This window comes from uncultured Hymenobacter sp. (assembly GCF_964242765.1).
Classification (GTDB): Bacteria; Bacteroidota; Bacteroidia; order Cytophagales; family Hymenobacteraceae; genus Hymenobacter.
The window spans coordinates 134201-191871 of record NZ_CAXTBM010000002.1; the positions used below are offsets into that span (position 1 = coordinate 134201).

Annotated in this window: 48 protein-coding genes and 1 pseudogene (1 of these 49 cut by a window edge); 18 read left to right on the plus strand and 31 right to left on the minus strand. The window is 54.7% G+C overall.

Annotated elements, in window-relative coordinates; genetic code table 11:
* Window positions 1-283: 283 nt before the first annotated feature.
* The 3 genes from ACFE7X_RS01460 to ACFE7X_RS01470 form a co-directional block, all read right to left on the minus strand.
* Window positions 284-1291, minus strand: a complete 1008-nt coding sequence (locus ACFE7X_RS01460; RefSeq protein WP_375433875.1) for an NYN domain-containing protein — start codon at window positions 1289-1291, stop codon at window positions 284-286.
* Window positions 1292-2001: 710 nt separating this feature from the next.
* Window positions 2002-2742 carry a metal-dependent hydrolase gene (locus ACFE7X_RS01465; RefSeq protein WP_375433876.1) on the minus strand — a complete coding sequence of 247 codons (741 nt, stop codon included), beginning with the start codon at window positions 2740-2742 and terminating at the stop codon, window positions 2002-2004.
* Between the two features lie 344 nt (window positions 2743-3086).
* Window positions 3087-3302, minus strand: a complete 216-nt coding sequence (locus ACFE7X_RS01470; RefSeq protein WP_375433877.1) for a hypothetical protein — start codon at window positions 3300-3302, stop codon at window positions 3087-3089.
* A 198-nt stretch (window positions 3303-3500) separates the two neighbouring features.
* Here ACFE7X_RS01470 and mfd point away from each other — a divergent pair, with 198 nt between their 5' ends.
* On the plus strand, window positions 3501-7049 hold the full coding sequence (gene mfd, locus ACFE7X_RS01475) for a transcription-repair coupling factor (protein ID WP_375433878.1): 3549 nt from the start codon (window positions 3501-3503) through the stop codon (window positions 7047-7049).
* 105 nt (window positions 7050-7154) lie between these two features.
* Window positions 7155-7562, plus strand: a complete 408-nt coding sequence (locus ACFE7X_RS01480; RefSeq protein ID WP_375433879.1) for an alanine-zipper protein — start codon at window positions 7155-7157, stop codon at window positions 7560-7562.
* A 99-nt stretch (window positions 7563-7661) separates the two neighbouring features.
* On the opposite strand, the gene ACFE7X_RS01485 is transcribed toward ACFE7X_RS01480, so the two are convergent.
* Both ACFE7X_RS01485 and ACFE7X_RS01490 read right to left on the minus strand, forming a co-directional pair.
* Entirely contained in the window at window positions 7662-8264 is a 603-nt protein-coding gene (locus ACFE7X_RS01485; protein ID WP_375433880.1) for a DUF4276 family protein, read from the minus strand.
* A 1-nt stretch (window position 8265) separates the two neighbouring features.
* The gene (locus ACFE7X_RS01490) at window positions 8266-9522 is read right to left on the minus strand and encodes an AAA family ATPase (RefSeq protein WP_375433881.1); all 1257 of its coding nucleotides are present in this window, start codon (window positions 9520-9522) and stop codon (window positions 8266-8268) included.
* Between the two features lie 282 nt (window positions 9523-9804).
* Between ACFE7X_RS01490 and ACFE7X_RS01495 the strand changes: the two genes are divergently transcribed.
* Together ACFE7X_RS01495 and ACFE7X_RS01500 are read left to right on the plus strand one after the other, a co-directional pair.
* A complete protein-coding gene (locus tag ACFE7X_RS01495; protein WP_375433882.1) occupies window positions 9805-9954 on the plus strand; it encodes a hypothetical protein in 150 nt (49 codons plus the stop codon).
* Between the two features lie 204 nt (window positions 9955-10158).
* Window positions 10159-10890: pseudogene (locus ACFE7X_RS01500) on the plus strand (IS5 family transposase); the annotation flags it as partial.
* Here the strand turns inward: ACFE7X_RS01500 and ACFE7X_RS01505 are convergent.
* Window positions 10887-11171 carry a DUF433 domain-containing protein gene (locus ACFE7X_RS01505; protein ID WP_375433883.1) on the minus strand — a complete coding sequence of 95 codons (285 nt, stop codon included), beginning with the start codon at window positions 11169-11171 and terminating at the stop codon, window positions 10887-10889. The pseudogene ACFE7X_RS01500 and the gene ACFE7X_RS01505 sit on opposite strands and share 4 nt — an antisense overlap.
* Before the next feature lie 111 nt (window positions 11172-11282).
* Window positions 11283-12914: an amidohydrolase gene (locus ACFE7X_RS01510; RefSeq protein ID WP_375433884.1), complete on the minus strand. Its 1632-nt coding sequence runs from the start codon at window positions 12912-12914 to the stop codon at window positions 11283-11285.
* A 241-nt stretch (window positions 12915-13155) separates the two neighbouring features.
* On the opposite strand from ACFE7X_RS01510, the gene ACFE7X_RS01515 reads away from it, so the two are divergent.
* Together ACFE7X_RS01515 and ACFE7X_RS01520 are read left to right on the plus strand one after the other, a co-directional pair.
* Window positions 13156-13455 carry a hypothetical protein gene (locus ACFE7X_RS01515; RefSeq protein ID WP_375433885.1) on the plus strand — a complete coding sequence of 100 codons (300 nt, stop codon included), beginning with the start codon at window positions 13156-13158 and terminating at the stop codon, window positions 13453-13455.
* A gap of 137 nt (window positions 13456-13592) precedes the next feature.
* Window positions 13593-14141 carry a GNAT family N-acetyltransferase gene (locus tag ACFE7X_RS01520; RefSeq protein WP_375433886.1) on the plus strand — a complete coding sequence of 183 codons (549 nt, stop codon included), beginning with the start codon at window positions 13593-13595 and terminating at the stop codon, window positions 14139-14141.
* A gap of 29 nt (window positions 14142-14170) precedes the next feature.
* On the opposite strand, the gene ACFE7X_RS01525 is transcribed toward ACFE7X_RS01520, so the two are convergent.
* Complete coding sequence (locus tag ACFE7X_RS01525; protein ID WP_375433887.1) at window positions 14171-15151, minus strand: GlxA family transcriptional regulator; 981 nt, start codon at window positions 15149-15151, stop codon at window positions 14171-14173.
* 196 nt (window positions 15152-15347) lie between these two features.
* On the opposite strand from ACFE7X_RS01525, the gene ACFE7X_RS01530 reads away from it, so the two are divergent.
* The 3 genes from ACFE7X_RS01530 to ACFE7X_RS01540 all read left to right on the plus strand — a co-directional run bounded on the left by ACFE7X_RS01530 (window position 15348) and on the right by ACFE7X_RS01540 (window position 16957).
* Entirely contained in the window at window positions 15348-15806 is a 459-nt protein-coding gene (locus ACFE7X_RS01530; RefSeq protein ID WP_375433888.1) for a DoxX family protein, read from the plus strand.
* A gap of 102 nt (window positions 15807-15908) precedes the next feature.
* Window positions 15909-16331 (plus strand): VOC family protein, encoded by a 423-nt coding sequence (locus tag ACFE7X_RS01535; RefSeq protein WP_375433889.1) that lies wholly within the window; start codon window positions 15909-15911, stop codon window positions 16329-16331.
* Between the two features lie 56 nt (window positions 16332-16387).
* A complete protein-coding gene (locus ACFE7X_RS01540) occupies window positions 16388-16957 on the plus strand; it encodes a dihydrofolate reductase family protein (RefSeq protein ID WP_375433890.1) in 570 nt (189 codons plus the stop codon).
* 185 nt (window positions 16958-17142) lie between these two features.
* Here ACFE7X_RS01540 and ACFE7X_RS01545 read toward each other — a convergent pair whose 3' ends face one another.
* The 3 genes from ACFE7X_RS01545 to ACFE7X_RS01555 form a co-directional block, all read right to left on the minus strand.
* Entirely contained in the window at window positions 17143-17697 is a 555-nt protein-coding gene (locus ACFE7X_RS01545; RefSeq protein ID WP_375433891.1) for a fasciclin domain-containing protein, read from the minus strand.
* 241 nt (window positions 17698-17938) lie between these two features.
* A complete protein-coding gene (locus ACFE7X_RS01550; RefSeq protein WP_375433892.1) occupies window positions 17939-18925 on the minus strand; it encodes an ABC transporter ATP-binding protein in 987 nt (328 codons plus the stop codon).
* 248 nt (window positions 18926-19173) lie between these two features.
* Window positions 19174-19779: a DUF4136 domain-containing protein gene (locus ACFE7X_RS01555; RefSeq protein ID WP_375433893.1), complete on the minus strand. Its 606-nt coding sequence runs from the start codon at window positions 19777-19779 to the stop codon at window positions 19174-19176.
* Between the two features lie 340 nt (window positions 19780-20119).
* Here ACFE7X_RS01555 and ACFE7X_RS01560 point away from each other — a divergent pair, with 340 nt between their 5' ends.
* Together ACFE7X_RS01560 and ACFE7X_RS01565 are read left to right on the plus strand one after the other, a co-directional pair.
* Window positions 20120-20335 (plus strand): hypothetical protein, encoded by a 216-nt coding sequence (locus ACFE7X_RS01560; protein WP_375433894.1) that lies wholly within the window; start codon window positions 20120-20122, stop codon window positions 20333-20335.
* 685 nt (window positions 20336-21020) lie between these two features.
* The gene (locus ACFE7X_RS01565) at window positions 21021-21644 is read left to right on the plus strand and encodes an HAD family hydrolase (RefSeq protein ID WP_375433895.1); all 624 of its coding nucleotides are present in this window, start codon (window positions 21021-21023) and stop codon (window positions 21642-21644) included.
* A 136-nt stretch (window positions 21645-21780) separates the two neighbouring features.
* Here the strand turns inward: ACFE7X_RS01565 and ACFE7X_RS01570 are convergent, their stop codons facing one another.
* The gene (locus ACFE7X_RS01570) at window positions 21781-24234 is read right to left on the minus strand and encodes a TonB-dependent receptor plug domain-containing protein (protein WP_375433896.1); all 2454 of its coding nucleotides are present in this window, start codon (window positions 24232-24234) and stop codon (window positions 21781-21783) included.
* A gap of 334 nt (window positions 24235-24568) precedes the next feature.
* Between ACFE7X_RS01570 and ACFE7X_RS01575 the strand changes: the two genes are divergently transcribed.
* Complete coding sequence (locus ACFE7X_RS01575) at window positions 24569-25573, plus strand: aldo/keto reductase (protein ID WP_375433897.1); 1005 nt, start codon at window positions 24569-24571, stop codon at window positions 25571-25573.
* 380 nt (window positions 25574-25953) lie between these two features.
* Here the strand turns inward: ACFE7X_RS01575 and ACFE7X_RS01580 are convergent, their stop codons facing one another.
* On the minus strand, window positions 25954-26451 hold the full coding sequence (locus tag ACFE7X_RS01580; protein WP_375433898.1) for a ferritin-like domain-containing protein: 498 nt from the start codon (window positions 26449-26451) through the stop codon (window positions 25954-25956).
* A gap of 312 nt (window positions 26452-26763) precedes the next feature.
* Here ACFE7X_RS01580 and ACFE7X_RS01585 point away from each other — a divergent pair, with 312 nt between their 5' ends.
* Window positions 26764-27117 carry an META domain-containing protein gene (locus ACFE7X_RS01585; RefSeq protein ID WP_375433899.1) on the plus strand — a complete coding sequence of 118 codons (354 nt, stop codon included), beginning with the start codon at window positions 26764-26766 and terminating at the stop codon, window positions 27115-27117.
* A 74-nt stretch (window positions 27118-27191) separates the two neighbouring features.
* Here the strand turns inward: ACFE7X_RS01585 and ACFE7X_RS01590 are convergent, their stop codons facing one another.
* From ACFE7X_RS01590 to ACFE7X_RS01615, 6 genes are all read right to left on the minus strand, one after another.
* The gene (locus ACFE7X_RS01590; protein ID WP_375433900.1) at window positions 27192-27899 is read right to left on the minus strand and encodes a DsbA family oxidoreductase; all 708 of its coding nucleotides are present in this window, start codon (window positions 27897-27899) and stop codon (window positions 27192-27194) included.
* A 164-nt stretch (window positions 27900-28063) separates the two neighbouring features.
* Complete coding sequence (locus ACFE7X_RS01595) at window positions 28064-29077, minus strand: fatty acid desaturase (RefSeq protein ID WP_375433901.1); 1014 nt, start codon at window positions 29075-29077, stop codon at window positions 28064-28066.
* Between the two features lie 261 nt (window positions 29078-29338).
* Window positions 29339-31396 (minus strand): LysM peptidoglycan-binding domain-containing protein, encoded by a 2058-nt coding sequence (locus ACFE7X_RS01600; RefSeq protein WP_375433902.1) that lies wholly within the window; start codon window positions 31394-31396, stop codon window positions 29339-29341.
* A gap of 14 nt (window positions 31397-31410) precedes the next feature.
* A complete protein-coding gene (gene gatA / locus ACFE7X_RS01605) occupies window positions 31411-32853 on the minus strand; it encodes an Asp-tRNA(Asn)/Glu-tRNA(Gln) amidotransferase subunit GatA (RefSeq protein ID WP_375433903.1) in 1443 nt (480 codons plus the stop codon).
* 14 nt (window positions 32854-32867) lie between these two features.
* Window positions 32868-33284 carry a twin-arginine translocase TatA/TatE family subunit gene (gene tatA, locus ACFE7X_RS01610; protein ID WP_375433904.1) on the minus strand — a complete coding sequence of 139 codons (417 nt, stop codon included), beginning with the start codon at window positions 33282-33284 and terminating at the stop codon, window positions 32868-32870.
* A gap of 13 nt (window positions 33285-33297) precedes the next feature.
* The gene (locus tag ACFE7X_RS01615) at window positions 33298-33525 is read right to left on the minus strand and encodes a twin-arginine translocase TatA/TatE family subunit (protein WP_375433905.1); all 228 of its coding nucleotides are present in this window, start codon (window positions 33523-33525) and stop codon (window positions 33298-33300) included.
* A 334-nt stretch (window positions 33526-33859) separates the two neighbouring features.
* Here ACFE7X_RS01615 and ACFE7X_RS01620 point away from each other — a divergent pair, with 334 nt between their 5' ends.
* The gene (locus ACFE7X_RS01620; protein WP_375433906.1) at window positions 33860-34822 is read left to right on the plus strand and encodes a GAF domain-containing DNA-binding protein; all 963 of its coding nucleotides are present in this window, start codon (window positions 33860-33862) and stop codon (window positions 34820-34822) included.
* A 390-nt stretch (window positions 34823-35212) separates the two neighbouring features.
* Here the strand turns inward: ACFE7X_RS01620 and ACFE7X_RS01625 are convergent, their stop codons facing one another.
* The 7 genes from ACFE7X_RS01625 to ACFE7X_RS01655 form a co-directional block, all read right to left on the minus strand.
* Window positions 35213-36607, minus strand: coding sequence for a murein hydrolase activator EnvC family protein (locus ACFE7X_RS01625; RefSeq protein WP_375433907.1), 1395 nt, complete (start codon window positions 36605-36607; stop codon window positions 35213-35215).
* The gene (locus tag ACFE7X_RS01630; protein WP_375433908.1) at window positions 36591-37355 is read right to left on the minus strand and encodes a DUF4292 domain-containing protein; all 765 of its coding nucleotides are present in this window, start codon (window positions 37353-37355) and stop codon (window positions 36591-36593) included. Before ACFE7X_RS01630 ends, ACFE7X_RS01625 begins: the two co-directional genes overlap by 17 nt.
* A complete protein-coding gene (locus ACFE7X_RS01635) occupies window positions 37348-39177 on the minus strand; it encodes a tetratricopeptide repeat protein (RefSeq protein WP_375433909.1) in 1830 nt (609 codons plus the stop codon). Before ACFE7X_RS01635 ends, ACFE7X_RS01630 begins: the two co-directional genes overlap by 8 nt.
* 114 nt (window positions 39178-39291) lie before the next feature.
* Window positions 39292-40302 carry a sugar phosphate nucleotidyltransferase gene (locus ACFE7X_RS01640; protein ID WP_375433910.1) on the minus strand — a complete coding sequence of 337 codons (1011 nt, stop codon included), beginning with the start codon at window positions 40300-40302 and terminating at the stop codon, window positions 39292-39294.
* A gap of 99 nt (window positions 40303-40401) precedes the next feature.
* Window positions 40402-40836, minus strand: a complete 435-nt coding sequence (gene dut, locus ACFE7X_RS01645) for a dUTP diphosphatase (protein ID WP_375433911.1) — start codon at window positions 40834-40836, stop codon at window positions 40402-40404.
* Between the two features lie 84 nt (window positions 40837-40920).
* Window positions 40921-42426, minus strand: coding sequence for a polysaccharide biosynthesis C-terminal domain-containing protein (locus tag ACFE7X_RS01650; protein WP_375433912.1), 1506 nt, complete (start codon window positions 42424-42426; stop codon window positions 40921-40923).
* Window positions 42427-42538: 112 nt separating this feature from the next.
* On the minus strand, window positions 42539-43327 hold the full coding sequence (locus ACFE7X_RS01655) for an enoyl-CoA hydratase/isomerase family protein (protein ID WP_375433913.1): 789 nt from the start codon (window positions 43325-43327) through the stop codon (window positions 42539-42541).
* A 239-nt stretch (window positions 43328-43566) separates the two neighbouring features.
* Here ACFE7X_RS01655 and mscL point away from each other — a divergent pair, with 239 nt between their 5' ends.
* From mscL to ACFE7X_RS01670, 3 genes are all read left to right on the plus strand, one after another.
* Complete coding sequence (mscL, locus tag ACFE7X_RS01660) at window positions 43567-43989, plus strand: large conductance mechanosensitive channel protein MscL (protein WP_375433914.1); 423 nt, start codon at window positions 43567-43569, stop codon at window positions 43987-43989.
* A gap of 116 nt (window positions 43990-44105) precedes the next feature.
* Window positions 44106-45116: a DUF3078 domain-containing protein gene (locus ACFE7X_RS01665; RefSeq protein ID WP_375433915.1), complete on the plus strand. Its 1011-nt coding sequence runs from the start codon at window positions 44106-44108 to the stop codon at window positions 45114-45116.
* Between the two features lie 95 nt (window positions 45117-45211).
* On the plus strand, window positions 45212-45658 hold the full coding sequence (locus ACFE7X_RS01670; RefSeq protein ID WP_375433916.1) for a hypothetical protein: 447 nt from the start codon (window positions 45212-45214) through the stop codon (window positions 45656-45658).
* A 551-nt stretch (window positions 45659-46209) separates the two neighbouring features.
* Here ACFE7X_RS01670 and ACFE7X_RS01675 read toward each other — a convergent pair.
* The 5 genes from ACFE7X_RS01675 to ACFE7X_RS01695 form a co-directional block, all read right to left on the minus strand.
* Window positions 46210-46998, minus strand: a complete 789-nt coding sequence (locus ACFE7X_RS01675; RefSeq protein WP_375433917.1) for a hypothetical protein — start codon at window positions 46996-46998, stop codon at window positions 46210-46212.
* A 287-nt stretch (window positions 46999-47285) separates the two neighbouring features.
* Complete coding sequence (gene infB, locus ACFE7X_RS01680; protein ID WP_375433918.1) at window positions 47286-50495, minus strand: translation initiation factor IF-2; 3210 nt, start codon at window positions 50493-50495, stop codon at window positions 47286-47288.
* Window positions 50496-50617: 122 nt separating this feature from the next.
* Complete coding sequence (nusA, locus tag ACFE7X_RS01685) at window positions 50618-51913, minus strand: transcription termination factor NusA (RefSeq protein ID WP_375433919.1); 1296 nt, start codon at window positions 51911-51913, stop codon at window positions 50618-50620.
* A gap of 95 nt (window positions 51914-52008) precedes the next feature.
* Window positions 52009-52479, minus strand: a complete 471-nt coding sequence (gene rimP / locus ACFE7X_RS01690) for a ribosome maturation factor RimP (protein WP_375433920.1) — start codon at window positions 52477-52479, stop codon at window positions 52009-52011.
* Between the two features lie 397 nt (window positions 52480-52876).
* A complete protein-coding gene (locus ACFE7X_RS01695) occupies window positions 52877-56407 on the minus strand; it encodes a gliding motility-associated C-terminal domain-containing protein (RefSeq protein WP_375433921.1) in 3531 nt (1176 codons plus the stop codon).
* A 239-nt stretch (window positions 56408-56646) separates the two neighbouring features.
* Between ACFE7X_RS01695 and ACFE7X_RS01700 the strand changes: the two genes are divergently transcribed.
* A protein-coding gene (locus tag ACFE7X_RS01700) for an endonuclease/exonuclease/phosphatase family protein (RefSeq protein WP_375433922.1) crosses the window boundary here: on the plus strand, window positions 56647-57671 show its 5' portion. The gene runs 91 nt beyond the window's last position; 1025 of the gene's 1116 nt are visible here — the first part of the coding sequence; its start codon is at window positions 56647-56649; its stop codon lies off the right edge, out of view.

Consider the following 57671-nt stretch of genomic DNA (forward strand, 5'->3'; position numbering starts at 1 on the left):
GCCCGCGGCATGGGGACTTTCAACCGTTACCCCGCCGACAAACGTGACTTTCACCGGCTTCTTTTTCCAGAGGCAGACGAATAGGAGACTCATATAAAGCGTCCTGCTTGCTCTGGTCTAGTTTTTACCTATCGAAACATCTTGCTACTCTGATGCTGGAGTAGCGGGCGATTTGGCTGCGCTCAGCACAACTTCTATAGACTGCTTTGCCAGCTAAGCGCCACGCAAAAAGCCGCCGGGACAACCGGCGGCTTTTCATAAGCAACTTAATTAGAGGCAAATACTAGAGACGCTCGGAAGAGTCGGCGGACTCGGTTTGGCGGTGTTCCTCATCGTACTCGTCGCCTTCTTCCATGTGCGGCGGATCCACTTTGCGCACGTTACGGGCGCAGTCTTCGTCGCGGTGGTTGCGGCCTACAGTGAATTCAACCCAGTCCCCTTCACGCAGCTCGTTGAAGTCACCTTCCGACATATCGGCGTAGCTGAAGAACAGGTTGTTTGGGGGCATTACCACGAAACCGAAGCCATTTTTCAGGTTTTTGATGGTGCTAATGCCTACGGTGCCAACTGGGCCAGCGGCTGTGGGGCCCGTAGGACGAACGGGCTTAGCCGGAGCTGGGAAAGCAACAGGCTCCGGCGTGTTCACAAACATGGTCTCGATCAACTCGTCGCTATCAGCGAGACCCTGATCGATGATTTCGTGCATTTGCACGGGGTACGTGGCTTGCTCTAGTAGATGCTGCGAGGCGCGGGTTACGCGGGCTTCGCCTTTAAAGTCAACATATTTGAAGTCCCAATTCAGCAGCATCACACGGGTGCCGATGGTGTTGAGTTTTTTGATGAGGGGGGCATAATCGGAGTCGCCAGCGATAAGCACTACTACGTCGTAGCTTTTGTGCAGCGTCAGCTCCAAGGCCTCCAAGGACAGCCACACGTCGATACCTTTTTCCTGCAAGCGGCCGTCGCGCGTTTTGAGGGGCATGTAGTGGGTGGCGATGCCCATGTTCATGAGGATATCGTCGAGTAATCGGTCGTGGAACAACCGGTCTTTATCGCGAGCTTCCGTAGCCGAAAGGCGGCCGCGGAAGAAATGAGCATCTATAACCCGGCTTAAGCGAAGATCTACGTCTTCTTCTTCTGCTACTTGATGGCGAATAAACTCATGTAGTCCTTCCAAGCTAATACGAGCCTTGCGGTCATGCTGGAAGTAGTAGTAATCACTGATTTTTAGGAAATAATTGCCGTCATAGAAGACGCCGATCCTAATCAGGGGGCTATTTATCTGGTTCATACTGTGAAAAAGGGTTGAGGGTAAGCAAGAGGTGTGGAGATATAAGAGCGGGTAATCTGTTGCAATAAGATTCGGAATTTCTACAAAACCAGGCCAAAGGTACGAAGCTTAGTAACTCGGTTTGTAGCCGGTGGGGTTATATGCAGTGAGTCCCACTTCTTTACAAAGCAGGGAGCTGAAAATCCTGCGCGAAGGGAGTAATTAAAGAATAAAATGTGCTTTTACTGCAATGAAAGAATATGAACTGTAGAACCAGACCGCATACAGAAGTTAATTCCAACAAACGGTTGGCCATAAAGATCCGGATAGTCTTGTCATAACACGAGGTAAGTGTAATATTATAAAAAATATATTCTACATAGTATAGATGAAGACGGTAAATTTATAGACAAGCAGCAAAAAATATTCTTTAAAAAATCTAAGCGTGCAGTTGTGCTACGCCGCGAATTTATTGGAGTAATATGGTTACTGCAAATAATGCCCAAATATTGAATATCAAGCCGATGGTGCTACTAAGTGAGTGGACCACACCAGCAACACCACCAGAACCAATTGCTATTGGCTAGCATCACCATTGTGTTGCCACAAAGCAAAACGTACTGACAAAGGACGAAAGCGGTAGCTACATAGTTGCAACAGTACACTTTATAATTGTCAGTTACAGAACACTTTCCTTTAATGGCTAGGTTCAGAGAAGAATATTTTTAAGATTAAAAGCTCATTTTGCCTAGTACAAGTCCTAAAACCAACAAGCCATAGCCGGTGCAGATACCAACTTCCAGTAAGTTGCCACTAGCGGAGCCTGTTCGGATGAGCGGAATCTTCAGGCAAGTATCGGTAAGAGGCATAAACCATTTCACGCCGGCCTTGGTAAGCGTATCGGCAAGTAGGTGCGAAGCGTAGCCGCCGCCCGCAAACAGTGCCACGCCGTGCCAGCCGAGGCTCTGGTTGGCTAGGTGGCCGATGTAGGTCCAGAGGCCGGCGGCCCAAATGGTGTGAGTCCAGGAGCGATGAGAGGTGAAGGGAGCCACTGCTACAAACAAGCCCACCATGCTCAGCCAAACATAGCCCGTGTAAAGGCCTGCCATAACGGTGCATAACCCTGTGAACAGCAACGCTAGTTTGCGCGCTGAGCCGCCTTGCATAGCAGCACCAAGGAGCCCAAAGGCTAAGGCCGCCGTAAAGCCCATGCGCCGGTCAGGGCCAGGCGGCTCCAGGAAATGCGTATATAGCCCCAAAGCAGCGGCTACTAAAACAAAGGCCCAGCGCACATAATTTTGGGCGAAACCAAGCCGCTTACTAAGACGGGACTCGGGATGGTCGAGGTCGGGAGCGAGGGCGGAAAAGCCGGCCAGAGCAATACCGGCGGGTGAAAATTTAACGCCGGTAACGAGGCCGCCAATAGCGACGCCGGTAATCAGGCCAATGGCCAAGTGAGAAGATCCGCGCAAAAGAGAGCTATAATAAATAGTAAAGTATACCGATAAATAGTAACGTCGCGGCTAGCGAGAATACAATAATAGCGTACTGTAGTGCTAGATAGACAACAATTTTCGTTATACGGGTTACTATATTCTATGAAGTGGTTTTTTAGCTGGTTAAGCTGAACAGTAGTAATACGTCAGGGCCGGAATCAAGTGTTGAAATTCCTGTTATCGTCCTGTGCTTGCGAAGAAGCATAGGGCCTGCTCGCCGAATAAGCTACCGTTTTATGACCATTGTTCTTGGGTGATAAAACTTGGCGCAAGCATGCAGCGGATCAGGCCTTGTTCTTGTCTAGCATCGAAGTACGCCCCTACCACCCCCCAGAACTGCCTTTCAAGCCGCTGCTGCGGATGTCATCAACTTGAGTGGCAAGGATAGCTAGCCCTTGTTTAAAGGCGTTGGTGGCTTCTTCCTGCTTTTCAGGGTCGAGGGGGCCGTGTTCCTTCACTTGCTGACGGACTTGGCGCAGTTGGTCCAGGAGTTGGTCCCAATCTTGACCGGCGGGCTCTTGAGTGGAATCTGTCATGGCGAGGCCAGGAGGCCCGGTTAGCGCGTGAAGTAGGAAGGTACAACGAGTAGAGAGAAAATGTTGCGGAAACTTTCGGAGGCAGGCTGTGGTATTGGATAGCGTGCGCCTAAGCGCACCGTCTTTTTGCCTCGCCCGACCGGAATAGCCTCCGGCCGGGCTTCTACCTTTGCCAGCTCCTCTAGACTATCTTCCGTTTTGAAGGTTTCCGATTTTCTCCAGCTATACTCTCTCGACCCTACCGTAATGACCGTGGGGGCCCGCCTGAACCCGGCGACGCGCAACTCGCTCCGCGGGGCAGCGCCAGTTGAGGACGCACCGCACCCGCGTCTGCACTTGCGCGGCCTCGTCGGGAGCCAGGACGCTGTGCTGGCCGCGGCTATGCACACGGTATTTCCTGATCAGCACTATCTGTTTATCCTGCACGACCGGGAGGAAGCTGCGTATTTCCTGGCCGATTTGCAACACTTATTGCCCGAAGAAGAGCCGTTGCTGTTTCCGAGTTCCTACAAGCGGCCGTATGCTTTCGACGAGACGGAAAACGCCAATGTGCTGATGCGGGCCGAGGTGCTGAACAAGCTGAACTCGCACCGCGGACCCAAAACGGCCGCTGAGCAAGCCACCGAAGACGCGGAAGATGCTGCCGATAGTGCCGCTGCGGAAACCGATGCCAAGACCAAAGGCCGGAAGGCCAAGGTGAGCGTGAAGGACACGGCCGGCGCCATTATCATTACGTATCCGGAGGCGCTGTTCGAGAAGGTTATCAACAAGAAGAGCTTGGTGGCCAACACGTTCATTGTGAAGAACGGCGACAAGCTGGACGTGAACTTCATCAGCGAGATGCTGGCCGAGTACGACTTCGAGCGGACCGACTTTGTGTATGAGGCGGGGCAGTTTGCGGTGCGCGGCGGCATCGTGGACATCTTCTCCTACGCCAACGAGCTGCCATACCGGATAGAGCTGTTTGGCGACGAGGTGGAAACCATCCGGACGTTCGACCCGGAAAGCCAGCTGTCGGTGGAGAAGCGGGAGCAGGTGAGCATCATCCCGAACGTGCAAACCAAGCTACTGCAAGAAACGCGGGAGGCTTTTCTGGACTTCATTCCGAAGAATACCACGGTGTGGGCCAAGGACATGCGCCAGACCCTGGACGTGGTAGAAGAATCGTTCGATAAGGCCGAGGCGGGTTTCCAGGAGCTGCTGCTGACGGCGGGCGGCACCCAAATCGTGAGCAAGCCCGAGGACTTGTTTGAAACCGGGAAGTCGTTTAAGAAGCTGCTGGAAGGCTTTGCGGTGGTGGAGTTCGGCAAACGGTTCCACTACAAGGCAGGAGCCGAGGAGTTTCAGTTTACGGCCAAGCCGCAGCCGAGCTTCAACAAGGACTTCAACCGGCTGGTGAAGAACTTGCACGAAAACCAGGAGAAAGGCTACGTCAATATTATTGCGGCGGAATCGGTGCGGCAGGCGGACCGGCTGCGCACCATCTTCGATGAGCTAGACAACAACGTGCAGTTTCAGCACTTGCTGCTGGGGCTGCGCGAGGGCTATGTAGACGAGACGCTGAAACTGGTGGTGTACACCGACCACCAGCTGTTCGAGCGGTTCTATCGGGCGCAGGAAGGGCGCAAGTTCTCGAAGAAGAAAGCCCTGACCCTAAAGGAGCTGCGCACCCTGAGCCCCGGCGACTACGTGGTGCACCAGGACTACGGCATTGCGCGGTTCGCGGGCCTCACGCAGGTGGAAATCAACGACCGGGTGCAGGAGGCCATCCGGCTGGTGTACCGCGACGACGACGTGCTGACGGTGAGCATCCACGCCCTGCACAAGATTGCCAAGTACACGGGCGCCGAGGGCACGCCGCCTACCATGAGCAAGCTGGGCTCGCCGGAGTGGGAAAACAAGAAGAAGTCGGTGAAGAAGAAGGTGAAGGACATTGCGGCCGAGCTGATCCGGCTGTACGCCAAGCGCAAAACCGCGCCCGGACACGCCTTCGCGCCCGACTCCTTTATGCAGGCCGAGCTGGAATCGAGCTTCATCTACGAAGACACCCCCGACCAGGCCAAAGCCACCGAAGACGTGAAGCGCGACATGGAGGTGCCCCACCCCATGGACCGGCTGGTCTGCGGCGACGTGGGTTTCGGCAAGACGGAAGTGGCTATTCGAGCGGCGTTTAAGTCGGTGGCCGATGGCAAGCAAGTGGCCGTGCTGGTGCCCACCACCATTCTGGCCATGCAGCACTACAAAACGTTTCGGGAGCGGCTGGCGGCCCTGCCCGTGACGGTAGAGTACGTGAACCGCTTCAAGAGCACCAAGCAGATCAAGGAAACGCTGGGCCGGGTGGCCGAGGGCAAAACCGACATCCTGATTGGCACGCACCGCCTCACCAACAAAGACATCAAGTTCAAGGACCTGGGCTTGCTTGTCATCGACGAAGAGCAGAAGTTCGGGGTGAAAACCAAGGACAAGCTCAAGGAGCTGAAAGTGAACGTGGACACGCTCACGCTCTCGGCGACGCCGATACCGCGCACGCTGCACTTCTCGCTGATGGGCGCCCGCGACCTGAGCGTAATTGCCACGCCGCCGCCCAACCGCCAGCCGGTGCAAACCGAGCTGCACGTATTCGATGAGCTGCTGATCAGGGATGCCGTGGCGCGCGAAATCAAGCGCGGCGGGCAGGTGTTTTTCGTGCACAACCGCGTGAAAGACATCGAGGAACTAGCCAACTTGGTACTGCGCCTGGTGCCCGATGCCCGCGTGACCTACATCCACGGGCAAATGGAAGGCGACCTGCTGGAAAAGCGCATGATGAAGTTCGTGGACGGCGACTATGACGTGTTGGTGAGCACCAACCTGATTGAGTCGGGCCTGGATATTCCGAACGCCAACACCATCATCATCAACCGCGCCCACTTGTTTGGGTTGAGCGACTTGCACCAGATGCGCGGGCGCGTGGGCCGTTCCAACAAGAAGGCTTACTGCTACCTGCTCACGCCGCCGGTAGCGGGTTTGCCTGCCGATGCCCGCAAGCGCCTAAGCACGCTCGAAGAGTTTTCCGACCTCGGCGACGGGTTCAAGGTGGCCATGCGCGACCTGGATATCCGGGGGGCCGGCAACCTGCTGGGCGGTGAGCAGTCGGGCTTTATCAATGACCTGGGCTTCGAAACCTACCACCAGATTCTGGACGAGGCGGTGACGGAGCTCAAGGAAACCGAGTTTCGCGACCTGTTCCTTGGCGACCCTACTGAGCGCCTGCAAGCCGCCATCAAGGACAGCGGCCCCAAGGAATGCAATATCGAGACGGACCTGCAAATCCTGATTCCCGACTCCTACGTGAGTAGCGTGTCGGAGCGCTTGCAGCTGTATAGCAAGCTGGATCGGGTGAAAGGTCCTGAGGAGCTGCGCAAGCTGGTGGCCGGCATCGTGGACCGGTTTGGGCCGCTGCCGTCGGAAGTGGAGCAACTAGCCGACATCGTGCTCCTGCGCTGGCAGGCCTGCCAGGTAGGCTTGGAGAAGCTGACGTTGAAGAAGAACCTGCTCAAAGGCTACATCTCGGCCACCAACAACGAGCCCTACTTCCAGAGCGACACCTTCGGCAACATCCTCAGCTACGTGCAAACCCATACCCGCACGGCCAGCATGAAGGAACGCAAAGAGCAGCTCATCATCAGCATCGAGGAGGTGAAGAACGTGCAAACCGCCAAGCGCATCCTCAGCGAATTAGGCAGTGAGGAGAAGGTAGGGGTATAGGAAGGTAGTTTCAAGTAGAACATCATTCTGAGCTTACCGAGGAATCTCTACTGCGCCTCTCGAAAACGCTTATCTTCGCCTACCCACTACAACACATTGCCTCCAATGGACCACAACGAACGATTCGACCAGTTGGAAAACCTCATGACCGACATGCATCGCCGCGTGGATCGACTAGAAGCGAGCCAGGAACGCACCAATACCATCTTGGATAGTGTGGTTGACGTACTCAAAATTGTTGACCAACGCTTCCAGCGTGTGGAAGACGTGTTGATCAAAGCTGATGAGCGTCAACAACGCTTTGAAGAAGCGTTACTCAAAGCCGATGAGCGTCAACAACGTGTTGAAGAAGCATTACTTAAAGCCGATGAGCGTCAGCAACGTGTTGAGGATACGCAGAGCTCCACGCTACGCCTGCTCATGCAGCAATCGGAGAATCTGACGGCTGCCTTCCGCACCCTGGAAACCCACGACGGCCGCATCCAGAAGCTGGAAGGCAACCAAGCCGCCTAATCCCCTGAAACGGCCGCGCCCGCAGTAGCTTGACGCTGTTGTGAATAAGCCAGCCTGTAGAAAAGCCGCGCTTCCTGATCAGAAGCGTGGCTTTTATCTTTATAGAAGTGCCAGACCTTGACAGAAATATTGAAAGCTAACCGACCTATTTTGTTTCGGGTCTAGGTGCGGCGCAATGGTTTCGGCCCACTCGACTTTGGCTTTGCCAGCTTTATAGTAGCCACCTTCCTGCAACACGCGCCACAGCGTTCCCCAGGTATCGGCAATGGTATCGGGGTCGTGCGGCAAGCCGCTGAAGTGTTGCGGGCGTACTCGTGGGTAAGCTGTCTGAATAGCTGTTCGGTCGCCGAGAAACCACGCTTCCAACTCTTGAATAGCCAACCGGGTGATGATACGAAACGGCTGGCCGGGGAGGGCTGTAGTTTTGGTTGGCAGGCCTGCATCGGCTACCACCTTTTCTAGTTCCACCTTCCGCTGCCGACAGTCCGTATCGGCGTCCATCAGAATAACTACCCGTAACTCCGGCTGGTGCGGAAATTGATGGGTGTAGGTTTTCAGGCGACCGGGTAAACGCTGAAGCAAGTCGGTTTTGCCACGGTGCGGGTAGCAGTTCCAGGTAGCATCAGGTGGCAATAGCTTGGGCAACAGAATATTTAGGGCTGCCTCCGCCGAGGGTTCTTCCAGAAGAAACTCGATGTGCATGCTACTGCGCGGCTGGAGTGCGTGGCGCCAATGGATCACCGAGTCGGAAGAAGTTGCTGGTCCATAAGTAGCCCAGCGGCGAGCCATCTTCTACCAGCTCTTTCACCTGCGGAATATCAGCCGTGCGAGTGGCTTGCGTGTAGCCATCTTCGCCTCGGTGCAGAATCCAGACTTGCTCCGGCTCCAGCGCATCCAGCAGAAACGGCGAGTGAGTAGCTACCAACAGTTGCCGGGTTTCGGTCGCCTTAATGAGTTCTTCGGCCAAGCGCGGCAACAGGCGCGGGTGCAATTCATTCTCCGGCTCTTCCATGCCCAGCAGGCCGGTGGCGTTGGGTTCATAGAGCAGCGTGAGCAGCGCCGCCAGCCGCATCGTACCATCCGACATATACTGCGCTGGTAGCGGCTTCTCGAACGGGGCATCCTTGAAACGTAGCAGCAGCCGCTCATCAGAAGTTATTTCCGTCACGATATCCGTCAGCCCCGGCACCCAGCGCCGCAGCTGCGCCGTAATGCGGGCCAGCGCCTCCGGGTGCTTGGTGTGCAGAAAGTACAGCACATTGGGCAGGTTGTCCCCGTTGGCCGACAGCTTCTCCCGTGGCCCAGCATCGGAGTAGCCTTTCAGGTGGTCGTCGGTAAGGTGGACGTAGCGGTAGGCTTTGAGAGCGTTGACAACAGGCGTTGTCTGCCGACTGATACTCTTACTGTATGCAAATGCAAACCCCAACATCAGACTTGGTTTACCATCTAGCAAAACCCTTCCGTTTTTATACGGGCCATCCTCTTCTTCGATGGGGTGAGTGGCATGTTCTGTCTCTGAAGTTAGCTCAAAACGTACTGAACTATCCAAACTACGGGCTTTGAGTATCTTTTTAGCATCTTCTGGTAGGCCTGATTTTATCCACTCATCAATTAATATTAGCTGACCATCTTGTTCATCAATTTCAACATGATACACTAACGTATTTCCTATTTGTACCTCACTGATGCCCACCTCGAACTCGATCGGCCCGTCACTGCCCCGCGTCCTCATTCCTGCAAACCGATTTCGCTTTTCCCAGGCCTGTTGCAGGTTGCCGCTCACCGCTTCGGCCAGAAACGCCAGCGCATCCAGCACTGTGGATTTACCGCTGCCATTGGGGCCGATGAACACCGTGAGCGGCGTTAGGTCGCGCAGTTCCACGTCGCGCAAGGCACGGTAGTTTTTGATACGTAGGTAAGTGAGGCGAGGGAAACCGAGAGCCGCGGTGGTGTTAGGCATGAAGCAAATAGGTAGTTGTTACAAAGTACGTGCGTTTGCAAGAATGTGTGTAATTCACCCCGTCGGCTTGTGCTTTGTGATATCATAGCGGACCCCATTGCACCGAAAAGCCCCCGACCACACGGCTAGGAGCATTGTGTTTAGCTACTGCAAGAAGCGGCGGCTACTCGGCGGCTTGGTGGGCGGGCGCGCTGGTGGCCAAGGCGGATTCCTAGTCGGTCAGTAGCCGTTGTCACGCTGCTAAAACCTCTGTATCTTCGCTAGCCTCAGCTCTTATCCCGTATGACCAATAACGAGCGGATCAGCCAACGGAAAGAAATGATGTCCAAAGCCCTTAAACGAATCGATAACACGGTGGAGAAACTGCGGCAATCCGGCCAGCAGCAGCAGATGCTACAAGAGATGCGGCATCCGATGAGCGGCAGCAGGTGATGCTACGGGCGCTGATGCAGCAAAGTGAAACTAATACGGCCATGCTCCGCAAGCTGGTTGAGCACGATACCCGCCTCGGCAACCTCGAAAATCCCGGCCCCAAGAACGCCGCATAGCGTTTTGCCTGTTGTGTGATAGCAAAACAAAGCCACCTAGGCTGTGTGGACAGCAAGGATAGTAGTTTTACGCCATGCGCCGTCATGCATTAACCGAACGCGAATGGAAGATAGTCGAACCGCACGCCCTCGGTCGGCTGGGCACCGGGCGCGACAACCGCTTGTTTGTCAACGCCGTGCTGTACCGGGTGCGTACGGGCGTGGCCTGGCGCGACTTGCCCGAGCGGTTCGGCCCTTGGAACACGGTGGCGCGGCGCTTTCGTCGTTGGGCGCAGGCGGGCATATGGGAAGCGTTGTTCCACGCGGTGCAAGAGCCAGACTATGCCTGGGTACTGGTTGACTCAACCACGGCCAAAGCACACAAAGCGGCGGCCGGGCAAAAAAAAGCACACCCGCAGCCGAAGCATTAGGCCGCTCTCGTGGCGGCTTCTGCACCAAAGTGCACGCGGTAGTGGACGCGCTCGGCAACTGCCTGCTACTGGCCCTCACGCCAGGCGAAGCGGCGGACAGCCCGCAACGACCCGTCTTGCGGGCGGCCTTACCCGAGCAACCCGGCGCGGTGGTCGCCGACAAAGCCTACGATACGGATCAAGTGCTCGGCGTTATTGCCCTGTGCGAGGCAGAAGCCTTCATCCCACCCAAAGTGAACCGGCTCGAGCAGCGTTGCTATGACGAAAATCTGTATGCCGACCGCAATAAGGTCGAACGCTTTTTCGGCCGGCTCAAAGAAGCGCGGGGCTTTGCCACCCGATACGAAAAAACCGCCATTTCTTTTCTGGCCGTGGCTCACTTACTAGCCGCATTAGATTGGCTGCGCTAGATGTCCACATAGCCTAGTATGGGTGGCTTTGTTGCTTTAAGGCTTTGTCGAAGAGCAGCTTCATCCGGCAATCGTAGGTGCCGCTCCCGGTCAGCGGCGTAGAACAGACAGGCCTGAATCTGTTGCTGCGTCAGTTCCGGGAAATCCTCTAGAATCTCGGCTATCGTCTGGCTATTGCCAAGCCAGCCCAACACATCGGCCACACTGATGCGGGTGCCGGTGATGCAGGGGCGCCCGAAGCGTACTTCCGGATTAATGGAGATATAGGAATTGTAGACCATGATCGAGCATCGTTTCCCAAAGTTTGAGAAAAATCCGTGCATATCTGCAATAGGTTATGGCGAACTAGCCACCCTTTCCTAAGGCCAAGGTGTCTTGTTGTTTTGGCGCGGCTATTTCAGCACCTTGGCATCGTACACCACTTGGCCACTTATTAGGGTCAAGATGCTACTGGTTTTGGGGAGTTCTGGCGGTGGCACCCTGAAAATATCCTGCGAGAGCACCACCACATCGGCCAGCTGGCCTACGGCAATTTGGCCTTTGTTCTTTTCCTCGAATTCGGCGAAGGCCGAGCCGTAGGTGTACGCCTGAACCGCCTGCTCGCGGGTGAGGGCTTCCTGCGGATGGGAAGGTGTGATACCGGCCAGCATGATGTTCAGGAACGGATTCAAAGGCCCATCGGAACCCAGCGCCACCGGTATGCCAGCCGCCACCAACGAGCCGAGCGGCTGCATGGCCGTACCCCAGCGCTGGTGAAACAACTGCGGCTCAGTGAAATGACTAGGGTTCTGCACCACCACCACGCCCAGCGTGCGGGCCCGCGGCACCAAGTCGGCTACCAGACCGTCGCCGTGCTCGATACGCACGCGCCGGGCGGGCCAGTTGCTGGCCATGCCGTTGCTTTCCAGGGCCTTTAGCACCACTTCGGCGCTTCGGTCGCCGGCGCAATGCAGCAGGAGCTGCTGCTTTAAGTCAACGGCCTCCTGCACCATGCGTGCCACTTCGGCTTCACTGAAATTCAGCTTGCCCGTCCAGCCGGGGCGGTCTTGGTAGGGCTGGCGCAGGGCCGCGCCCCGCTCGTAGGGCGTGCCATCGAGCACCCACTTGATGCCGCTGGCTTTCACTTTATTGGGTAGCTGGCGCTGGAGGGTTGCAAGTTGGCGTACTTCGCTCAGGTCGCGCTGCTCGGCCGTGGTAGTCGAAAAGGGAATGGCGCGCACCCGCACCGGCAGCTTGGCCTGTACCAGCAAGCGCGTAAACCGCTCGAAGGGCATAAAAGAAAACAGCTGCAACGACGTGATACCCACCCGCAGGGCCTCATCGGAGAGGCTGCGTAGCTGCGCCAACACCATCGAATCAGAAGCCAGCCCCGACAACGTCCGCTGGGGCTGCCACTGGGCATATTCCCATAAACGCCCATTCAGCGAACCGGCGCTGCCGTGCTCGAAGTAGCCGCCGAGCGGGTCCGGCGCTTGATCCTGGATGCCAAGCCGCTTCAGTGCCAGCGAGTTGAGAATGTAGCCGTGCCCGTAGTGGGCCGTCAGCAGCACTGGGTGGCGCGGCGCAATCCGGTCGAGGGCCGCGCGGTCCACCTGCTCGTTGAGTACCACCGTGGCCCCTACTGAGCCCATAACCCAGGTGCCAGCCGGCGCTTTCTCAACGGCCGTGGCTATGGCCCGCGCCGTTTCTTCCCACCCAGGCTCCAGGCTCTTGAACGACAACACAACCCCGGGCGGATTGGGGGTGAAGTGGTTGTGCGCATCGTTGAAGCCGGGCGTCACGGTGTGGCCTTGCAAGTCGATGCGGCGCGTCTTGGGTCCGGTCAGCTTGTTTATTTCCGCCGTGGTACCCACCGCTACAATCCGCTCGCCCCGGATAGCAAGAGCTTCCGCCATAGGCCGGGTGGCATCGGAGGTGAAAACGCGGCCGTTCAGTAACAGTAAATCAGCGGATTTCTGCTGACCTAGTATTCCCGAAGTGCCAATCAGCCACCAACCCAACGTGCCTATCACCAGCTTTTTCATACGTTCCTGCGCTTGCGTTTCCTTTCTCTAAAGTATGCGGTTTTATGAATATAATAGGAACGCATTGAAAGCGCATTTCGCGGCAACCAGTGTGGAGCTACGCAAAGATTAGGGGCTGCGCAGCCCCATGCTAGTGCACCTTCTAGGGTTGGGCAGGCACGGAACACATTCCACGAAAGTTCGTATGCTGCCTTGGGCGTCAACTGATGGCGCTTGTGTTGTTTTTGCTAATCAACCTGCTATGAAAATCGTATTTGCTTTTGCCACTGCTTTGCTGCTGAGCGCCACGGCCGCTTCTGCTCAAGTAACCACGCCCGGCAGCACGCCTACCGTCAATGGTAGCACTAGCCCGCAGTCGTCACCGCCCGCGCAACCGCCCGGCTCAACGGGTACATTGCCCGCTAGCAACACCCAACCCGCCAGCGACAAGGAAGCCTCGACCACCAGCGGCTCGACCTCGACGGAAACTAAAGCTGCCAAAAAAGCCCGCGTCAAGAAATCGAAGACGAAATCGGCTACTTCTACCAGCGGCTCGATATAAATTCCTGCTGCTGTTTAAATTCGATAAAAGGCTGCCTCTTTCCGGGGTAGCCTTTTTATTTTTACGGTGGCCGCCCTGCCGCGGCCACGGCAGCAGACGAGACTTACCCTTGGAAACCCGACTTAGGTGGTTAAGCTATGTTTAAAGCGCTACAAGCTGATTCTATCACGCTTTATCTCATCAACGACGACAATTTGGCGGAGGTGTATGCGCTGTTTCAGGGGCACCCGGATTCCAGGTCGATGGTGGAAGAACTGCTCCGGAACTACCTGCCTGCTTACGACAAAGGGCAGCGCACCAACTACGGTTTCTATTCCATGCTCGGCACCGAATTGGCAGGTATGGCCTTGCTCACCGTCGATAGTTGGGAGGAGCGCACCGGCTCGACGGGCGCCGATATTTTCGAGCACATGCGCGGCCGGGGCATCACGCCGCGCAGCAAGCCGCACCTGTTTTACCTGGCCTTCGAGTTGCTCGGCCTGAACCGGGTAGCTACCGGCTGCCGGGTATCCAACCTCTCCTCGAAACGGTCCATCGAAAAAACGGTCGGGTTTCAGTTTGAAGGCCTTATGCGTGAGTCCGGAGTCAACGACCAGGGCGAGTTCGAGGACGAGTACCTGTACGCCATTCTGCGCCGGGACTGGCTGACGCTCTACGATAAGTCGCAGGTGCGGGTGCTCACCTAATCAGGCGCTGCCAACGGGCTGTGGTTGCCCTAGGCCTCCACTTTCTCGCGGTTGTACTTGCTGCGGTATTGCATGGGCGAGAGGCCCGTAATGCGCTTGAACGTCACGCGGAAGGCCTTGGGGTCGGTGTAGCCCACGTTGTACATCACCTCGTTCACGTTCTCGCGCGACGATTCCAGGCTGTTTTTAGCGGCCTCCACCTTCACCCGCTGAATGTATTCAACCACGGAGTTGGCGGTGGCTTTCTTGAAGCGGCGTTCCAAGTTGCGCCGCCCAAGAGCCAGCATGTCGGCTAGCTGGTCGATGGTTATTTTCTCCTGGTAATTGTCTTCGATGTAGGTCTGCGCCTTTTTTACTAGCTCGTCGCCGTGTTCTTTCTGGCCTTGGAAGATGATGAACGCCGACTGGCTAACCCGCTCAATGTCGATCTGGAAAACCTTGGCGCACAGCACGGCCATTTCGCGGCCCGCGTACTTCTCAACCAGATACAGCACCAGATTGAGGTAGGAGAAGGCCCCGCCGCTAGAGTAAATACCGTGCTCATCGGTGATGAGCTTGTCTTCCACTAGCTCCACATCCGGAAACATGCGCCGAAAATCCGCCACGGCGGCCCAATGGGTGGTGCATTGCCGGCCGTTGATGAGGCCGGTAGCCGCCAGCAGAAACGCGCCCAAACACAAACTGGCTACTTCGGCGCCCTGCTTGTACTGGCTGATAATCCAGGGTATAAACTCCCGGTTCACTTCCAGAGCCTGTCCCAAGTCGCCATCAAGGGCCGGAATAATAACCAGGTCGGTTGTGGTAATATCGGCGGTCAGGGTGGTCGTGCTGATGGTGTACATGCCGCCGCACACGGGCGTTTCGGCGGCCAGCCCGACTAACTGAACTTCAAACAGGGGCCGCTTACCCATGCGCTTGAGCAGGGCATTTACTTCCGTGAACACTAGGCGTGGGCCTTCGATGCTGCCTAATACAGCTCCCTTGGGAACCAGGATGGATATGCGCTTCATGATAGGCTAAAGCTAGGGGAATGCAATGTCGTAATCAACCCGCAGATAGTCGCATTTACACCCGTCGGGTAGGGGTAGGATTTGCTAATTTTGTTGGAGTCGGGGCTGGGGAAGCAGCTAGTCAAGCTAAGAAAATTAGTTGAGATTCCGACCTCCTGAAGCAGTCAATTATTTCTCACTTCACTAAACCAAAATCATGAAAACGAAAACCTGGAACATCCTCTATTGGGCTATGGCTGTTTTTTTCTGCGGCTCTATGCTAATGGCTGGCATCATGGAGGCCATTCAAACCGAAGAAGGCAAGGAAATCATGCGCCACTTGGGCTATCCTAATCATGTGCTACTGGTCAATGGCATTGCTAAAATATTGGGCTCGCTGGCGCTGCTCCAAACCAGGTTCCGCACCCTCCGCGAATGGGCCTACGCGGGCTTCACCATCAACATGATTGGCGCCTTTGCTGCCAGAGCTTCCGCCGGCGACAGTGCGGGGCTGATTGCGTCGCCGCTAATTGCGTTGGGGCTGGTATTTGTGTTCTACTTCCTGTGGAAGAAAAAGGAGCAGGTCGATAGTCGCCGCTCCACTTCGCCGGGCTATATGCCGGGCCACTCAGTTAGCGCAACGGTTGCCACGGCCAATAGCCCAGCCCTTGCCTAACGCACGGGACGAGTAACTAACGCTCAGAGTTGCTGCAAAATCAAGTTGCGCTTAGCTACTTACGGCTTCTGTTTTGTGAATTAAATCAACTTATAAGTCCCCATGAAAACGCCCCAACTAAACCCCTACCTCGCCTTTAAAGGCAACTGCCGCGAAGCCATGCAATTCTATCAGCAATGCCTGGGTGGCCAACTAGACATCCAGCCGTTTGCCGGCACCCCGGCCGCCGAACACGTGCCCGCCGATGCGCAAGACGAGATATTGCACGCTCAACTGCTAAACGAAAATATTGTCTTGTTCGCCTCTGATGCCGGTTCTCAACCAATCACCGAAGGCAACAATGTGGCCCTGTCACTCAATTGCGGCAGCGACGAGGAAATAGAAAGCTACTACGCCAAGCTAACCGAAGGCGGCACCGTGACGATGCCGCTAGCCGACACGTTCTGGAGCGCCAAGTTCGCCATGTTCACCGACCGGTTCGGAATAAACTGGATGCTCAATTACGCCAAAGAGGTTGCGCAATAAGCGCCTCGTGTTGCCGCCACCACTTACCTACCACAAGTAGTTATACGGATCAACCCATGAGAAAAGTAATTGCAGCCCTATACCTGTCAGTGGACGGTGTGATGGAGAACCCCGCCTGGACGATGCCCTACTGGGACGAAGATCTAGCCAAGCTCCAACACGACCTGAACTTTGCGAGCGACGCGCTGCTACTGGGCCGCGTAACCTACGAGGGCTTTGCCGCGGCCTGGCCCGGTATGAAAGACGAAGATGGCTTTGCCGACCGCATGAACAGCCTACCCAAGTTCGTGGCTTCCCGGACCTTGGAAACAGCGGAGTGGAACGCCAGCGTCCTGCAAGGTGAGGTGGCACAAGCTGTAGCACAGCTAAAGCAACTACCCGGCGAAAATATTTTGATCTACGGCAGTGCCGAACTGGTGCGCTACCTTCTCCAACATAACCTCATCGATGAGTATCGGCTCATGGTGCACCCGGTGGTAGTGGGTGGCGGCAAGCGCCTCTTTGATGATGCCAGTCAAGCCAACCTGCAACTGACAGACACCCAAATCACCAGCACTGGGGTTGTAGTACTCACGTATCGGCCCGCCCCCAAATCGGCGGATAGCGAAGGTGAGGAGTTGGCTTAACCTAGAGCAGACAGGCAAAGCCGGCTGCCAGTAATTATCCGCAGCGCACAGCTACATCAAGGTTTTCGATGATAGTAATAGACTTTATTGCCAGGTGCTGAAATTGGTGGTTTCCGCACCGAATGCAAAAAGGTCGCTCCAGCTTGGAGCGACCTTTTTATTTAAAAGCCACAGTGAGCCGTAGCTTACTTGGCGGGCATCAGCACGGTGTCGATGGAGTGAACCACGCCGTTGGTGGTCTTGATATCGGGCTGAGTGACGGTGGCGGTACCGCCTTTGGCATCCTTAATGGTCACGGAGCCACCTTGTACGCCTACAGTCAGCGACTCGCCTTGCACGGTTTTGATTACCTGACCGTCTTTCAGGTCGGCGGCCATTACGTTGCCGGACACCACATGGTAGCTCAGGATCTTAGCAAGCTGCTTTTTGCTGGCCGGCTTAAGCAAAGTAGCCAGGGTTGCCGGTGGAAGCTTGTCGAAAGCGGCGTTGTCGGGAGCAAATACGGTGTACGGACCGGCACCTTTCGCTTGTTCGGCGAGGCCCGCGGCTTGCAAGGCTTTCAAGAGGGTGGTGTGCTTGGGCGACAGGGCAGCGCTGCCGGCTAAGTCTTTGCCCGTGGAGGCGCCGGCGGCTGACGTAGCCGCCGGAGCGGAGGTGGCCGTTTGAGCCGTGGCAAGTTGGGCGCCGCCCAGGGAAACAAGAGCGGCTAACAGAAACGAGAAGACAGTTTGCTTTTTCATTGGATTGGTATTGGGTGGAACAACTTGCGTGTTCGTAACACACCTAACCTAAACAGTAGACTATCAGAAGGTTCTAGAATTGCCATAATCTTGTTGGCCGAACACACTCGATGGCGACTTCCGTTGGCCGAGCGGCAAGGCGTGAAGCTCGAAGCTGAAAAAGAGTTTACAAGACAAGTAGAACGGTTGAAAAGCTATTCACTTTGACCAACAAGCTGCCTACGGTGCCGTGCAGTTCGTCTTACATAAACCACACCCCGGCAGCCGGCAACGAAACACGCACTTCGTTGCCGGTTTCAAGGCCGGCTTCGCTGGTCTTTACGGTCACGCTCGTACCCAACAACTCCACTTCCACTTCCGAATAGCTGCCATAGAAACGCACGGCCCGCACGGTGCCCACTTGGCTCTCATTTGCTGCGTTTAGCCTGAACGCTTCCGGCCGGACGAGTAGGTGCTTGCTCTTCGGCTTGACCTTGCTGCCCGCGAATTTGGCAAAAGCCGCTACCAGTGGGCCAGCCAGCAAGTTGTAATCGCCGAAAAGGGAGGCCGTGTATTCGTTTGTGGGTTGCCGATAAATCTGTTCGGGAGAGCCTTGCTGAACGAGTTGGCCGCCTTGCAGCACCAAAATCCTGTCGGCCCACGAGAGCGTATCGGTTGGGTCGTGCGAAATCAGGAGGCAGGTGATGCCGAGTTTGGCGCCGATGTCCTCGATAACCGACTTCAGAATGTTCTTGTGCATTCGGTCCAGGTTGGAAAACGGCTCGTCGAGGAGCAGCAGCTTAGGCGAGCCGAGCAGCAGCCGGGCCAGCGCAATGCGCTGCCTTTCCCCTCCCGAGAGTTGATTGGTTGGGCGGGCGGCCAAGTGGCCGATGCGGCACACCTCGTAGAGCGTGGCGGCGTCTGCGGCCCGAAGCGTGTTGGCGTAGCGCAATACCTGCTCCACCCGCAGAAACTTCGGCAGCTCGAAATGCTGCGACAAATACGCAACGCCCGGCTGCCCCGGTATCAGCTTCTCGATGGGCCCGCGCACCCGCTCACCCTCGAACCGCACTTCGCCGGCCGTTGGCTGAATTAGGCCGGCTATGATTTGCAAAAGAGTGCTTTTGCCGGCTCCCGTTTCACCGGCAATAGCTAGTTTTTGGAACTGCTGCTGCGTGAAGCTAACCTCCTGCAAGGCGAAATTTCCTTTTTCCTGCAACGAGATATTCGATACGCTTAACCAACTCATGCGGGTAGAAGAAAGACAGTAGACAACTGCGAATAACAGCAACTAGCTTGGTTTGTGAATGACGCAGTTGCCTAGTTCCAATCAAGAAGCTGTTGGCGAGGCCGAAAACCTAGGCTTATTTATTCGCAAGGCGACAAGCCGGGAGCAAGCCTCGGCAGACAAGCAGCACAGTAAAAGGGCCTAACAGCCTACCAAACAAAAGCCCCACTCAGACACTGAGTGAGGCTTTTTGTTGGCTTTGGGAGGCGTTAGTTTTTTTCTCCCACCGGAAATTTCTCTAGGATATCCTTAGCGGCCCTAGCGAATTCGGGGCCTATTTTGGCCGGGTTGTTAATGGCGTCCGCCATGGAGCCGCGCCATACCATGTTCCGGGTGCGGGCATCAATAAAGTCGAGAATAAGCGTGCCTTCCTTGTAGGTTTCGGTGGTATAGCCGGTGTTATAGAACGGCGACGTGTAGAAGTAGCCGTAGTTAATGGGCAAGTACCGGCCCCGATACGACATGGTGTAAGGATAGAGGTATCCCGGCGTCGGCGGGTTAGGGATAGTACGTTCGGCCTCCTCGATATAGAGGTGATACGTTAAATAGAAATCGGGCCGGGTCCGACCCTTAACTTGCTGAATACCGCGTTTGGCTAGTTCCGATTTAATAGCGCTCTGAATGATTTCGTTGTTGAGGCTGCTCTGGTAAATCGGGTTCTGAGAATCAGCTGATTTGACGTCTGTTTTAGCGAAGTCGTAGGTGCGGTAGCGGCTGAAGTCGATACCTGGTTTTTGTTGAACCGTGACGCCCGATGAACAGGCGCTCAGCAGCCCAACTAGCAGCAGAACAGCCGCGTGCAAAGTTGTTTTCATAGTGGTTGTGAAGTGTGTCGTGAGGGATTTGCTTTCCTGGCTATACCTTTTGAAGAGGCCGGAGGTTATAGTTGAGTTGTTGCTTTAGGAGCCGGATTTAGCGCAATAGAAGAGTTGTACTTGGCGGACTGTGTTGAGCTTAAATCATACGGCGGGCAGAGGCAAATTTCAAGCTCGGTGAAGCGTTTGCACCCAACGAACCAGGCCGTGCGGAGCCACGGAAAGCCACGTACCTTCATCATTCATCAAGGCTTTATACAACCGACCATAGCCTCAACCAAGTGCAGCAAGCCCTGAGGTTGATGTGGTGCTCTCGGGGCAAACCATGCTTTATTAGCCCTTGCCCAATGTGCTAGGGCTGGCGGCACGCCTGATGCTCCATGACTGCCGGGGCAACCAACTGGCTGGGCGCCTCGCTTTTGAGGGCGTCGGTAGCGCCTCCTTCAAGCCTGACCGCTTGGTTCGGGATGTGGTGCGTGTCGCCATGCCTGGGTTGCCGTACTGCCGGAAGCAAGATGTTGAGACTAGTGGCAAAAGCTATCTGGTGCTTAAATAGATAGTAAAGCCATATCAATAAAAAAGCTCGCCTTTCGAAGGCGAGCTTTTTTATTTCAGCAACACGGCCTACTAAGCGGCGCAGGCAACCTGGGTTGCTTATGGCAGCTGCAGGGCATCAAGAGTACCATCCACGGTTACACCATTGGGGAAAACACTCGTGAAGGAGCCTGATACAGTGTTTGTTTTAGGGTCCCGAATGGTTGTACCACTGGCTTGCGTGGAATTAATTGTAGCGTTTAGCCTAGCAGTAACAACATCCGTTTTATCGGTGCCAGTTGTAGTCCGAGAGCTTTGCTGAAAAGACAAAGAAATAACAGGCCCGCTTTGAAGCTTACCACTGACGCTGAAAGAGGCCTGGGTGCCCCGATACAGCGTTTCACCTACTCTCACTTCGCCGAGCGTGTAAGGGGGGGCGCCCCCTTCACTCACCATAATACTCTTAGGAAAGTCAGTTGTCGTGCTTGAGGTAGGGTAGAATCATCGTCGCAGCCCGCCAAAAGCAGAGCCGTCGATATGATAATAGCGGTTGAGCGTAATTTCATGCCGGCTAATTTAATTGAAATGCATTGTATAGCAGCCGAGATGAAAGCCGCAACCGGCATGCTATAGCGCACCAAGCGCCTTAAGCCGCAACTGGCGCAGAAAGACATATTTTCGCGGCCATCACTTGTAACTTCGCCCCTATGGCTGCTTCTCCCCAGATTACCATTATCGTTTTCGACCTTGGCGGCGTGCTCATCGATTGGAACCCGCGCTACCTGTACCGCAAGCTGTTCACCGACGAGCAGGAAATGAACACCTTCCTCGAAACCGTCACCACCCCCGACTGGAACGAGGAGCAAGACGCCGGCCGCAGCCTAGCCGAGGCCACCGCGTTCCTGGTGGCCAAGCATCCGGAACACCGTCAGATGATCGAACACTTCTACGGCCGCTGGTCGGAGATGCTCGGCGGCGCCATCCAAGGCACCGTCGATGTCCTGACCGAACTGCGGGCAAGTGGCCGCTACCGCCTCTACGCCCTCACCAACTGGTCGGCCGAAACCTTCCCGATTGCGCTAGAGCAATTCGAGTTTCTGCACTGGTTTGAAGGCATTGTCGTGTCGGGCGTCGAGAAGTCACGCAAGCCTTTCCCCGACTTCTACCACCTCCTGCTGACCCGCTACGGAATCGAGCCCGAATACGCCGTGTTTATCGACGACAACGAGCGCAACATCTTGGCGGCGCAGGCCGTGGGGTTACACACCGTGCATTTCCACTCGCCCGAGCAGCTACGCGCCGAGTTACAGACTTATGGAGTGCAGCTGTAGCAGGAAGCAGGATACCGTTGTTCTTTAATGCAGGCCTCTACTCTTAGAGGCGTCCTCAACCAGAACGGTCATGCTTCGAGAGGCCCCGCATGACCGTTCTATTTTGCCAGGCATCCTAAGCAAATAGGTATAAAATTTATTTGCTCACTTGAAAGCCACCGGTGCCATGGCCCGGAGTGCCAGTGTTGGAAATCCCTTCAAGCGTCAGGCGGAAGGGGCCAGCCTCCTCGGAAGTATAGAACGAGAGGGTAGCTTGGCCGTTGGCATCGGTACGGACCGTGGGAGCCCAGTAGAGGGTGGCGCTGCGAAAGTCGGGTACTGAAGCGTTTTTGCTGTTGGCATAGACAGGCGCATAGAACTCACGCGCTTGGTAGTACTGCGGCATTGTATAGGGCTGTATTCCCGGCGAGGGCGAATCGTTGGAGAAATCGTAGTCGGGGTTGCCGCGCTTAGTGAAGATGGCGATAACGCCGCCACCACCGCGGGAGCCATAAATAGCGGCGGAGGGTCCTTTGAGTACTTCCACGCTTTCCACGTCGGTTACCGGAATAGAGTTCAACGCCGTGGCATCAACGGGAATGCCATCAATTAGAAACAGTGGCGTCCCCTGCCCCCGAATTTGCACGTTCATATTGAACGGGTTGCCCGTGACGGCAACTCCCGCCACGCGGCCTTGCAAGAGTTGCAGCACGTTGGTATAGCTGCTGGCGGCCGGAATATCCTTGGTCTTCACCACTACATCGGCTTGCCCATAAATGCGGCGCGAATCTGGCTGCACAGGCTTTCGGCCTTTCACCGTCACGTTGCCGAGCAGGATGGTTTTGGCGTTGGGGCTGTACTGCCGCTCCACCACTTGCTGCCGCTTGCTGCCAACCAGGTAAGGTTCCCGGGCCGGTGCGGCATCTGGGAGCGGGCGGGTCGGCGTTTTGCTGGTTTCTACCACCCGTCTGTCCAGCTTAACGTTGGGGTTGCGCAAACCTTTCTGCGACGGTACTTGCACGAGTAACCGCGCCGTATCGCGCCCGCTGAAGCCCATAAACAGGAAGCGTCCTGCCGAGTCGGTAGTGGCCTGCGTGATATCCTGCGCCGCCCCAAAACGAAACAACGATACTTTGATGCCCGCCGCCGGTACTTGTTTGTTGCCAAACACTTGGCCACTCAAGCTTAGCATCTGCTCCAGCGGGTACGGAAACGCGCCGAGCTTATTGGCTAGCAGGGGCTTCCACACAAAGCGTCGCCAGCCTTGCGTAAGCAGCAGGTTATCAAGGGCTTGGCGGGTGTCGGGCTTCTGGTTGCGGAAGTAATAGCCAGGCTGCTCTACGGTGCCGTGCAAGTCGGAGGTGAGCAGCAAATGCGTGCGAATATTGGTAGCGTTGGAGTCGGCGGGTACCAGCGCGGTGTTATTGACGGCCATGGAGAACTGCCCCGGTGCCGGGTGGCCGGCCTCGTCGGTTACGGTTACGCTTACTGTCACCTTCTCGCGGGGGCCGTAACTGGGCTTGTCGGGTTGCAGGCTGATGCGCAAGCCCGGATTAGCGTTGGTGAACGTCAGCCGCTCGCACCGGGCCACTTGCTTGCTATCGAAGAGCGTGAAATGGACCACTCCGCTCGGAAACCGGTCTTTGGGAATGCTGGTCGAAAAGGTGTTGCCTTCGCTGATTTCGCCCTGGCCTGCGTACACCACCTGCCCCCGCACGTGCCCCACCACCGTAATGCGCTCGGCCGGGATGTTGGGCGGTAGCTTGCACTGAATGGCTACTTGGTAGCTGCTTGTCAGCTGCAAGACCCGCATCGTAAACCCCATAGGCTGGGCCACTGGTAGCTCGTGCCGAACTCGTTGCCCGTTGGGTTGCTGCACCACGGCTACGTAGCGCTTCCCCGCTTCGGGCTTGAACTGAAACCGCCCCATGCCGAGGTGCTCACTGCGAAACTCGACTACTGGCTGGCTGGTTTCGTCCTGAATGACGCCTTGTATATCCACCCCCATTCCGTACGAATCGGTGGCTTTGAAGCCTGTCGTACTCGCTAGCCCGGCTACAAACTGACCGCCCTCGGGAAAGAACTGCACCTCTGGCACCTTGGAAGCGGGCGGCGTGGTAGTGGCTGCCCGCCGGCCGGGTCTGCTGGCCGTGGCTGCCGCGCTCGACCAAACCGTAAGGGGGCGAGTGAAAAAGTACTCGGCGCCGGCGTTGCGCATCCAACTGGTATAAGCTCGCACCGTATAGGTGCCCTGCCTCAAACTGTCGGCTAGCTGGAAGTCGCCGGGCGACGTGCCGCCTTTCAAGGATAGTACTCGTTGTTGCACTACTTTTTGGTTGGGGGCCAGCAGGTCGACGTACAATATCCGGCTGAGCGTGTCGGGTAGGTGGGTGGAGCCCTCTACCGCGTAGGCCTTGAACCAGACGGTTTCGCCAGCGGCGTAGGTGTCTTTGTCGAATTGCAAGTAGCTTTTCTCGGGGTACGTGCTGGCGTAGAACCGAGTCAGCTGCTTTATTATCAAGGCAATGAAAGCATCGGGCGGGCCCTGAAATGCTAATGATAAGAGGCAAGTGCCCACGAGCACCAGAATAAGGACAACGTAGCGTTTCATATTAACAGAGTAGACATAGCAAGCAACGACTAATTCAGGCAGCCCCATTCATAGGTGGGGCCAACCCCATAGCTAGCAGACACTTCAACAAAAAGGTATAGTTGGCGACCAAACCAGTTTGCAGTTAGGGCCGGTTTGTGTGATTGTCAGCAACGAAAGCGTAGCACTAAATTGCGGTAAGTATAGGGTAATTCCGGGCGTTGGCGAAGCAACACAAGCCTTTCGTTGCCAGAGCAAGCAAGCTGCGCCGTAACCTTGGCCTGCTCGATAAGGTATTTAACACGAAAACACTGCCGGCAATGAAGCCGGCATTTTCATATTAGCATTTCTTCTCATGGAATACATAAAGCTAGGAAATAGCGGTATCGAGGTTTCGCGCATCACGTTTGGTAGCTGGGCTGCCGGAGGCTGGATGTGGGGCGGTACCGAACAAAATGATGCCGTCGGGGCAATTCATGCTTCCTACAATTTAGGCGTGACCAGCATCGACACGGCTCCCATCTACGGGCAGGGGCTGAGCGAGGAAATTGTGGGCGAGGCCATCAAGTCCCTGCCCCGCGACAAGGTGCAGATCCTAACCAAATTCGGGATGCGCTGGGATATGGCGAAAGGCGACTTCGCCATGAAAACCAAAAACAACGACGGCCAGGATATCGACGTGTACAAGTACGCCAGTCGGGACAGCATCATCAAAGAGTGCGAAGACAGCCTGCGCCGCCTCGGCACCGACTACATCGACCTCTATCAGCAGCATTGGCCCGACGTAACCACCCCCATCGACGAGACGATGGAAGCCGCGGCCCGCTTACTAGAGCAAGGAAAAATCCGTGCCGTAGGTGTGAGCAACTACTCGGTAACCCAAATGGAGGAAGCCTTGAAAACGGTGGAGCTCGTATCCAATCAGGTGCCGTACAGCATGTTGCGCCGCGATATCGAGAAGGACGTGGTGCCGTATTGCCAGAAACATGACATGGCTATATTGGCCTACAGTCCCATGCAACTCGGGTTGCTAACCGGCAAGATGAAGCCTGGACAGCACTTCGATGCCAGTGACTTGCGGTCTACCAACCGCCTATTCACGCCGGAAAGTGTAACCCGCGTCAACGAGTTTCTAGAGAAAATCCGGCCTTTGGCGGAAAGCAAAAACGCTACACTAGGCCAACTGGTGCTCCGCTGGACGCTGGCGCAGCCCGGCATTTCGGTGGCCCTGGTAGGCGCCCGTAACGCCGAGCAAGCCATCCAGAACGCACGCACCACTGACATAGAGCTTGTTTCGCACGAAGTAGATTTCATTACGGAGCGCCTAGAGCAAATGCAGCAGCAACAGCAGCCTGCGTAGCACTAACCTCGGTATCTCAAGTAAAACGCAAAAGCACTGTCTGGTCCAGACAGTGCTTTTCTGTGAATAGTCAGCGGTTTCCTGTGGTAACGCAGCTTACGGCTACATCCTCAGTAAACTGCCATGAAGTTTGTTTTGCTGCTGTGGAGTGCAACATGCACCGCCTCAGCCCAGACTAGCACTCACCCCGACTTGTTGTTGAGGGAAGCGCAGCAAACAGAAAAAGTAGCCGGAGTTATGAAGGCCTACTACAACAGCACCCCGACAAAAAGCAAGCGCTGGCCTCTATTCTCGCCATCCAGGACCCCAAAGCTTGCTTAGCTCAGAGTGGCTACGCGAAAATAGTGGCTCAGCGCTAGCACCGAGTTTAACCTGCTACCCTACACTTGTTCGGCGCGGCGATTCACGCTGTTTTTGGCAATCTGGTTGAGTAGTTGGTCAGTCTTCTTTTCTTCCTCGAGGGTTTGTTGCAGGAGTTGCGCTATCTCGTTGTAGCCTAGCTCTTCGGCTAAGTACGCCGCTGTGCCGTAGCCAGCAATTTCGTAATGCTCGATTTTTTGGGCTGCGGCAATCAGGGCAGCATCCAGTACCTCGGGCGAAGCATCTTTCTGCATCAGTTTTTCGCCTTCCGCAATCAGGCCTTGTAGTGCCACGTTTTCCTCGCCGTTCGGATCGACGCCTAGCATTTGAGCGGCTTGCTCCAAGCGCTGAATCTGCTGCTGGGTTTCTTCGAGGTGAACTGTGAAAGCGGTTTTTAATTCTTCATTTTGGGTGTTTTCCACCATGCGGGGCATGCTTTCCACCAGTAGGGTTTCGGCGCTATACAGTGCCTGCATTCCGTGGACGAAAAGATCTTGCAAACTTTGAAGCTGAGCCATAATAGTCTGAAAATGAGAGTGAAATATCACTAGTCAGTACGGTCGGAAAAATGCCTTGTTATCGTCGGGCTTGCAGTTTTAGGCTTTATTGTGGAGGTGCTGGCAGCCCTTTTTAGCTCGCAGGCACGCTGTTGGCGGCTGCTTTTGGGGCTTGCAACCTTTCTAAGCGTGTTGGGCTCCCTTTGATAGTTACTCTCTCATCTTTTTATAATCTTGACTATGCGTCGGTTATCCTTTTGTTTCCTTGGTGTTGCTGCCGTATTTTCTCTAGGAAGCTGCCAAGAGGAAGAAGAAACCACTCCCAATTCTCCTTTGCTGAATACCCGCTGGATGCTGGTACAGGTAGAAGAAACGCCCATAGCTGTTTCCAGCTACTCCGAAACCTACCGTTCCTACATCCAGTTTGCCAAGCAGAACGCTACCGCTGGTCTTGCTCCCTGCAATTCATTCGGCGGCACTTTCTCACAGGGCAGTACCGCCGGACAGCTCTCCATCAGCCAGCAAGCTTCCACCAGAATTTCCTGTGCTGCCCTTCCCCTGGAAACCAAATACCTGGAGGCACTCCCGCGCACGGTACGCTACGAAATCAATGGGAAGGAACTACGCCTTTACGATGCCACCAATTCCTTACGCCCGCTTCTTGTTTTTCAGGACCATGCAGAGTAATTTCTGGCAACCCCCTAAACAAAGCCGCCACCTCCTAGGAGGTGGCGGCTTTGTTTAATGGGCAGTTTGCTCGTTTAGCAATTGCCATCTATGTCGCAGGCGGCGCCTTCTAGCCCGCCAATAGCCACTGGCTGCGGACGGGCTTCTTCCCAAACCTTCTCCAGCACTTCTCTGAATAGCTCGGTTGGCTGCGCCCCCGACACGGCATACTTGCCGTCGAAGACAAAGTAAGGCACCCCGCGCACGCCAATTTGTTGGGCTTCGTATTCGTCGCGCCGCACTTCCTGCTCGAAAGTATCAGAACTTATTAGTTGCTCCACCTTATCGGCGGGCAAATTCAGCTCGGCACCGAGGCGCGCCAGGGTAGGCACGTCGTTGATGTCAAGGCCTTCTTCCAGATAGGCTTTGAATAGCCGCTCTTTGGCCGCATCCTGTTGGCCGTGCTGCGCAGCCAAGTGCACAAGCCGGTGGGCCCGCAACGAGTTGGCCGGTACCACCCGGTCGAAATCAAAAGCTAAGCCTTCTTCAGCCGCCATCTGGGTCATGTTGGCGCTCATCTGCCGGGCCCATTCCTCCGACTTGCCATACTTGCTAGCCAAGCGGGCATATTGGTTGACACCGGGCGTCGGATCGGCCTGCGGGTCTAATTCAAAGCTGCGCCATTTTACATCTATGTCTCCGGCGTGCTCGAAGGTAGCCAACGCCTTTTCCAGCCGCCGCTTGCCGATGTAGCAGAAAGGGCAAAGAATATCAGACCAGATTTCTACTTGTATCTTTTTCATGAAACGAGGAGTCGGAATTTGGCGAGTATAAGCGCTAAACCGGCAAAAAGGTTTCTCCTAGAGGAAAGCAAAACGGCCCTTGATGTAGCACCGCACGGTACCAACAGACTTTCGAGGTGGGGCGCATGAAAAAGCCCTCAGCGGTGAGGCTGAGGGCTACTGCTTTAGGCCGAAACGCCCTCGACAAGCTGCTTATCAGGAATAGAGTTGTCTTGGAGCGTAGCCCGGCCGCGGCTGCGGCGGGTGATACGCGAGAAGAGGCTGATTTCCTGGTCGAATAGAAACTGCAAGAACAGCTTGGTGTAGGAGCGATGATGCAGCAGGGGCTCGTAGAACTCGGGGGCCAAAGCTTTCAGGCGGGGCAAGTGGTTCCACGGGATAGACGGCATGTCGTGGTGCTCGTTGTGGTAGCCTACGTTGAGGTTCACCCCGTTCAGCCGGCCGTAGTAGCTGTAGGTTTCCTGGCCTTCATCCAACGTGAGATAGTGTTCCTGAATCCAACGGGCCCCGAGCGGGTGCAGGCCTACCGAAAACCAGAAACTCAGAAATAGATAACCCAGCGCCATCCAACCGAAGAAGTACACAATGGCAGCGTCAAAGGCTAATTGTGCCGCAATATTGGCCACCACGTACCGGTCAAACACGGCCACTTCGCGGCAGCGAATGGTACGGATAACCTGGAACAGCGGGAAAAAGAACAGCCAAATGGCCTTGCCTACCGAGTAGTTCTTGATCAGCTTGGCCTCGTACCAATCCGGCAAATCGGCATCCAACTCATGCACTCCCTGAAACACATGGTGCTTTATATGGAAGTTCTTGAAAGAAATAGCCGTTGGGATAACCGAAGCAAAATTGGCCACGATGCCCACCGCCACGTTTTGCCACACCTTACGGAACACCAAGTTGTGCGCCGCTTCGTGAATAACCACAAACAAAGTATGCGAGAAAAACGCGCCTACTAGATAAGCTACTAACGCCACCACGTACCAAGGCTGGTTGCGAAGCAGCGCCGCTACCAGTACTTGTGCCGCTACGCAGGCTATCCCAATTAGGGCTGTAGCGGGCGTGCGCGTCATCAGTTCTTTTACTTCCGGATGGGCTTTTACAATTTGACGGGTCCGTATGCGGTGCGGCTCTGGCGTATCAACCAGAACAAAGGACTTAACGGTGGAAGGCATCAGGTTGGTTGAGAAAAGAGGCTTTGGTTTAGTATGCTGCGCGGTAGTTTCGTTGCTTGATCAGTGCTAACACCCTTTTCAACAAGCAACACAAAACTGCACATTCAACAAAAGTACCTCCATTATAACAACCTCCACTACAAGAAGCAAGGGAAACCAAATAGGAAACGTACCGAATATTGTCACTGCGTAAGCCTGTTAGCAGCGAAAAAGTTTAGGTGAGAGTCTGTCCTTTTCAGGTAATTAGAACTTCATGAAAAGCTACCGGGCCACAATCAGCTTTTGCCCTGGCTTCACCTCGTCTGTGGTTAAGTTATTAAGCCGTTTCAGTTGTTCTACCGTCAGGCCTTGGTAGCGGCGCGAAATATTGTAGAGCGTGTCGCCAGCTTGCACTAGATGCACCTTGCGGATGGTCTCCTGCGCAACTGACTTCTGAACGGCGGCAGCTTTGGGTGCGTGAGTCGGCTTCTGCGCAGCAGGTGCCGCCGCAACTATTTCTTCCTCCTTGATGGGCGCTTCTTCCTCTATAGGCGCTGCAAACACTAGCTTTTGGCCCGGTGATACTTTCGCGGAAGTTAGTTTGTTCCACTCCATTACCTGCTTCACACTCAACCCGCGAACCTCGGCTATGCGGCTGAGGTAGTCGCCCTTGCGCACCACGTATTCGGTGGGTAGGCTATCGTCGGCAATTGCGGTTTCAACTGCTTCTACAGCTTCTATGGCTGGCGCAACCGAGGGAGCTGCTGCACTACGAGTTGCACGGGCAGAAGTCCTGGTTTCTTTGCTTACTGTGGCTACTTCCGAGGTAGTTTCTGTGGCATCGGCAGGTTCAGGAGTTGTTCTAGCTACTTGGCTGCTTACCCCAGGTTTGGCCACAGGCGAAGTCAAGCGTGCCGGTACGGGTAGTTTGCGCGTGCTAGCAAGAGTTCCGGTGCTTGGTGCGGGCTGAGAAGCCGGGGTAGCTATAGGTATAAATACCACTAATTGCTTGCCTGGTGCCAAGGGGCGGCCTTTGCGCAAACCGTTCCAGCGGGCTAGCTGAGCGGGACTTACATCGTAGCGGCCCGCCACTGCGGATACAGTTTCACCCCGACGTACGGTGTGCCACACCCGCCGGAAACGGGGGGCCAGTTCCACTTCTTCGCGCGGAGCTCCACTAGCCGCCAGCAGCGTGTGCGTCGGGAAAGGCTCTATGCCGTTCAGGCGCGCCATCATCGGCGGCAAGGGCTGCGGCAAATCGGTGCGCGGCAAGCAGTATTCGAAAAGCGTGGCGCGGTCAACTACGGCGAGCTGTGGCTTGGCCGTGGCAGGTACTTGCACGGCATAAGAGCGGTAACCCGCCGGCAGCCAAGCGTGCCGTAACTCCGGGTTGTAGTGCAGCAAAGCCGACGAATCTTCCAAGCCGCAAGCCTGGCTAAGACGCAATAGGTCCACCGGTCTGCCGTTGATCTGCACCGTGTCCATAACCTCAGCATAGCGGTATTTCAACTCTGGCGAGTGCAACTGGTGAGCCTGCGCGTACTTCATCGAGTACATGATAGCCGTAAAGGTGGGCACGTAATTGCGCGTCTCCCGAGGCAGGTTGGGGTACAGGTCCCAGAAGTTCTTTTTGCCGGTGCGTCGCATCACGCGCTGCATATTACCCGCGCCCCAATTGTAAGCGGCCAGCACCAGTTCCCAGTCGTGGAAAACGCCGTAGAGGTAGCGCAGGTGCTTGCAAGCGGCTTCCGTCGACTTCTCCGGGTTCATTCGTTCGTCCACCCACTCGTCGCGGCGCAGGCGCAAGTCGTTGGCCGTAGGGCCCATAAACTGCCACAAGCCCGTAGCTCCCACGTGCGACTTAGCCGTTGGAATCAAAGCTGATTCCACTACTGCCAGATACTTCAGGTCAACGGGCAGATTGTACTTGGCTAAGTACTTTTCGAAAAGGGGAAAATAAACGTTTTCCCGTTCTAGCACGCGCTGCATGTATTTGCGGTTGCGTTCCGTGAACAAGGTCACAAAAGACATCACCGACGGATTAAACGCGTGGGGTGCATCGGTTTCAATGCATCCCACCCGGTCGCCCACTAAGTCGTGCAGCTCAGGTGGAGTTTGCAGCCACACCAGCCGTACTGAATCGATGGGAGTGGGGGCTGCCACCAGCGAATCGGGCAGTAGCAGCGGCAATTCAATAACTTGCGTAGTGTCGTCGGGGCTGCTGGTACGAGGTACTTCTGGCGTCCGTTGGGGGAGCGTCTGACCCGCGGCGGAGCGAGTTATAGCAGTCAGCAAAAGCAGGGTAGAGGCAACGCGAACCGGCCGCAACAACGTTTTCATCAATACAGCAAGGGTTAAGGCATGGCAGGAATTAGAGTCTCCGTCATCGACTTAGTGAACGCCAACAGGTGCTCTTCGCGGAACGCGCCGCTTATCACCTGCAAGCCAATCGGCAAACCAGTCGAATCCTGACCGGCCGGTACCGACACTGCGGGCACCCCAGCGAGGGAGGCCTGAACTGTAAATATATCCGCTAGGTACATAGCCAAGGCATCCTGCGTGTTTTCGCCGATGCGGAAGGCCGTAGTGGGCGCAGTAGGCAAGATTAGAAAGTCGTACTGCCGGAGCAGCTCGTCGGTTTTCTCCTTAATCAAACGCCGCACCTGCTGCGCTTTGGTATAGTAAGCGTCGTAATAATCGGCCGACAACACGAACGTGCCGAGCAGGATACGCCGCTGTACCTCCGAGCCAAAACCCTGTGAGCGAGTCTTTTTGTAGAGCGACTCCAAGTCGGTAGCATCCGGGGCGCGGTAGCCGTACTTCACGCCATCGAAGCGGCTGAGGTTGGAACTGGCTTCGGCCGTGGTTAAAATATAATAAGTCGGCACCATGTAGTCGAGGTAGGGAAAATCCACCGCGTCTACCACGTGGCCCTGGCTGCGCAGGGCTTCTAGGCTCGTTTCTAGGGCTTCCTTGATTTCAGGATTTAGACCGGGCCGTTCCACCGCGTCGCGGATATAGCCGATGCGGTAGTGCGAAGCCGGTTCTAGCAACTGGCTATAAGCAGGTACTTCGCGCTGGCTGGCGGTGCTATCGAAATTGTCGGCGCCGGCCATTACTTCCAGCAGTAGCGCCGCATCATCCACCGAGCGGGTTAGCGTGCCAATCTGGTCGAACGACGAAGCATAAGCCACCAAGCCGTAGCGCGAAATGCGCGAGTAAGTCGGCTTGAACCCAATAACCCCACAGAAAGCCGCTGGCTGACGCACCGACCCACCCGTATCCGACCCAATTGAGGCCAGACACATATCGGCCTGCACGGCCACCGCCGAGCCGCCCGACGAGCCACCCGACACTCGCTCTTCGTCTGCAGCATTACGCACCGGCCCGAAGTAGGAAGACTCATTGGAGGCGCCCATCGCAAACTCGTCGCAGTTCTGGCGGCCAATGAAAATAGCGTCTTCGTCAAGTAGTCGCTGCACTGCCGTAGCCGTGAACAGCGACTTAAAGCCGTCGAGGATATGGCTGCTGCTCTGCAAAGAATGGTCTTTGTAGGCCAGCACATCCTTCAAACCAATAACCATACCCGCCAGTTTGCCGGCCGTTCCGGCTGCTAATTTAGCGTCCACTGCCTCGGCCTGGGCGCGAGCTTCTTCGGGCCATACTTCCAGAAAAGCATTCAAGCGGCCGTTCCGCCGCTCGATGTTGTCTAGGTAATACTCCACGAGCTGACGGCAGGTCGTGTTGCCTGCCGTCAGCTCGTTACGAACTTCCGTGAGAGAATGAAAGCGTCTCAAATTCTAGAAATCAGTTAAGACATTTGGTCTAGACGAGGCCGTTCGGCAGTCGTCGGGGCGGGAGCTATTTGGTCCACATTCGTAGGATGAGCTACGGGCGGATTGTGGGAAGTGCCGGGCGAGCCGTAAGTCGATTCCGTCTGTGTGTAGGCATCATCGGGCAAATGTTCCGGGGCGGGAGCGGGAGTTGAAGGCGCAATATAGTTCTGATTGAACTGTTGCTGATAAGGCTGCTGCGGCTGCGACTCTACGTGGTTTTCAAACTCACTACGGATTTCGCGCGAAGCATCCTTAAATTCCCGAATGCCTTTGCCTAACCCCCGAGCTAATTCTGGTATCTTGTTGGCACCAAAGAAGATAAGGATGACAACCATGATGAGCATGATTTCTCCTCCACCCAGGTCGCCAAGAAACAAAAGTGGCGTGTGCATAATGGTCTGCTAGTTAGAAACGTGGCTGATTTGGCTCGTTCGGGTTACGGTTAGCCGTTTGGTCGCGGTATTCTGGCTTTTCCTCTTTCGAAGCATCCTTGAACTCCCGGATACCCTGACCCATGCCGCGGAACAGTTCCGGAATACGCTTAGCGCCGAACAGCAAAATAATAGCAAACAGGATCAGCAAAATTTCGGTCGTGCCGAAGTTGCCGATCAGAAAAAGCGAGGAAAACTGCATAGAAAAGGGCTGGATAAGCCGGTTTGGAGTGGAAAGCCTGAGATACGCATACGGATGCTAAGCAGGATTGGTAAAGATACCCCATAATTTTAAAAATGAGACAGTAACGAGTACCCCTCTGTGCCATTTGGGTGACAATCTAAATCCCTAGTGTGATGCGTACATGAAGTTCAACTCATCTGGATACAAACCTGATTCGTCGGGTAACTTTACGTGTATAAAGAGAGGAATTGCAGGTTAATCGGTTTCCTATTCTATTTACAGTTGCCAGACCTGTTTGCCCACAGATGAATCTCGTCTTGATATTCAAGGTCAAGGGTCAACTTTTCCGTGAATGCCGCCAAAAATGAACCCAGCCGCCAAAATTACCCGCCCATTGGTGTCGTCGTTGCAACAACCCGATGAGAATGAACGGCTCGAAGTACTACGTAATTACCACGTTCTGGACACGCCCCCAGAAAAGGCTTTCGACGACTTAGTTCGGTTGGCTGCTTACATCTGTGGCACCTCTATCTCGCTCGTATCTTTAATAGATGCGGAGCGGCAATGGTTTAAAGCCAACCTTGGGCTAGAACAGTTTTCTGAAACGCACCGCGACGCCGCCTTTTGCCAGTATGCCATGCTTTCTGATGATGTGTTCGAGGTGCGTGACACCACGCTGGACCCATTGTTTCAGCAAAACCCATTGGTAGTCAACAACCCCAACATTCGGTTCTACGCGGGGGCAGCACTGGTTTCGCCCGAGGGCCTGCCCTTAGGTACCATCTGTGCTCTCGACACCGAGCCTCGCGCCCTCACCGACCAGCAGCGCGACGCCATGCGTATTCTGGCCCGCGAAGTGGTAGCGCACCTGGAACTGCGCCGAGCTCGTCTGCAACTCGAACAGGAGCAGCAAAAACTTGAAGGTCTGCTGCGCATGGCCAACAACGCAGCCGAAACCATGTTTGTTGGCAGCCGCAACGAAATCTTCGTGAAGCAAGATCACAAGTTGGTACGCGTACACACCAACGATATTCGTTATGTGGAAGCCCTCGGCGACTACGTAAATATTTATACTTCGCGGGAGCGATACACGGTGTATAGCACCATGAAAGAATTGGAAGCCAAACTGCCCCTCCGCGAATTTGCCCGTGTGCACCGCAAGTATATTGTCTGCCTTGATCGTATCACTTCCATTGAAGGAGATATCATGCTGGTTGATACTGGGCGTGGCTCCGACCGCCAAGTTAATCCCACGTCTGTCCCGATTGGTAGCTCGTACAAAGCGGCTCTCTTAAGCCGATTAAATCTTATTTGAGAAGCTTCGTCAACGGTTCAGTATAAAGTCTAATAAAAGGCGTCATTCGCCGGTTAAAACGGGGCTTTCAGCGAATTTTTATAAATATAGCTTAGCCAAGAGTCTATCTTTCGTCATGTTATCGGAGTAGCCTAGCTGCATGGCATTCATTTATGAGTTTAGTGCAGCCCGGAGATACTGGTAGCTAAGTTTGTTTTCATAGCTCAGAAAGACACCGCATCTTGTGCGGTGTTTTTTTTGCTTATTCCTAAAGGAATACAGTTTTATTGTTATGAGTTTGTAATTAGAATTATTCGATATATAGTGCAGCAACAAGAGCGGTGCTTAAATAAATTGATATTAGGAAAAGACAAAAAAACTAACTTCTGCTAGCCACCAGTAACCAATGATTTAATGACGGCCAATCCAGTTTTCGGGATTTAGGTTGGCGCTGTTGCGCCATACTTGAAACTGCACTTCGGAGGTGCCATCGGCGTCGGTGTATACCGTACCAATTGGCTGGCGCATCTTCACCGTCTGGCCCTCACTTACACTCACGCCACGTAGCTTGGCATACACCGTGAAGTACTCGCCGTGCTGAATCATGACAATGTTGTTCATGCCAGGCACGTTAGCCACAGTGAGCACCTTACCATCGAATATGGCCCGTACCGGCTCGCCGGCACTGGTTTGGATGTCAATGCCGCGGTTCTCGACCACCACATTCTTGAGTACCGGGTGGTTGTGCCGCCCGAAGCGTTGAGAAATAAAGCCCTTCGACACCGGCCACAGCAACCGGCCCCGGTTATCGGCGAACGACGAGGATAGTTCGGCGGTTTCGGGCGTAAGCGTAACCCGGTCAGTACGAGCGGGAGCAGCTTCGGGGGCCGCTTCCGAATACGTGCGCGAGGGCGCATCGGAAGCGCGGCCAGCCGCAGCGGCGGCACGCTCAGCTCGTTCGCGCGCAGCTGCGCGCGCTGCGGCTTTAGCGGCAGCCACGCGGGCCGCGCGGGCAATTTCTTCGCGTACCCGTTCGGCAATCAGGTTGTCGAGGCGGCTGACGGCTTGCTGCCGTTCGGCCAATTCTTGGCGCAAACCTTGTTCCTGCTGACTAAGCTTAGTTACCACTTGGTCCTGCTGAGTTTTCATGGTCAGCAGGTTGTTTTTTTCGGCCACTTGGGTGTTGAGCAAGCTGCCTTTCTCTTGCTTTTTGGTTTGCAGACCGGTCAGCTGTTGGCTAAGACGCTGCTGGGTGCCCGTAATCTGAGCGGCCTGCGCTTGACGCACCTCCGCATACTGCCGGATATAGCGCAGCCGTAACATGAACTGGTTGAACGACTCGGCCGCAAACAGGAACATGATGCGGTTGTAGCTGTTGGCAGTTTTTGAAGCCGAATAGATCAGGCGGCCGTACTCGGCTTTCAACTGCTCTAAACTCTGGCGGGTTTTCTGCACCTGCTGCTCGGTCTGCAACACATCGGTTTCGATGTAGCGCAACTCCGACGAAATGTTGCGGATAACGCCTTGCTGCACCGTCAGCTTTTCCTTCAAGGCATTCAGCTGGCCCAAGGATGCCTCCTTCTGACGCTGGGTCTGCTCTAGAATACGGCTGGTTTCGCGGATACGGCGCAAGGTAGCACGCCGCTCACGCTCAAGCTGTGCTTTCGACTTAGGTGGGGTGCTACGGCGGCGAGTACTGGAAGTGCGTTGGCGTTGTTGGGCTTGGGCATCACCGCTGGGCGTGGGCACCCCAAGCCAAGCGGCCAACAACACAACCAGCAGCCAGTGCTTACTTTTTGCGGGCATAGCCTTTCGGAATGGAGAAGGGGAACAACAACCGTTCCTTATCCACGTCAACAGTGCGGTACGTAATGGTGAGCTTGGACGGAGCCGTTTGTCCTTGTTGAAGCGTTACAGTAGCCGTGTGGGCAAATGGACTTGGATTGCGCTCCAAGGCTTGGAAATCTGTGTAGTCTACGGTTACGGTGTTTTTCGTGGTTGTGTCGCGCACGGCAAGCTGCTGTACTCGGCCTTGGCCAAGCTCAAGTAGCTGCTCCACGAGCAAGCCTGCTTGCTCGTAGTTCACTTTTTGCGTGGGACCTTCTGTGCTCACTCTCGGCGCTGTCTGCTCACTAATAGGGGCCAGATAGTTGCCAAGTAGCAAGGCCTGCAACATGTCGAAGTTGACGGGCACGTTGAGGCGCTTGCTCAGGTAGGCATAGTCGCCGGCATAGTATTCACGGTGCAGCTTGTCGAGCACCTGCACCGAGTCTTGCGTGATGTACGCCCGAAATCCTTCGAAGCCAATCAAGGAAGCCGAAATCCAGATAACGCTGTCTTTGCGGATGCGAATGTTGAGGTTGCCGCCTTGCTGCTCGAACTGCGCTTTGCCTTTCGCCGACAGAAAACGAAAGTCCACATTTTTAGCCCGTATGGCCTCGGGTACCGGTCGGGTCGAAGCAGGCTTCGTGGAGGTAGTCGGAAATATTTTGCGGTTACAGCTACCTAGAACGATAGCGGCTAGTAGCAAGCCCAGGGCAATGCGTTTACTCATACAGTTTCTTGTCTTTGATCTTGCGGTCAATCAGCTCTGAGGCGCCGCCAGTTTTCTTAGCGCGCAGCCATTCAGCATGGGCTTTGTCTTTCTCGCCGAGCTGATAGAGCACGTCGCCGTAGTGCTCGATTACGGTGCCATCCTTGCTGGTTTGCAAGGCTTTCTCCAGATTCTGGCGGGCCCCCGCGTAGTCTTTTTGTTTGTAGAGCACCCAGGCGTAGGTGTCGAGGTAGGTGTCGTTTTCGGGAAATTGCTTCACTAGCTTGCCCGCCATTTCCTTGGCCCGGTCCAGCTTCTCACCCCTGATGGAGAGGAAGTAGCTGTAGTTGTTGAGGGCCTGCGCGTTGTTGGCATCGAAAGCTAGTGCGGCTTCGTAAGCCGCGTCCGACTTCTTGAAGTCTTTCAGCTCGTGGTAAGCATCGCCGAGTTGACTATCAAACTGAGCTAGTAGCTCGGGGTTGTCGGTAGCTAGCTTGCGGCCGTACTCCAACGACTTTACCCCTTTGGTGGGCTGCTTTTTCAGCATGTAGCCCACGCCGTTGTAGAACCAGAGGGGCGCTTGATTGGGAAACAGCTCCAACGCCCGCTCGGAGTGCGTGAGTAAGGAGTCGGTTTGGTTGAGCTCGGCATCAATCAGCACCACCTGCTGCCAGATCTGGTAGCGGGTGTTGTCGTATTTGATGGCTTTCAAGTAATTGTCCCGGGCGTCTTTCTTACGGTTAGCCAGCGTCTGAATATCGCCGGCTACAGAATAGGCTTTGGCATCTCTCGGATGCACCCGGATAGTAATGGCCGCCAAGTCCAGTGCGGTTTGCTCTAGCTTGGGGTTGGGCAATTGCTTGATGAAATCAACCAGCACCCGCACTTTGTCGTCGATATCGAGGCCGGGGCTTTCGAAGGCCAGCTTGATTTGCTTTTCCGACTCCGCCGCGTTGCCTTGCTGACGGTACACGTCGGCCATAATCATGTGCGCCTGCGGGTTCTCGGGGTCAGTACGCAATGCCTGTTCCGCCACCCGAATAGCATCGGGCAGGCGGTTGTTGGCGGCGTACATCTCCGCCTGCGCTAGCACGTAGCGAATTTCGTCGGGATTGGCTTTGATTAGGATTTCGCCTTCTTGTAGGGCTTTGTCCAGGTTGTTTTGCTTGAGGTAGATCTGCTGCTTCTTGAACGACACCTCATCGAGCGCCCCAAACTGCTTCTCGGCCCGCTCTAGCGTGGCCAGGGCGTCGGTTAGCTTACCCTGCGCCAAGTACAAATCAGCTAGATTGAAAAGGTAGTACCCGGAATCAGGTACATCTTGTATCAGCTGGGCGTACACTTTCGTGGCCTGGTCGTACTGCTTTTGCGACGCGTAGATCTGGGCCAGGAGCAGGTAATAGTAGGCGTTCTTGGGGTCGAGCTTGACGGCCGCCTGCGCAAAGTTGGTGGCATCCTTGAGGTTGCCGCTGAGCAGGTTGGTTTCCGCTATTTTGTAGCTAATGGCTGCGTTGGTCGGGTTGAGGGCATACGCTTTCAGCAACCTTTCCAAGGCTTTGTTGTAATCTTCGAGTAGTACGTATTTCACGCCGTCCACGAAGAACGATTCGCTCATGCCTCTGTCCCGGTCGGATAGCTGGCGCTGTTGGCTGGCTTCCTCTAATTCGGCACGGCGCGCCAATTCTTTCCGCTCTTTGCGGCTAAGCTTACCAGGTTTGCCGGGCTTGGGTTCCCGCACTTTGTCGGCGGGGGCGGGCACAGATGGTCGTTGCTGGGCCTGGCCTGGCTCGGCAATCAGCAACAAGCCCAGAGCCAGTGAAAAAGAAAGAAAAACGCTACGCATGAATGCAGGAGTGCGGGACAAGCCGCCGGTCAAGGAAAACAGAACGAGGTGAAGATACCCAAAACAATGGAGCCAGCCCCGCACCTCTGCATAACGTAAGCAACTACGAAATTATCATACGCGCAACGTATTGTAGTCGCCCAAGCTTAGGTCTTGGGGAGTACTGGCCACGGTGGCAAAGTTGCCAATCATGGAATTGGTTACGTTGGCGTGCAATACCGTTGCCGACTGCTGCACAATAGAATTGGACACCACCGAGCTCCGAACGTTGCTTTGACTGCCAAGAGATACGTGCGGCCCTACCACCGAATCGGTAATAGTAACGCCCTCACCGATATAAACCGGCGGAATGAGTACGGAGTTTGTCACTTTCGCAGATTCTGCTACCAGTGGCTCGCCACGCTCCTGCAAGTACTCCAGGTAGCGCTGGTTGGTGTAGACGGTGGCGTCTTTGTTGCCGCAGTCCAGCCATTCGGTTACGCGGCCGGGCACGAAGGTTGTGCCCTTGTTTTTCATGTTTTCGAGGGCGTTGGTGAGTTGGAACTCGCCTTTGTCCTTGATGTCGTTGTCGAGCAAATACTGGAGCTCCTGGCGCAGGTACTCACCGTCTTGAAAGTAGTAGATGCCGATAATAGCGAGGTCGGAAACAAACTCGGTGGGCTTCTCCACGAAGTCCGTTATCTGGCCTTGCTCGTTGAGCTTTACCACGCCAAACGGCTTTGGATCTTCCACTTTCTGCACCCAAATAGTGCCGGGTACATTGGTGTCGAGCGTAAAGTCGGCTTTGAACAGCGTATCAGCAAAAGCCACCACCACTGGGCCAGTCAGGGCCGACTGTGCGCACAGAATAGCGTGCGCCGTGCCAAGAGGCTCATCCTGATAGTGAATTGTGCCCTGTGCGCCCACTGATTCGGCAATTTTCACCAAGCTTTTCTCTACTTCCGCCCCGAAACGACCAATGATAAAGGCCACTTCCTGCACCGGTTCACCACATACTTTGGCAATATCTTCTACCAGACGCTGCACAATCGGTTTGCCTGCAACCGGAATAAGAGGTTTCGGAACAGTAAGCGTGTGGGGGCGCATGCGCTTGCCCATGCCGGCCATCGGGACGATGATTCTCATGTGTTGAATAGTTGAAAGGTTGGAAGGGAAGGTTGACTCGTTGAAGGGTGGTGAATATCAGTAATAGGAATGGCAAAAACGAAAACCAGTAAGCTACTACTAGCTTACGCCCGTGCTGCCATAGCCTCCCGCACCGCGGGCGGTTTCGCTTAGCGCCTCGGTTGGCTGCCAAGCAATTACTTCGTGGCGGGCAACCACTAGCTGCGCAATACGCTCCCCATCCTGGACCACAAACTCGGTGTCGGATAAGTTAACCAACAGCACCTTCAACTCGCCACGATAATCAGCGTCGATGGTGCCCGGGCTGTTTACGATACCAATACCGTGCTTGTACGCCAACCCGCTCCGAGGCCGCACCTGCATTTCATACCCGGCTGGAATTTCCAGAAACAGACCCGTTGGGATTAAGGCGCGTTGCAATGGCTTCAACGTAACGGACTCCGCGAGGTTGGCTCGAACGTCGAGGCCAGCGGCGTGAGCTGTTTGGTACTCGGGCAATGGATGGCGGGAGCGGTTGACAACGGGTATCTGCATGCGGCAAAGGTAGTTTCTGCTTTCAATTAATTGAGTTGCCAGGCAGTGGCTGTCGGTAGCAGAAAACAAGTGGTGCTTGGCAGCTCATCGAGCTAGCACGCGTTGCGGTTTTTCAACCAGCACCACCAAGCCAACAAAAACGGCGCACAGCACCAAATGCCAGAGGTGGCGTACCCAGTAATCATCGAAGGAAACAAACCAACCGAGCACCACCAATCCCGACGCGACCAGTAGCCACAGCAGCAGGCGGCCCACCGGGTATGGCACTGGGAAGTGCCGCTCCCCCAGCCACCAACAGATAGCCGCCATCATAAAGTAGCACGCCAACGTGGTCAGGGCGCAGCCCATGTAGCCTAGCACCGGAATCAGCAGCAGGTTCAGTACGATGGTAAGCACGGCGCCGGCTCCTCCGATGTAAGTACCATAGTAGGTCTTATCAGTGAGCTTGAACCACACCGACAGGTTCCAGTATACGCCCAGAAATAAGTTGGCCAGCAGTAGCACCGGCACCACGGCTATGCCTTCGCGGTATTCAGCACCGCGCAAAAAGTACTTTGCAAAGTCTTCGAGGTTGACGCTGATGAACACGAAAATAAAAGCACAACAGAGCGTGAACCACTTCAACACCAACGCAAACGTGGCTGGAGAATTCTTCTCGTTGCTCTGCGCGAAAAAGAACGGCTCGGCAGAGTAGCGGAAGGCCTGAATAACGAGGCTCATAAAAATGCTCAGCTTATAGCACGCCCCGTAAATACCGGCTACCGTCTCGCTACTCTTACCTGGATAAAAGCCTTCTGGTAGCCAAGCCGGCAGTAGAATCCGGTCGAGCGTTTCGTTCACCATCCCGGCCAGTCCCATCAGCATGATAGGATAGGCGTACACCAGCATCGGCCGGAGAGCGGCTAGGTCGAGGTGAAAGCGGAAAGCGGCCAACTCGCGCGCTAGCAGCAACAGCGTAAACGCACTAGCCGCCAGATTCGACAGAAACACGTAGCCGACCCCAATACTAGGGTCGTAGATAACCGCTATGAGTGGCCGAAGCACCGTCAGGTACTCGCCCGCCATGATATCGGGGCATACGATGATGAAGAACAGGTTGAGGGCCACGTTCAGCACGATGTTGGCCATGCGGATGGTTGCAAACTTACGGGCCTTATTCTCTAGCCGTAACTTGGCAAATGGAATGGCTGCCACCGCGTCAAGTCCCAAAATCAGCGCCAGCCAAACGGCATACCGTTCCTGCCCCGATGGCAAACTCAGCAGGCGCAGCAACGTGCCAGCCTGCCACGCGAGCAGTCCTGAAAACACGACGCTGCTTACTACCAGCAAGCTAAGTACTCGGTTGTAGAGTAGTTGACGGTCGGTGCCGGGCCGCGAGGCGAAGCGGAAAAATGTGGTTTCCAACCCGTAGGTAAACAGCACGTTCAAAAACGAAACGCAGGCATACAGGGCCGTCACAATGCCGTACTCGGCCGCCGCAAACCGCCCTGTATATACTGGTACCAGCAGGTAAGTCAGTACGCGCCCCACAATGCTGCTGATGCCGTACACGGCGGTCTGCGAAGCAAGACGCTTGGCAATTGAACTCATAGTAGCTGTCCGTGTCTTCCTGCTTAGGCAGGAACATCTTGAGCGGCAGTAGGCCAAGGAGTAAAAATGGACCTGCTACCGTGAAAAGAGCGCTGCTCCTGTAATAGAAGCCTTACTTACCGGTAAAAGCAGCAGGCCGTTTCTCCAAAAATGCCTGCGTGCCCTCCTTGAAATCTTGCGACACAAAGCAGCGGGCGAAGGCATTGGCCTCAGTTTGGTAGCCATGCCGATCTTCGGCGAAGTAAGCATTCACACTATCAATAACCAGCCCGATGGCTAGTGGTGCTTTAGCTAGAATGTGACCAAGCAGTTCACGCGTAAACGGTAGCAGGTCGGGGGCAGGTACTACATGGTTGACTAAGCCCAGGCGCAGGGCTTCGTCGGCCTTCACCATATCGGCAGTCATCATCAGTTCCAGCGCTTTGCCTTTGCCAATCAGCTGCGTTAAGCGCTGCGTACCACCGTAGCCCGGAATTAGCCCTAAATTCACTTCCGGCTGGCCGAAACGAGCATTATCGGCGGCAATGCGCAAGTGACAAGCCATAGCTAGCTCACAGCCACCGCCGAGCGCAAAGCCGTTTACGGCCGCCACCACGGGCTTAGGACTTTCCTCTATCATGCAGAACACTTCTTGCCCGTGTTCGGAAGCACGGCGAGCGAGCGGTTCGCTCAAGGCGGCCAACTCGGCAATATCCGCGCCGGCTACAAAGGCTTTCTCACCGCTACCCGTCAGAATGATGCCCCGTACGAGCTGGTCGTCAAGGGCCTGCTGCATAGCCTTGCCAATTTCCCCAATCGTGGCATTGTTGAGGGCGTTGAGCTTGGTTGGCCGGTTGAGCGTGATGGTCAAAATGCCGCTTTCGGCATCGAGGTCATAGAGCAGATTTTCGAAAGAAGCCATGCGGAAAGGGGGGTGGCAGTAGCAGAATGCCAGCAAAGATAGCCTAAATCAGGAGCCAGAAGCAGGTGTTCGGCTGCTCCGATTAGGTATTAAGCGGGGAGAGGCCATGATCCGGCGAAAATCGAATTATGCCTTGAGGGAGCGGTTTATCTTTGCCCGTCATCACGGCCGAGGTATTAAGAAAAAGGTATATTAGCCCAAATCAGTTGTCTTGTCTCACCATAAAATTTCACAAGCACATGGGGTTTGTTTCCGAATTCAAAGAGTTCATTTCCAAGGGAAATGTGCTCGATCTGGCAGTTGGTGTTATTATCGGAGGGGCATTCGGTAAAATTGTAACATCGCTCACGGATGACATCTTGATGCCAGTATTAAGCTTCTTAACTGGCGGGAAAGATTTCACGGACTGGTTTGTCGCTCTTGATGGCGCGAGCTATAACACGATGAAGGCCGCGAAAGATGCTGGTGCAGCAACCGTGAATTTTGGATTGTTCTTGACGGCCGTTATCGATTTTCTCCTCATTGCTTTTGCCATTTTCTGGATTGTGAAACTTGCAAACCGCTTCAAGAAGCCCACAGTAGTGGTAGTCGCCGATCCGGCGCCCACCAAAGACCAAGCCCTGCTGACGGAAATCCGGGATGCGCTGCGTGGTCGTAGCTAGCAATACCACTTATCTAGCTTGCTTTGAAAATTTTATAAAGCCGGTTTTCACCCGCATGTATCAGGGCGAAGGCCGGCTTTCTCTTCACCTTTTATTTGTCTGGTGTTTCTCCTTCTATGAGAACAACTATACTCTATTTCACTGAAAAAATTCTGCTTACTAGCCTGCTACTATGGGTTTATGGTAGTAGCGCTTACGCGCAAAATTATGCACCTTATCGAGCACCGACCCCACCGGCCGCTTTCCGACTAGCAGCCGACGAAGACACCGTTCATGGCTGGCGGCGAGGCGGCGCTGGCACACTCAATTTCAGCCAGGTAAGCTTAAGCAATTGGGCGCCGGGTGGGCAAAGCTCTTTGTCGTTGCTAGCTCTAGGCAACGTTTACGTGCATTTTCGCGGCGAAAACCACACGTTTGCTTTAGCTAGCAACCTTGTGTATGGCTTGCTGAAAGCCGGTAAATCTAAAGTGCGCAAAAACGATGATCGGCTCGAGCTAAATGCCCGGTACACCCGCAATTATGCCACTAAATGGTCGTACGCCACGCAATTAAACCTGAAAACGCAGCTTACCCCTACCAACGATATCCTGAAACCAGATTCATTGCTGTCGAAATTCTTCGCGCCTGCCTACATTCTGGCGTCAATTGGCTTTGAGTACAAGCCAAACGAGGACTTTTCGCTGTTTTTATCGCCAGCAACGGGGAAATTCACAGTGGTAAACGACCAGCAATTGGCCGATGTAGGGGCGTTCGGCGTGAAAGCGGCTCAACTCGATGCTGATGGTCAGCTAATAACTGGTAGCGGTGAACGAATGCGTGAAGAATTAGGAGCCTACCTGAACGTACGCTACCGGCGGGGCCTGATGAGCAATGTCACGTATCAGACGCGGCTAGAGTTGTTCAGTAACTATTTTCACGACCCACAAAACGTAGACGTGAACTGGGAAAATTTGCTGGATTTCAAAGTCAACGAGTTCTTTAGTGCCAGCGTTGCTACTGCCTTGGTTTACGACGATGATGTGTTGGTGCCACTCAATGCCGACCAACAAAACAGTGACTTCACAGCCCGCGGCCGGCGAATTCAGTTCAAAGAAACCTTAGGTATTGGGCTGACTTACAAGTTTTAAAGAATTTGAACTAACTTAGCATACCACCCGTTGCCGCGCCAGAAACCCACTCCACTTGCCGTAAGCACCAGCTGCTTAGCTACCTTTTCCTGAGCATGAAAAAAGAATTAGCTGCCACGTTATTGATTGCCGCAGGCTTTCTATGCCGACCTGTACACGCCCAAACGTCAAATACCACTTCCACCGAGCCGGGTAACCAAACCAGTGAACAAGGTTTGCGCAAGCGCAAAGCCAACTCATCGGACATTGCCAACATGCAGCGCCGCATGAACATGAACCCTGATGATGCTAAGCGCGACCAGCAGCTAGAGTTACTGCAAGCGCGGGCGGGTGGCAGCGCGAATACCAGCTTTGGCCGCGCGGCTGGTCCTGCCCGGCAATATGAGAAAGGGGCAGGGGGCTTTACAGTGCGTAAGTTTAAGGCTAGCAAGCACGCCAAGAACGCCATGATGAAGAAAGGACAAAGCCGTCCAGCCATGGGCATCGATCCTAAAGGCAAGCCCTTAAATCACAAAAACAAAAAGCGTTTTTTGTTTTTTTAAAGAAATACACAGCATTCTGCTAGAATTTTTAGAGCTCAATATCCAAGGAAAAAGCCTCACTGCACAGCAGTGGGGCTTTTTTGCGCCTTTAGTGAAATCGAGGCCACCGTTCGCCCCCGGCTCAACTAAAGAAGACGCATGTAGGTAGCATAGCGGATAGAAGCTAGCAAATGCCTATATATCTGTCTGTTAGGTTTAGTAATTATTACGACATCTGATGTTTGTGATAATCCCAATAAGGGCCCGGTAGCCATAAAGTAGCAGTTTTACTTGCGGCTGACGATGCAACACTAAGGGAGAGGTAGCAAACAGGAGCTGGCATGCAGATGCTGTGAAAGGGGGTTTCAACCTTAGGTACGGAAGCAGTTGCGCGAGCCATGAGTCACGGTCATTGGTAGTGAAAAGTCATAACGCCTAACGGACAAGCACTAAAAAGCATGTAGTGCCCGTTGACTTCCCTTTCTAGAGTTAAAATTATTGCTCCGTAGCGAAGCGTTGGTTGTAATATGTAGTTGTGGAGAGAATATGTAGTAGTGTGCTAGCAGGTGACGTCAAAACTTTGCTGTGAGACCTAGTTTCATGTAACTCATATCATAGCCTAGCTCAGAAAATACTCCAATTTTGTCGGTAAGCAAGTAACGTCCTCCCGCAAAAACTCCCACTTCAAAATCAACGCCGCCGTAAGAATCTTTTAGTGCATCATCGTCATAGTCGTTGGAATAGCTCTCGATGCGAGCTGCTAAACTAAAACCAGCATAGGTGTCTATTTTAGGATTAGCTGTAAAGTTATAGTGATAGGCTCCGCGAGCAGCCACATAAATATTGGTCCACTTAGCTTTATAGGAAGACCACTCATAGCTATCAGACTTATAGCCAAGCAATCCGCCAACACTGATGACGCCGGGCCCAATCCCATCAACAACCCCCTTCTCAACCGACAAGCTAAGAGCCGGTGAGGACTTCTTACTTCCCCCAAAATTGAAGCTATTGCCATAGCCGTAGCCTATACCCAACCCTAAGCCCAAATTGACTGCTACAGTTCCTTTGTTGAACGAGGGCGCTTTCTGAGGCTCAACTCCAGGTATTTCCAGCTTAACTGGGTTTGTAGGAACAGTTGGTGGTGCTGTTGTAGACTTGGAGGTTGGACGAGTTGTTGAGTTAGTGGGCACTGTAGCCGACTTAGGGATATTGGATTTAGATGCCTTGGTAGCCTTTGGCTTCGTCGTAGCAGTTTTCGCTGTAGTAGGTTTAGAGGTCGGCTTAGCAGGGCGGGGCGTTTGAGCTAATACTGTAGTAGCCAGCCCTATTAGTAGAAGTAGGAACGTCAATTTTGTTCTCATGCAAAGCGGGATGAAGTAATTTAATACTTCTTAAAGTGATACAAAGCTAGACGTATGTTCGGCTAGTGTCAATAACATAATAATGTGAGAACGTCTGAATCAAGTTTATCAGTACGTAGTGCAAATCATAGTAGTCCAAAGGTCAGGATATGTACTGTTTAGAGGTGAGTTTTCATATTATGCTACCATACTATTCAGCAGCTTCTAAGGATAGTATAATATGAAAAACGCCCCAATTGCTAGCAATTGGGGCGTTTCCTAAGAAATTTTTATAAAGGAAGCTTGCTTTACAACGTACGCTTCACTTCTTTTTCCTCGAAGCCTTCGATGTTATCTCCTACTTGCAGGTCATTATAGCCTCTCAAGGAGATACCGCACTCGTAGCCTTGACGTACTTCCGACACGTCATCCTTGTAGCGCTTGAGGTCCTGGATTTCGCCCGAGTACACCACAATACCATCACGGACGAGCCGTACTTTGGTTTTGCGAGTGAAGGTGCCTTCCGTCACCATGCAGCCACCGATGGAGCCCACTTTGGTGATATTGAACACCTGCCGGATTTCAGCATTGGCCACTACTACTTCCTGCACCGTCGGGGCAAGCATGCCTTCCATGGCATCCTTCACCTCATTAATGGCATTGTAGATAATAGAGTAGAGTCGGATGTCGATCTGCTCTTGCTCGGCCAGCTTCCGGGCACTTTGCGAAGGTCGTACCTGGAAACCAATGATGATGGCGTCGGAAGCCGAAGCCAGCAGTACATCAGACTCGGAGATGGCGCCTACTCCCTTACTGAGGATGTTCACCGATACTTCCGGCGTGCTTAGCTTGAGTAGCGAGTCAGCCAGTGCTTCCACCGAACCGTCCACGTCACCTTTCACGATGATGTTAAGCTCTTTAAATGAAGCTAGTGCCAGACGACGACCTATTTCATCAAGGGTGATGTGTTTCTTGGTGCGCATGGTCTGCTCACGCGACAGTTGCTGACGCTGCGTGGCCAGTTCCCGCGCTTCGCGCTCGGTTTCCATTACCTGGATCTTGTCGCCGGCCTGTGGAGCACCAGTCAAGCCGAGCACCTGCACCGGCGTAGCCGGACCAGCTTGCTTCATCTTTTTGCCCCGGTGGTCGGTCATTGCTTTCACACGTCCGTAGTGCGGACCTGCCAGTACAATGTCACCTACGCGCATGGTACCAGTCTGTACTAGAATGGTGGTCACATAGCCCCGGCCCTTATCAAGCGAGGCTTCGATAACCGTACCAACGGCATTACGGTCAGGATTAGCTTTTAGCTCCAGAATCTCGGCTTCTAGCAATACCTTCTCTAGAAGGTCGTCAACGCCCAAACCAGATTTGGCTGATACTTCCTGCGACTGGTATTTACCGCCCCATTCTTCTACCAGCACGTTCATCGCTGAGAGTTCCTCCCGGATTTTATCGGGGTTGGCCGAAGGCTTGTCGATTTTGTTGAGCGCAATAACAATCGGGACACCGGCTGCCTGAGCATGATTGATAGCTTCCTTGGTCTGGGGCATTACCGAATCGTCGGCCGCTACCACGATGATAGCAATGTCCGTCACTTTGGCACCCCGAGCACGCATGGCCGTAAAGGCTTCGTGACCCGGCGTGTCAAGGAAGGTGACCCGCTTGTTGGAAGCTGTCATCACGTCGTAAGCCCCGATGTGCTGCGTGATACCGCCGGCTTCGCCTTTGGCTACGCTAGCACTCCGAATATAGTCAAGCAACGAAGTCTTACCGTGGTCGACGTGACCCATGATGGTAACGATAGGAGCCCGCGGCTGCAGGTCTTCATCGTTATCAACAATACCAAGATCGGTTTCTTCTTCCTCGGCACTCAGGAACTCAACATCATAGCCAAATTCGTCGGCAATGACCGTAATGGCTTCGGCGTCAAGGCGCTGGTTGATGGACACGAACATGCCCATGTTCAAGCACACTTTGATTACCTCGTTCACCGATACATCCATCAGTGAAGCTAAGTCGTTGGCCGAAATAAATTCGGTTACTTTCAGCGTCTTGGCGTCCAGTTCGTTTTGAGCGCGCTGGGCCTCTCGATCCTCGGCTACACCAGCCCGCTTATCCCGACGGTACTTAGCCCGGTTGCTCTGGTTACCACCACGGCCACCGCTGAGTTTAGCCAGCGTCGCCTTGATTTGCTCTTGTATTTGTTTCTCGTTTTGCTCGGGAGTGAGCGGTACAGCCGGAGCTTGACGCTGCGCTGCTTGGCCCGTACCCGTAACCCGTGGCGCCGTGTTAGGTGGCCGCTGGTTTGTGTTGTTGCTATTGCTATTGTTGCCACGTGGGCCAGTACCTGTAGGCCGATTACCTTGGTAGCCAGGATTCTGCCCTTGTTCGGGCCGTGGACTACCTTGTCCCTGGCCTTGCCCTCCCTGGCCTTGTCCCTGACCGGGTTGAGGAGCGCCGGTTTGACCTGGAATGCGCTGGCGCTGACGCTTCTTAGCATCTGCGTTCAGCCCGCTCTTACGCACATCAGATGACGCTACGGGCCGTGGGCCACGCCCTGCGTTGCTACCACCACCGCGGCGCGACGAATCAACCGGTAGCTCAATTTTGCCAAGCACAGTCAGCCCTTTCAACTGATCGGCTCTGGCCGTAATAGTGCCTGCTTCCTCGGCCGGAGCCGAAATAGCGGGCGTTTCGGGAGTAGCAGGAGGGGTAGGTGCTGGTGCTGTGACCACCACAGGAGCTTGTGGAGCTGGCAAAACTGGCGTTGGCGTAGGTTTTGGCTCGGGAGTCGGGGCAGGAGCTTTCGCGACCACCGGAGTTGGTTCAACTGGCCGGCTTGGTGCTGGTGCTACCGGAGCAGGGGCAATGGGGGCCGCTGGCGCAACCGGTGCCGAAGCTACGGGAGTGGCTGGTGCCGGTGCTGGCGCAGGAACCGGCTTATTTTCTACAACCGGTGCAGGTGCCTGCGGAGCCTTTACCTCTGTTACCGGCGCAGTAACTGGTACTGGTGGAGGAGTAGGGCTTGGAGCAGGCCGTGGCGGTACGGGCCGGCCTCTGGAGTCTAGCTCAATTTTCCCCAACACTTTCAGGCCGGGCACCTTAGGCGCTTCCTCTAATGGAGTTGGTCTGCTTGCAGCAGGCGCAACAACAGGAGCGGTGGTCACCGGAGCGGCTACGGGAGAAGGAGTTGGCTTGGGAGCCTCAACTGGCTTGGGCGCAGGCACAGGAGCCACTGGTGCTTTGGGAGCCACGGGCTCAGCAGGCCGGGCAAGAGCAGCAACATCCAGCTCATTCTGGCGCTTGGCCTGGCTGAGCTTGAAGGCTTCGGCTTTGTCTTGGGCTGAAGACGCGAATTCCTTGTCCAGCAACGCAACCTGATCTGAGCTCAGCTTGGTTGTGGGCTTGTTTTCTATCTGAAATCCTTTTTTCGCTAGGGTTTCCACCAAGGTGTTCATCCCAACGTTCAGGTCTTTGGCTGCCTGACTAAGCCGTTTGGTTGCTGCTTCCGCCATTCTATGCTCGCGAACGATACTCTTATCTGATTGCAAAGGTACTACTTTAAATGGTGCCAGCCGGTGTTAAATCCGGCCGACTGGCCCGATTTAACACCTTTGCCGGGCCGAAGCCCGCGCGCTCATTGCGCGTCGTCGCTGACGGTGGGAGTATGTGTTTGGTCGCTTTCTTCTTCTTCCTCGTTAAATTCCTGTTTAATAACGCGGAAAAGCTCATCTACATGTTCTTCTTCTAATTCGGTACGGCGCACGATATCTTCTTTACTTACAGCTAATACGGCCCGACCAGTATCAAGACCAATTTTCTTAAGCTCGGCGATAATCCAGGATTCAATTTCGTCAGAGAATTCGTCAAGTGCAATATCTTCGTCGTAATCGCCGGCATCCCGGAATACGTCGATTTCCATACCTACTAGGCGGCTGGCTAATTTGATGTTAGCACCACCGCGTCCAATAGCCAATGAAACTTGGTCGGGTTTCAAGAACACCGATACCCGGCCAGTTTGTTCGTTTATTTTCATCGAAGTCAATTTAGCCGGCGACAAGGCCCGAGCAATGTACAGCTCGAGGTTGTCGGTGTAGTTGATGACGTCGATGTTCTCGTTCTCCAATTCGCGCACTACGGCGTGAATACGCGAGCCTTTCATGCCCACGCAAGCACCTACCGGATCAATGCGGTCATCGTAGCTTTCTACGGCTACTTTGGCACGCTCACCAGGTTCGCGCACGATATTCTTGATGGTAATCAAGCCATCATAAATTTCCGGTACTTCCTGTTCGAACAAACGCTCCAGAAAAGCCGGTGCGGCGCGCGAGAGGATGATTTTGGGCGTGCCGTTGATGATTTCGACGCGGTGTACTACGGCACGCACGGTGTCGCCTTTGCGGTAGCGGTCCTTTGGAATTTGCTCGGCTTTAGGTAACACCAACTCGTTTTCATCCTTGTCCAAGATCAGTGCTTCGCGGCTCCATACCTGATATACCTCACCGGTGATAACCTCCCCTACCTGATCCTTATACGTCTGGTAAAGATTGTCGCGCTCCAAATCTTTCACCCGCTGAATAAGCGTTTGGCGAGCCATAAGCACGGCGCGGCGCCCAAAGTCCTCCAGCTTGATTTCCTCGGTTACTTGTTCGCCTACTTCGAAGTCGGGCTCGATTTTGTGAGCCTCCGCCAGCGGAATTTTGTCGTTGTCCCAGATATCCTCGGAGTTGTCGTCCACAATTTCACGGTTGCGGTAGATTTCCAAGTCGCCCTTGTCCACGTTCAAGATGACGTCGAAGTTGGCGTCGTCGGTGTACCTTTTGCGAATCATAGTGCGGAACACGTCCTCCAAGATGCTCATCATCGTGGGACGGTCGATGTTCTTGCTCCGGGCAAATTCGGCGAACGATTCAATCAGAACGTTGCTGTTCATCTGATTAATTGTTGAATTGTTTAATTGCTGCGTAGTTGGTTACGTGAAGATGTTAAATTCAGCAATTCAACCATTTAGCAATTCAATCATTTGATTTACTTAAACGAAATAACTACCCGCGCTTCCTGAATCTCGGTGAAAGGCACCAGCACGGCGGGCAGGGTTTTCTGCTTGCTCTTTTCTTTGATTACTTCCGCCAACTGAATGCCATCTGCTTCGGCGGCTTCCAGTTTGCCGGTTTTCTCGGTGCCATCCTTCAACTTTAGGCTTAAGCTGCGGCCTACGTGACGGGTGTATTGACGCGGGTCGGCGAGAGGCTGGTCGGCACCGGGCGAAGTAACTTCCAAGGAATAAGTAGCATCCTCACCGTAAGCTTCATCAATGCGCCGAGCTAGCCGGCGGCTTACCTGGGCGCATTCGTCAATACCGAGGCCCTGTTCACTGTCGAGGGTGACGGTGATTTTAGGCCGGACGGCATCAGATACGCTCAAGTCTACCACAAACAGCTCGAAGCCAATCAGGCTGTCCTGTAGCATTTCCGCAATACGGTTTTGATCGAAATTCATTTAGACTTGGACCGGGTGATAAAAGAAAGAGGGGACGCTACGTCCCCTCTTCACAACCAGAATACCACGCAAATATACGGTGATAAACCGCCGAAAGCAAGTTAGCTAACGGGGGAGAGGAGAGCTAAGGTCAAGCAAGCCTCTCAAAAGGATGTCACCCCAACTGATTTATTGTCTTGCCACGAAGCCATCAACAAGTGAATTTTTCTTGTTGTGGTTCTCTGCTACTTGTTGATTCGATGTTCCAGCGGGCTGCATACCTGGACACGTTGGTTGGTATATAGTAATAGTAGCTCACTGAAGGTAAGCACACAGGCAAGGCTATGGGCCGGGGCCTTGATAAAAGAGAAGTGCCTCGTGTCAACTGACGAAAGGGCAAGACATTTGTTGAAACTGGCTAGCGTTTTACCTCAAGCCAGCCTTTCGCCCGCCGCTCATCGGTGTCGCGCAATAAGTAATAATACACGCCGTCGGGTAGGTTTTTGCCGCTCCAATCGTTGTGATAATCCTTGATTTCGTATACGAGCGTACCCCAGCGGTTGAACACTTGCAGATGAGTTGGCTTGCAACTGAAACGAGGCTTAAACGAGTCGTTGAGGGAATCACCGTTGGGCGTGATGATGTTGGGTACTTTCATTTCACCTACTTCCACCGGCGCAAAAGCTGTTTCCACTACGCAGCCTGCGTAGCGCGCAATCAGTTTCACTCGGTAGGAGCCGGGTTCGGCGTACAGGTGAGTTGGGCCAGCTTCGGTGGAGTGTTCACTGCCGTCGCCAAAGTCCCAATCATAAGTACCCCCGGCTAACACTGGCTCGAACTGGTAGGTAAATGGGGCCAGACCCGTATAGCGCGGATCGGCTGAACATTCCGGCAGGTTAAGAGGCGCATTGACCGACGAGGTAGGTGCCATCACCACGGTGCGGGTAGCTACGCTAGCGCAGCCGTTGACGGAGTAGGTATAACTCAACTGATAAATACCACCCCGGTTGTTGGTGTTGGGTGGGGTGAAAAGGCCGCCTGGCGTAATGCCCGGGCCGCTCCAAGTCCCACCAGCCGGTGACATGCCCCGCATCTGAAACGCCTTCATTTGGTCGATGCAAATGGTAGTATCACGGCCAACTCGCACTTGGGGCGCGATACCTATGGGCACTACCTGGCTAATAGAGCCACAGCCAAGCGTGTCGGAAACGGAATAGGTTAGTGTGTGCGTGCCGACGCCCGCCGTAACAGGATTGAACGTGTTGCCTGATACGCCTGGTCCACTGAATGTGCCGCCGGCTGGTGTTGCAACCAACGTCACGGTGCCGGGCGTTAGGCAATTCGAGGCAACCTGGGCAAAAGTCATCTGTCTTTCCGGCGTCACGGTCATGCGCAAGGGCCGGGTGCTGACGCAGGTACCAGTAGCAGTTACGGAATACGTGAGAATGCTAACCCCGAGGCGGGCCGACGAAGGTGTGAATTGGTAGCCTCCCCCCGCTACCGCCGACACGCCGGGCCCAGACCAAGTACCCCCGGCTGGGGTACCACCCAATAGGATAGGACCGTTGTTGACGCACACATAACGGTTCGGGCCCGGATCGGCGGTGATGATACCAAAGTCTATCTTGAACGCGGCATTATTGCAGTTGTCGCTGCGGTTGGTGGTGGAGTACGTGTTGGCGCCCGGAGGCACCGGAAAACCGGAAGTGCGCCCGCAGCCGCCGCACACGGCTTGGTACACTACCCCTTTTTTATCGAAGCGCGAAGTACCACCATCGACATGCTCGCCACTGCGGCCACCTCGTTCACCGTAGTAAGTGCCGTATTCCAGCGACTGCATGCCGGGCCGAAACTGGGCCAGGTAGAAGTCGGAGCCGTCGGTGGCCGACTGGATGGCATTGGCCGTGACAGGCAAGCCTCTGGTGCTACCACCGCGGTTGACCAAGCCTCCCCAGCCACTGATGTAGATTCGCTCGCAATCATCAACAAGAAAAGCCGTCAGGGAGATATCAGGGAAGAGGGTGCTGCCACTGCCAATGCGGGTGCTGTAGAAGCGGGTACTTAAAGTAGGATTCAGCTTTTGAATAAATTGACGCCCATCGGCCACGCCATAGCACCCGGCACTGATAGGCATTTGCCCCTGGGTTTGGCCTAGAAGGTATACATTGCTGGCGGCGTCAAGCTGCACAAAGAAAGCTTGGTCGTAGTCTCTGGTACCGATGAATGATGATTGCAGCAGTACGCTGCCCGTGTTGCTTAAATGAGATATGAACCCATCGACACCGCCCTGGAAACCGGATTGTAAACTTCCCGCAGTAGTAGGGAAATTGTTGCTCAAGGTACCGCCGGCCACGTACACCCCGCGGGTGGCATCTACCTGCAAGGAGTAGGCTGCCTCGGCGTTGCTGCCGCCCAAATAAGTGGACCACAGCAGCGTGCGCAGGTTAGCCGATAATTTCAAGACCACCGCATCGAAGCTGCCGCCCTGAAAGCTGGTGCGAAAGCCGTTGGGCGTAGGAAAGTTGGTACTATTGGTGACGGAGGCTACGTAAATGTTGCCGTCTCCATCCGTCACTACGTCGCCGCGAAACTGGTCGCCGTAGTTGATAACGGGAGAGCCTGGCAGGCCATCAGTTGTTGTGGATTGGCCGTTGCTGGCCCTTCCGAGTTGGGAAACTACGCCGTCGGTGCCGGAGCCACCCACAAGCGTACTCCCCGTGAGCGAGCTGCCGTTGGCGGAAAGTTTGGCAATGAAGATATCAGCGCCATTATCGTACAAGAAAGGCTCGAAGTTTTCGTCGGGCGTGATATGGGGGCCACCGTTGTGCGAGGTATCGTAGGCGCCATTGGTGGTGGGGAAATTGGTTGAACCCGTAGACCCCATTATCACCAGCTCGCCCTGCGAATTTACCACCATGCTGTGCGGCGCTTCCATGCTTCTGCCACCTAGATAGGTGGCATAAAGCCGAGCTGCTGCGCCCGATACAGCAGTATTGTACTTGATAATGCCAATGTCGGTAGTCCCGCTGAAAGAGGTATCGAAGGCGCCGGGGCTGGTAGGATACCCTACATCAAGCACAATGCCGCCCGAGTACATATTGCCTTGCGCATCGTACGTGGCGGTAAACCCCCAGTTGTCGGCCGTAGACCCTGTGAAGGACGAGAAGATAACGGTCGGGTCGATGATGAGGGTGTAGCGTGGATCGTACTGGCCGGGCCGGAAGCTAACCGTGCTGCCTTGGAGGTCGAAGGCGCAGGACACGGCTACGCGCTGCCCCCTGATTTCCTGCCAAGCCTTGGGAGCCTGTTCGATAACCTGGCCCACCGAGGTTTCAATTAGCAAGTTGCCTTCCGCGCTTAGGGTGAGACGGTTGGGGCCGGCGTAGCGAAGTTGAATAGCCGCGGGCTTGGCACCTGGGCTCACTTGAAAGTCGTACTCCAGGCGCTGGCTGGCGTTTTCGTAGACGACGGCGCCAATGCCCGGATAAAGGTTGGTGTAGCGCAAGCGCCGGAAGCTATGGGCGTTGCTGGCCCACCGTTTAGGGTTGTTGCCGCGGAAGTAGTTGTAGGGCGCAGGCGTAACTTCTTCACCGGCGAGGGTGGGGGAGCGGTTGGCCCCTGCGAACGTAACCGAGTAGGAATGGCCGCGCAACACATCAGAAGTAGGAGCTTTGGCAGCGTCCTCGCTGCCATGGTGCGAGTGGCTACGCAGCATCACCGGATCAACAAAGCTGTAAGTGAAACCTGTTGGACCCACGAACAACCGCCCGGCCGGTAGGGCAGCCGCGTAGCGTACCGGGCTGTCCCATTGCCCCTTGTTTTCAATGAACTCCAGGGATGCACCCGTCGGCGGCGCTTGCTTCAGGGAAGGAACAGAGGCCGCCAGTAGGCGCGGAGCCGCAAGCAGCAGTAAACTGGAAAAGAAAAATCGCACTGTAAAAAGGAGCATAGACTGGAAACTGAGGCAACCGTAGCAAGGTGTAGAGTAAAGGTTGTACTAGCTGCTAACCAGGAGATTAGATACACTTATAAGCTCCGATTCCACATCTTGCTACCTAAGAGAAAACGAACCTGAAAGTACAACGAAATTTAAGCTTACTTCTTGCGCAGTCATCCGCTCAAGGCCTTGAGTGGTTACGCATTACCTTTGCTCGTCATCTGCGGTCCTGAGGCCGTATTATTTCTGCTGTGCGTCGTTCGTTTGCTTTCACCTGCACCTTGCTTGTTATTGGGTGGCTGCTCGCGGCCATTGCTTGCGTGCAGGTGCCCGCCTACACGTTCTGGCCCGCGGCTTTCGGAGCCCTCACGCTGCCCGTAGCACTGGTTTTAAACTTGCTGGCAGTGCCTTACTGGCTGTTGCGCAACTGGCGGGTAGCGGCGTTGCCGCTGCTGGTGGCCGTGCTAACGTGGCCACACTTGCAGCGCGGAGTAGCCCTGCACCCGTTGCGGGTGGCACCGGCAGCCGATGCGCCGGGGCTACGGGTGCGGGTGCTTTCCGCCAACGTGCGCATCTTCAACGTGTATCCGCAGTTACGCGACCCGGATTTGGCGTCATCAAGGAAGTTGATTCAGTGGATAGCCGACAATCCGGCCGAAATCATTTGTCTGCAAGAGTTCTATAACGAGCCTCGCACGGCTACCAGCAAGGAAAAAGGCGTTTTCAACAGCGTGGAGCGAATTGGGGCGCGCTCCAATCGGCAAAGCTTTGTTTCCCGAAGTCTGACCAATCGGATTGGGGCCGAGTTTGGCATGGCCATTTTCACGCGTTACCTAATTCTGCGGCGGGGCACCGTCAACTTCGGTAAGCTCACGCAAAACCACGCCATGTGGGCAGACTTGCGCCTGCCGAACAAGGATACCATTCGGGTGTTCAACTTTCACTTGCAAAGCATGAGCCTCGACGAGCGCGACATTGTAGACAGTTACTCCAGCAAAGTCGGGTTCCGCAACAAAGCCCTGGGCTTGCTGCGCCGCTTCAAGCGCGGTATGGTGTCGCGCAGCTGGCAAGTTGATACGCTCACGCGCCGCTTCGAGCGCAGCCCGTATCCGTTGCTACTCTGTGCCGACCTCAACGACCTGCCCTACAGCTACAGCTACGATCAGTTAGCCGACGATTTCCAGAACGCCTGGGCCGCAGTAGGCAACGGCGTCGGTCCTACCTACCACGGTCAGCTGCCCTTCATTCGCATCGACAACCAATTTGCCAGCCCCGA

Bases quoted from the DNA above. Each gene is read 5' to 3' on its own strand.
- ACFE7X_RS01460 (WP_375433875.1), bottom strand. From the start codon at position 1,291: ATGAACCAGATAAATAGCCCCCTGATTAGGATCGGCGTCTTCTATGAC.
- ACFE7X_RS01470 (WP_375433877.1), bottom strand. From the start codon at position 3,302: ATGACAGATTCCACTCAAGAGCCCGCCGGTCAAGATTGGGACCAACTC.
- ACFE7X_RS01480 (WP_375433879.1), top strand. From the start codon at position 7,155: ATGGACCACAACGAACGATTCGACCAGTTGGAAAACCTCATGACCGAC.
- ACFE7X_RS01485 (WP_375433880.1), bottom strand. From the start codon at position 8,264: ATGCACATCGAGTTTCTTCTGGAAGAACCCTCGGCGGAGGCAGCCCTA.
- ACFE7X_RS01490 (WP_375433881.1), bottom strand. From the start codon at position 9,522: ATGCCTAACACCACCGCGGCTCTCGGTTTCCCTCGCCTCACTTACCTA.
- ACFE7X_RS01495 (WP_375433882.1), top strand. From the start codon at position 9,805: ATGACCAATAACGAGCGGATCAGCCAACGGAAAGAAATGATGTCCAAA.
- ACFE7X_RS01505 (WP_375433883.1), bottom strand. From the start codon at position 11,171: ATGGTCTACAATTCCTATATCTCCATTAATCCGGAAGTACGCTTCGGG.
- ACFE7X_RS01510 (WP_375433884.1), bottom strand. From the start codon at position 12,914: ATGAAAAAGCTGGTGATAGGCACGTTGGGTTGGTGGCTGATTGGCACT.
- ACFE7X_RS01515 (WP_375433885.1), top strand. From the start codon at position 13,156: ATGAAAATCGTATTTGCTTTTGCCACTGCTTTGCTGCTGAGCGCCACG.
- ACFE7X_RS01520 (WP_375433886.1), top strand. From the start codon at position 13,593: ATGTTTAAAGCGCTACAAGCTGATTCTATCACGCTTTATCTCATCAAC.
- ACFE7X_RS01525 (WP_375433887.1), bottom strand. From the start codon at position 15,151: ATGAAGCGCATATCCATCCTGGTTCCCAAGGGAGCTGTATTAGGCAGC.
- ACFE7X_RS01530 (WP_375433888.1), top strand. From the start codon at position 15,348: ATGAAAACGAAAACCTGGAACATCCTCTATTGGGCTATGGCTGTTTTT.
- ACFE7X_RS01535 (WP_375433889.1), top strand. From the start codon at position 15,909: ATGAAAACGCCCCAACTAAACCCCTACCTCGCCTTTAAAGGCAACTGC.
- ACFE7X_RS01540 (WP_375433890.1), top strand. From the start codon at position 16,388: ATGAGAAAAGTAATTGCAGCCCTATACCTGTCAGTGGACGGTGTGATG.
- ACFE7X_RS01545 (WP_375433891.1), bottom strand. From the start codon at position 17,697: ATGAAAAAGCAAACTGTCTTCTCGTTTCTGTTAGCCGCTCTTGTTTCC.
- ACFE7X_RS01550 (WP_375433892.1), bottom strand. From the start codon at position 18,925: ATGAGTTGGTTAAGCGTATCGAATATCTCGTTGCAGGAAAAAGGAAAT.
- ACFE7X_RS01555 (WP_375433893.1), bottom strand. From the start codon at position 19,779: ATGAAAACAACTTTGCACGCGGCTGTTCTGCTGCTAGTTGGGCTGCTG.
- ACFE7X_RS01565 (WP_375433895.1), top strand. From the start codon at position 21,021: ATGGCTGCTTCTCCCCAGATTACCATTATCGTTTTCGACCTTGGCGGC.
- ACFE7X_RS01570 (WP_375433896.1), bottom strand. From the start codon at position 24,234: ATGAAACGCTACGTTGTCCTTATTCTGGTGCTCGTGGGCACTTGCCTC.
- ACFE7X_RS01575 (WP_375433897.1), top strand. From the start codon at position 24,569: ATGGAATACATAAAGCTAGGAAATAGCGGTATCGAGGTTTCGCGCATC.
- ACFE7X_RS01580 (WP_375433898.1), bottom strand. From the start codon at position 26,451: ATGGCTCAGCTTCAAAGTTTGCAAGATCTTTTCGTCCACGGAATGCAG.
- ACFE7X_RS01590 (WP_375433900.1), bottom strand. From the start codon at position 27,899: ATGAAAAAGATACAAGTAGAAATCTGGTCTGATATTCTTTGCCCTTTC.
- ACFE7X_RS01595 (WP_375433901.1), bottom strand. From the start codon at position 29,077: ATGCCTTCCACCGTTAAGTCCTTTGTTCTGGTTGATACGCCAGAGCCG.
- ACFE7X_RS01600 (WP_375433902.1), bottom strand. From the start codon at position 31,396: ATGAAAACGTTGTTGCGGCCGGTTCGCGTTGCCTCTACCCTGCTTTTG.
- tatA (WP_375433904.1), bottom strand. From the start codon at position 33,284: ATGCACACGCCACTTTTGTTTCTTGGCGACCTGGGTGGAGGAGAAATC.
- ACFE7X_RS01615 (WP_375433905.1), bottom strand. From the start codon at position 33,525: ATGCAGTTTTCCTCGCTTTTTCTGATCGGCAACTTCGGCACGACCGAA.
- ACFE7X_RS01620 (WP_375433906.1), top strand. From the start codon at position 33,860: ATGCCGCCAAAAATGAACCCAGCCGCCAAAATTACCCGCCCATTGGTG.
- ACFE7X_RS01625 (WP_375433907.1), bottom strand. From the start codon at position 36,607: ATGCCCGCAAAAAGTAAGCACTGGCTGCTGGTTGTGTTGTTGGCCGCT.
- ACFE7X_RS01630 (WP_375433908.1), bottom strand. From the start codon at position 37,355: ATGAGTAAACGCATTGCCCTGGGCTTGCTACTAGCCGCTATCGTTCTA.
- ACFE7X_RS01635 (WP_375433909.1), bottom strand. From the start codon at position 39,177: ATGCGTAGCGTTTTTCTTTCTTTTTCACTGGCTCTGGGCTTGTTGCTG.
- ACFE7X_RS01640 (WP_375433910.1), bottom strand. From the start codon at position 40,302: ATGAGAATCATCGTCCCGATGGCCGGCATGGGCAAGCGCATGCGCCCC.
- dut (WP_375433911.1), bottom strand. From the start codon at position 40,836: ATGCAGATACCCGTTGTCAACCGCTCCCGCCATCCATTGCCCGAGTAC.
- ACFE7X_RS01650 (WP_375433912.1), bottom strand. From the start codon at position 42,426: ATGAGTTCAATTGCCAAGCGTCTTGCTTCGCAGACCGCCGTGTACGGC.
- ACFE7X_RS01655 (WP_375433913.1), bottom strand. From the start codon at position 43,327: ATGGCTTCTTTCGAAAATCTGCTCTATGACCTCGATGCCGAAAGCGGC.
- mscL (WP_375433914.1), top strand. From the start codon at position 43,567: ATGGGGTTTGTTTCCGAATTCAAAGAGTTCATTTCCAAGGGAAATGTG.
- ACFE7X_RS01665 (WP_375433915.1), top strand. From the start codon at position 44,106: ATGAGAACAACTATACTCTATTTCACTGAAAAAATTCTGCTTACTAGC.
- ACFE7X_RS01670 (WP_375433916.1), top strand. From the start codon at position 45,212: ATGAAAAAAGAATTAGCTGCCACGTTATTGATTGCCGCAGGCTTTCTA.
- ACFE7X_RS01675 (WP_375433917.1), bottom strand. From the start codon at position 46,998: ATGAGAACAAAATTGACGTTCCTACTTCTACTAATAGGGCTGGCTACT.
- infB (WP_375433918.1), bottom strand. From the start codon at position 50,495: ATGGCGGAAGCAGCAACCAAACGGCTTAGTCAGGCAGCCAAAGACCTG.
- nusA (WP_375433919.1), bottom strand. From the start codon at position 51,913: ATGAACAGCAACGTTCTGATTGAATCGTTCGCCGAATTTGCCCGGAGC.
- rimP (WP_375433920.1), bottom strand. From the start codon at position 52,479: ATGAATTTCGATCAAAACCGTATTGCGGAAATGCTACAGGACAGCCTG.
- ACFE7X_RS01695 (WP_375433921.1), bottom strand. From the start codon at position 56,407: ATGCTCCTTTTTACAGTGCGATTTTTCTTTTCCAGTTTACTGCTGCTT.